Below are 54,674 nucleotides of genomic sequence, written 5' to 3'. Positions count from 1 at the left end.
GACGCGGCCGCGGTCGAGCACCCCGCCATCGGCGAAGGGCCGCACCCGGCCGTTCTCCAGCACGCCGCCGCTGGCGAAGCCGAGCGCACCGCCGATGCCGCCGGCGACCGAGCCGACCAGCGTGGCGAGCCCCGAGGAGAGCGCGTCCTGCACCGGGCGGAAGGCGAAATCGAGGCTCTTCGAGAGCAGGTCCGAGGCCAGCCCCTTGAACACGTCGCCCAGCTTCGCGCCGCCGAAGATCGCCTTGTCGAGCGCCGAGCGCAGCGAGGTGCCGAGCGAGCGCGCGAGCCGGGCCGACTGCGCATCCATGCCGCGCATCGCCTCGGCGGCGCCGGCCAGCTCCTCGCGGAAGCCGGCGGCGAGGCCGCGCATGTCGTCGAGCGCCGCGGAGAGCCCGGCGCGGTCGAGGTCGAGGTCGAGATCCATCTGTCAGCGCTCCGTCTCGGTCGGGAGGGGGGGAAGGTCGGGATGCGCCGCCATCAGCCGGGCGAGGCCGGCCGGCCCCAGCGCGGGCGCGGCGGGGCGGGCCAGGCCGGCGCCCTCCAGCGCCCGGGCCAGCTCCACCGGGGTCATCGCCCAGAACGCCGCCGGCGCCAGCCGGAGGGCGCCGAGCCCGAGCCGCATCAGCGCATCCCAGTCGGTCGTTTCGGTCGTTTCGGTCGTTTCGGTCGTTTCGGTCGTTTCGGCCGTCCCGGTCGTTTCGGCCGGCACCGCTGAGCCCCCCGAGACGACCGGTCCGCAAGCCGGCCCCGCGGCCGGCCCCGCAGTCGGCCCTGTGGTCCGCCCCGCGGCTGGCCCAGCAGCCGGCTCAGCGGTCGGCTCGGCGGCAGGCCATCCGGTCGGCCCTGCGGCTGGTCCTGCGGTCGGCCCTGTGGTCGGACCGGCGGTCAGCTCCGCGGCCGTTCCCGCGGTCGGCCCCGCGGTCGGCCCCGCGCTTGGCCCTGCGGTCGGCCCAGTGGTCGGCCCTGTGGTCCGCCCCGCGGTCGGCCCCGCGGTTGGCCCCGCGGTTGGCCCTGTGGTCGGCCCAGTGGTCGGCTCAGTGGTCTGCCCTGCGGCTGGTCCTGCGGCCGGTCCTGCGGCCGGTCCTTCGGTCAGCCCCGCGGTCGACCCTGCGGTCAGCCCCGCGGTCGACCCTGCGGTCGGCCCTGCGATCAGTCCTGCGGGCGACCCTGCTGCCGGTCCTGTGGTCAGCCCAGGAGTCGGCCCTGCGATCGGTCCTGTGGTCGGTCCTGCGGTCGGCCCGGTGGGAAGCCCAGCAGTCGGCCTTACGATCGGCCCTGCGGCTGATCCTGTGGCCGGTCCTGTGGCCGGGCCCGCGGCCGGTTCGGGGTGCGCCTCCGGGGGTGCCTCCGGGGTTGCCGCGGCGGCCGGTTCGGGGTGCGCCTCGGGGGTCGTCTCCGGGCGCGGCTCGGGGGTCGCTCCGGGGGGCGGGGCGGGCGGCGGGCTCACGGTGCGGCGGCGGCATCGGCGCTGCCGAAGGCCGCGGCCATCAGCGCCAGCCCGGCGCGGGCGGCGGCCAGCGGCCCGCCCTCGATCTCGGCGGCGGCGAGATGCGCGGGCTCGACCGGCTCGCCGGCGCCGCGCAGCCCCGCCGCCAGCAGCGCGAGGATGTCGCGCGCCGAGACCCGGCCGCTCTCGAAGCGCTCGGCCAGCGCCACCAGCGAGGGCACCGACAGCTCGGCCTCGAGCTCGGCCAGGGTGCCGAGGGTGAGGCGCAGGCGCCGCGGGCAGCCGTCGATCACCAGCGCGATCTCGCCGCGCGCCGGGTTGATCGGCGCATGGGCCGGCGCACTGGCCGGAGCATGGGCCGGCGCACTGGCCGTGGCATGGACCGGAGCACTTGCCGGGGCCGAGGCCTGAGCATGGGCCGGCGCCGCGGCCGGCGCCCGTTCCGCGCCGGCCATCATGCCGCCTCCGCGAAGCTGAGCAGCCCGGCCGAGACCAGGCTCAGCTCGTAGGTCGCGGCGCCGTCATGCTCGCCGGCATAGTCGAGCCCGGTGAGCTGGAACGGCCCCGAGATCGTGCCGAAATCCGGGATCACCACCTGGAACTCGGGCAGGCCGGCATCGAAGAACACCCGGCGCAGCGCGGCATCGGCGGCGGCATCCTTGAAGACGCCGGAGCCGGTGAGGCTGGCCGAGCGCACCCCGGCGCCGGCGAGCAGCTCGCGCCACTGCCCGGCGCTGTCGGCGGTGGTGATGTCGACCGTCTCGGCGTTGAGCGCGATGCGGCTGGCGCGCAGCCCGGCCACGGTGACGAAGCTCCCCGAGCCGGTCTCGTCGAGCTTGATGAGCAGGTCCTTGCCTTTCTGGGCGGTCATGGGTCTCTCCCGGAGGTTGGAGGGCAACAGGATGGCGGGCGGTCAGGTGTCCTCGAGCAGCGCGCGGAAGCGCAGGCGGATGCGCCGCAGCGCGTCCTTCTCCAGCCGCTCGGCGAGGGCGCCCTGGAAGCCGAGGCAGATCAGCCGCCCGCGGGCGAGGGCCAGCTCGGCCCCGAGCAGCGCGTCGCAGATCGCCGCCGCCGCCTGCTTGGCCTCGGCGAAGCCGGCCTGCGGGGTCACCACGGAGATCGTCAGCACATGCTCGGCGCCGCGGTCGGTGGCGGTGGAGAAGTCGCGCGCCTCCTCGTCGCCGAGCACGACATAGAGCGCGTCGGCGGCGCCGGTCTCCGGCGGGGCGGCGTCCCAGATCCGCCCGCCGGCCAGCGCGGCGAGCGCCGGATCGGCGGCGAGGCGGGCATAGAGCGCCTGCTGCAGCGCCCAGGCCAGGGCATAGGTCATGAGAACGGGCCCTCCTCGACATGCAGCGTGAGGCTGGCGCCGTCGGGGCTCTCGGCGACGCCGTGGATCGCGAAGACGCGGGCGCCGAGGGTCAGCCGCTGGTCGGTGCGCGGGCGGCGGCCGGGGCCGGGCTCGCGGGCGAGATGGATGCGGTGGGTGAGCCGGGCGGTGGGCCGGTCGGCGAGCGCCGGCTCGGCGGCGCCGCGCGGCTCGATGCGGCCCCAGAGCTGGCCCTCCTGGGTCCAGGCGAGCACGTGGCCGCCGCCGCCATCGGGGCTGCGGACCGGGCTCTCCAGCGTCAGCCGGGCGCGGCGGGGGAGGGGGCGTGCCATGGCGCCGCCCTCAGAGCCGCAGCGCGCGGTGGCGCGCGATCAGCCGGTCGATCTCCGGGGCCATCGCGGCGCCGCCGGGGCGGTCGTCGTAGAGATGGGCGGCGACCAGCAGCACCGCCTGGGCGAGATCGGCCGGCACGTCGGCGGCGCCGGGGCCGAAGCCGGCGGTGAAGGCGATCTCGGCGGTGCTGCCCGGCGGGATCGGCGGCAGCGCGGCGCCGGCCCGGCTCACCACCTGGCGCAGGCGGCCGGGCGCCAGGCTGAGCCCGGACAGCGGCTGGCCGGCCAGCGTCGCGGCCCCCAGCGCCGAGACCGGGCCGACCGGCAGCACCAGGCAGCCGCCGGGGCCCCAGCGGGTCACGGTGAGGCGGAACTCGCGGGCGACCAGCGCCAGCCCGGTGCGGGCCTCGATCTCGGCGGTGGCGGCGGCGAGGTAGCGGTCGAGCAGCACCGCCTCGCCGGAGGGCTCGGCAAAGCCCGTGCCGAGGCGCAGATGCGCCTCCAGCGCCGAGTGCTCGACCGGCAGGGCGGCGGGCTCGGTGATCTCGGTCAGCTCGTACAAGGGAACCTCCTTTGCGGAACCACGGGGGTGCCGGGGGTGCCGGGGGATGCCCGCGGCCGGAGCGGCGCCGGCCGCGGGCGGCGGATCAGGAGGCGCCGAACTTCAGCAGCTTGATCGCGGCGAAATCGGTGACGTCGCCGCCGACCCGCTTGGTCGCGAAGAAGGTGACGTTGGGCCGGTTGGTGAACGGATCGCGCAGGATCCGGATGTCCGGCCGCTCGGCGATGGTGTAGCCGTGCGAGAAGTCGCCGAAGGCGATCGAGAAGCTGTCCGGGCCGATCTCCGGCATCGCCTCGACCACCTGCACCGGGTAGCCCAGCAGCCGCGCCGGCTGCTCGCCGGCCAGCCCCTCGACCCAGAGGAAGCGGCCGTGGCTGTCCTTGATCTTGCGCAGCTCGCCGGCGGTCTTGGAGTTCATCACGAAGACCGCGCGGGCGCGGTATTCGGCGCCGAGGGCATAGACCAGGTCGACCAGCGCGTCGCCCGGGGTCTGGGCGTCGAAATCGCCCGAGGTGCCGGTGGTGACATAGCCGAGGCTGTCCCAGGCCCAGGCGGCGTCGGCGACCTTGGTCTTGGTCAGGAAGCCGACCGGCTTGTTGACCCCGTCGCCGGTGACGAAGGCGCTCGACTCGGCGCGCAGGAACTTGTCGGCGATGCGCTCGGCGAGCCAGGCCTCCATGTCGAAGGCGGTGTCGTCGAGGATGCGCTGGCTGGCCATCGGCGCGGCCGAGAGCTCGTGCAGCGGGATCGAGATGCGGTCCACCGTCGGCGTCGGGCCGGTCACCGAGCCGTCCGCCTCGGTGGTCCAGTCGGCGCCGATATCGCCGTAGTCGACCAGCACGTCATAGGCGGTGGCCTCGACCTGCACGACATTGGCGACGGCGCGGATCGAGGCGCCGCTCTCGAGCACGGTGCCGACCAGCGCCGAGGTCTGCGGGTCGATCAGGAATCCGCCCTCGGCGTTCATCGCGGTGTTGTAGCCCTTGCCCTCGAGGCCGAGCGCCTTCAGCGCCTGGTCGTCGCCCTGCCGGACATAGGCGGCGAAGGCCTTGCGGTGCGGCGGCTGCTCGGCCTGGGCGCCGGCCAGCGCCGGGCGGCGCACCCCGGCCTGCTTGCGGTCGAGCCGCTCGAGCCGGGTGCCCATCTCGGAGATCCGGCGCGAGACGTCGTCCTTGAACTCGCCGAAGGTCCGGATGAAGGCGGTCGCCGCCGATTTCGCCTCGGCGCTCACGGGGGTGGTCTGATCGGTCATGGAGCTTTGTCCTTCTGGGGTCGGTTGCAGCTGCGGGCGCGGGGCCCGGGTCAGACGGCGGCGAGCGCCGCGGCCAGCGCCTGCTCGAAGCTGGCGGGGCCGCTATCCTCGGCCCCGAGCGACGCGCGGGCGGTGGGCAGGAGCGGGAAGGTCACGAGCGACACCTCCCAGAGGTCGATCTCGATCAGCCGCCGGCCGCCGGTCTCCGGCGAGGGCGCGGCGCGGATGGTGCGGTAGCCGATCGAGAGGCCGTCGATCGCGCCGGCCTTCAGCAGCGCGATGGCGTCCGCGCCGCGGGTCACGTTGGCGAGGATCTCGCCCTCGACATGCAGCCCGCGGGCATCCTCGGCGAGCCGGGTCCAGACGCCGATCGGCATCGCCGGGTCGTGCTGCCAGAGGAACTTGACGCGCCGGCCGGCGGCCTCGGTGCGCGCCAGCGAGGCGCCGAAGGCGCCGGGGGCGACGATGTCGCCGCCCTGGTCGGCCTCCTCGAACAGGCTGGCATAGCCGGCGATGCGGCCCGCGGCGAGGCTCTCGGCGAGCTCCCCGGCGATCGCGGGAAGGGCGACGAACTTGGTCTCGAGCCCGCCGGCGGGGCGGGTCGCGGTGAGTGCGGTCATCGGTGTCTCCGGAGCTTGGGGCGGGGCTCAGCCGGCCGGGCGGGGGCCGAGGCCGAGGGCGGCGCGCTTCTCCTCCTCGGTGAGGAAATCGGCCTCGGTGACGCGCTTCCAGCGGGCGTCGCGCTCGGCGCCGAGGGCCGGCACCCGGTCGAGATCGGGCTCCAGCGCCAGCGCCCGGCCGCAGCCCTCGCCGAGCCAGCAGGCCAGCGCCGCGCCGACCTTGGCGACCAGCGGCAGCACGGTCTGGCGGAAGAAGGCGCGGTTCGCCTCCTGGAAGTTGGAATAGGTGTTGTCGCCCGGGATCCCGAGCAGCATCGGCGGCACGCCGAAGGCCAGCGCGATCTCCCGCGCCGCGGCGTCCTTGGTCTTGAGGAACTCCATGTCGGCCGGCGAGAAGCCCATCGGGCGCCAGTCGAGCCCGCCCTCGAGCAGCATCGGCCGGCCGGCATTGCGCGCGCCCTGGTGGTTGTCCTCGATCTCCTCGCGCAGCCGCCGGTACTGCTCCTCCGACATCGTGCTGCCGTCGCTGGCGCCGAACACGATGGCGCCCGAGGGCCGGGCGGCGTTGTCGAGCAGCGCCTTCGACCAGCGCGCCGCGGCGTTGTGCACGTCGAGCGCCCCGGCGGCGGCGGCCAGCGGGCTCATGCCGTAATGGTCGTCGAGCGGGTGGAACGCCTTCAGGTGCAGCACCGGGCGGTGCTCCGGCGTCACCTTCCAGCGCTGCACCGCCTGGCCGACGCGGTATTCGAAGCCCTGCGGCCAGCCGTCCGGGCCGGGGATCACCCGCATCCGGTCGGGGCGCAGGGCATGCAGCTCCGCCGGCAGGCCGAGGCTGTCCGGGCAGGCGGCCTCGAGATAGGCGTTGCCGGCGAGCTGCAGATGGCCGTAGAGCGCCTCCATCAGCGAGCGCCCGTCCTGCCCGGGATTGGGCTGGGCGAGCAGCCGCAGCGCCGGGTGCTCCTGCATCCGCTGGCCGTCCTCGGTGAGCAGCAGCGGGATCGCCGCGGCGGCCTCGGCCACCATGCGCACGGCCCGGAAGCCGATCACGTTGCCCTCATAGCCGGTGCGGATCAGCGAGACCTCGTCCCGCGGGCTCCAGACCGGCTTGCCCGGCCCGTGGAAGGCCAGCACCGGGCCGGCGGCCGAGCCCTTCCTCTCGCGGGGGGCATCGGTGCGCGCCCCGCGCAACAATCTGAGTGGCATGTCTGTCTCCGGATTGCGTGATGGCGAGCCGCGGCGCGGCTCAGAGCGTGCGGACCCGCAGCCGGGCGCGCTGCCCGAGGGCGAGATCGGTCACCGCCCAGACCAGCGCATCCAGCCGGTCCGGGCTCTTGATGCCGTCGCCGCCGGCGGCGGTGAAGCGGCACATCTGGTCCTCGAGCGCGGCGAAGGCGCCGACATGGTGCACCCGGCCCTGCTCGTAGAGCGCGGCCACCGGCTCGGCGCGCAGCCGCTTCGAGCGCGTCGCCCGCACGGCGCGGAAGGGGATGTCGGGGTCGATCTGGCGCAGCAGGCTCTCCACCAGGTCGCCGCCCTGGTTCACCTCCGCGACGATGCGGTCCGCTTCGCTTTCTTCGAGAGCGTCCACAGCCCGGCGCGCCCAATCATGAGGGCTTTTGCCTTGAACTGATCGATCATCCAGGACGTAAACTGTCGGAACATCGTCTTCTCCTTCTTGTCTGATCCCCGCCACCACGATGCCGCATTCGTCGGAGCGGCCATGGGCGGTGACGGGCGGGTCCACCGCCACCACCACGCGGTCGAGCGGCGGCGCCGCGGCAACCCGCAGCCCGTCGAGCATCGGGCGCGACCAGAGCGCGCCCTCATGCGCCTCGAGGAGTTCCCCCGAGATCTCCTGCCGGCCGAGCGCCGTGCCGCCATAGCGGGCCTCGAGGCGCTCGGCGAAACCGGGCGCGAGCCAGGCCGCATTGGCCGCGGTCGCGCCGTGGGTCGCGGCGGTGTCGGGGCTGGCGAGGATCTCGCGCAGCACCGGGTTGTCGCGCGGCGTCGTCGTCACGATCTGGCGCGGCGGGCGGCCGCCGGCATCGGGCAGCCGCAGGCAGAACTGCAGCATGTCCCAGGCCTCGCGGCAGCGGCGCCACTTCGCCAGCTCGTCCGACCAGGCGGCGTCGAACTGCGGGCCGCGCAGCGCCTCGGGGCTGGAGGCCGAGGCCAGCGCCGCCTCCGCCCCGTTGGGCCAGACCAGCCGGTTGCGGCTGGCCTGGAACGCCGGGCGCCGGTCCGGCGGGGCGCAGGCCAGCAGGCCGCTCTCGCCCTCCACCATCACCGCGCGGACCTGGTCGAGGGTCTCGCCGACCAGCGCCACGCGGCGGCAGCGGCCCGGGTCCAGCGGCCCGGCGCCCTCGACCTGGGCGCGCACCCATTCGGCGCCGGCGCGCGTCTTGCCGGCGCCGCGCCCGCCGAGGATCGCCCAGACCCGCCAGTCGCCCTCCGGCGCGCACTGGTGCTGCGGATTGGCCCAGAGCTCCCAGAGCCAGGGCATCGCTGCCAGCGCGTTGGGCGAGAGCCCGTAGAGGAAGGCCCGGCGGGTCTCCTCAGGCTGCGAGGCGAGCCAGGCGACGGTCGATTTCCGCACGGGCGTCCTCCAGATCCAGCATCTGCCTGGCATGGCCGTCGGCGGTGAGGCCGATCTTGCCGGAGATGTCGATCACCTTCATCAGCGCCTGCTGGTTGAGGGTGATCAGCTTGCGCACCGCCTCGATGCGGGTCTCGTCGGTCTCGTCGACCTCGGCGGCGAACAGCCGGTCGATCTCGAGTTCCAGGAATGCGGCGACATCGGCGAAGAGCTGCTGTGCGGCGCCGAGGGTTTCCTCGAGCGTCCGGCCACAGGCATCACCCCGCCGACCGACCAGCGTGTCGATCGTCGTTCTCACGAGCTTGCCCTTTTCGGTTGCGCACCAGAAACGGCGCGCCCCCCGGCGCGCCCTCCGCCCGATGCGGATGGTGGTGCTGTGCGAAGAGATCCGGCGGCCCATCTGCGGAGCCACTTCTCGGATCATGGAGCAAGGGATACCCCGCAGCGTCCCGGAAGTCAAGCTGTTTTCGGTAAATTATCTATTAATTTCAATGGTTTGTGTTAATGGATGGTTAACCGCGGTGGTGGCGCTCGGCTGCACGACGCCCTTCGGGCGTCGCTCCGCTGCCGCGCGATGGCCCGCCACCACCCCCGCCGCCGCCGGGGCGCTGCGCGCCCGCGGCGCCGGGGGCGGACGGGGCGCAGCGGAATGCCGGGGGTGCGAAGGACGCACGAGCGCGGGCCGCGGCCGCTTCGCGGGATCGGGTGTGCAGGGTGTCGCTGGTCGGGAGGGGCGGCCGCGGCGCGGCGGGTCGGGGAGGGCGGGGCGGGCGTCGGTGCGCCCCCTCCGGATCACTCGGCCTGCTGCTGCTCGCGCGCGCGCTCCGCCTCGATGCGCCGCCACTTGCGGACATTGGCGTTGTGCTCCGACAGCGTCTCGGAGAAGGCATGCCCGCCGGTGCCGTCGGCGACGAAGTAGAAATAGGGCGTGTCGGCCGGGTTCAGCGTCGCCTCGATCGCGGCGCGGCCGGGATTGGCGATCGGCGTCGGCGGCAGGCCGGGGATGCGGTAGGTGTTGTAGGGCGTCTCGGCGATCAGCTCGGAGCGGCGCAGGCCCCGGCCGAGCGGCCCCTGGCCGCCGGTGATGCCGTAGATCACGGTCGGGTCGGTCTCGAGCCGCATGCCCTTGCGCAGCCGGTTGACAAAGACGCTGGCGACCTGCGCGCGCTCGGCGCCGACGCCGGTCTCCTTCTCGACGATGGAGGCGAGGATCAGCGCCTCCTCCGGGCTGTCGAGCGGCAGGCCCTCGGCGCGCGCCGCCCAGGCCGCGGCGAGGATCTCCGCCTGCGCCGCCGACATGCGCCGGATCAGCTCGGCCCGGGCCATGCCGCGGGAGACGAAATAGGTGTCCGGCGCGAGGCTGCCCTCGGGCGGCACCGCGGCGAGCTCGCCGGTCAGGACATCGACGCCCTTCAGCAGCTCCACCACCTCCCAGGAGGTCAGCCCCTCGGGCACCGTGACGGCGTGCTGGATCGCCCGGCCGGAGGTGATCAGCGCCAGCATCTCGGCCATCGAGGCGCCCGGCGGCAGCTCGTATTCCCCGGCCTTCAGCGCCCGGGTCTGGCGCCGCGCGCGGGTGCCGACCTTGAAGAGCTGCTGCCCCGCCAGCAGGCCCCAGACGGTGCGCTCGGGCAGGGCGCCGGCGGCATCGAGCGCCGCCGCCGCCTCGTCGAGCGTCGCGCCGCGCTCGATCGCCACCACCACCGGCGCGGCGAGCGGCCCGGGGGCCTCGAAATCCGACTGTCCGCGGTCCACCGCGAGCGCGACCCCGATCAGCGCGACGATCAGCAGCGTGAGGAAATTTGCCGCGATGTGGCGCATGGGGGCGCTCCCGTGCCGCTCAGACCGCGCCGAAGATCACGCTGGCATTGGTCCCGCCGAAGCCGAAGCTGTTGGAGAGCGCCACCTTGATCTCGCGCTCGACCTTGGTGTGCGGGGCGAGGTCGATCTCGGTCTGCACGGAGGGGTCGTCGAGATTGAGCGTCGGCGGCGCCACCTGGTCGCGAATCGCGAGGATCGAGAAGATCGCCTCGATCGCCCCGGCCGCGCCGAGCAGGTGCCCGGTGGCGGATTTCGTCGAGCTCATGGTGACCTTGCCGACCTGGTTGCCGAGCAGCCTGGTCACCGCCGAGAGCTCGATCTCGTCGCCGAGCGGGGTCGAGGTGCCGTGCGCGTTCACGTAGTCGAGCGCGCTGGCCTCGAGCCCGGCATTGCGCAGCGCCGCCTGCATCGAGCGGAAGCCGCCATCGCCGTCCGGCGAGGGCGAGGTGATGTGATAGGCATCGCCCGAGAGCCCGTAGCCCAGCACCTCGGCATAGATCTTGGCGCCGCGGGCCATGGCATGCTCGTATTCCTCGAGCACCAGCACCCCGGCGCCCTCGCCCATCACGAAACCGTCGCGGGATTTGTCATAGGGCCGGCTGGCGCGCTCGGGCTCGTCGTTGAAGCCGGTGGAGAGCGCCTTGCAGGCGCAGAAGCCGGCCACCGAGATCTCGCAGACCGGGCTTTCGGCGCCGCCGGCCAGCATCACGTCGGCATCGCCGAGGGCGATCAGCCGCGCCGCGTCGCCGACCGCATGGGCGCCGGTGGAGCAGGCCGTGACCACCGCGTGATTCGGCCCCTTGAAACCATAGCGGATCGAGACCTGGCCCGAGCAGAGATTGATCAGCGCGCCGGGAATGAAGAACGGCGAGACGCGCCGCGGCCCGCGCTCCTTCAGGGTGATCGCGGTCTCGGCGATCAGCTCGATGCCGCCGATGCCGGAGCCGATCAGCACGCCGGTGCGCGCCTGCGCCTCCGGGTCCTCGGGGCGCCAGCCGGCATCCGCCACCGCCTGTTCGGCGGCGCAGAGGGCATAGGTGATGAAGCGGTCGATCTTGCGCCGGTCCTTCGCCGAGACCCAGTCGTCGGCGTTGAAGGTGCCGTCGCTGCCGTCGCCGAGCGGGATCTCGCAGGCGATCTGCGCCGGCAGGTGGCTGGCGTCGAAATGGCGGATGCGCCCGGCCCCGGAGCGGCCTTCGAGCAGCCGCGACCAGGTTTCCTCGACCCCGCAGGCCAGCGGCGAGAGCAGGCCCAGTCCGGTCACCACCACACGTCGCATCGCATCCTCCTCAAGCCGGCGGGCCGCACCTGCGATCCGCCCAGTCGGGGCGCCGGGCCGGCGGGATGCCGGCTCGATGCCGCCTCGTCAGTGGCGTCTGAAACGCCGACGCGGCCCCCGGCGCCCCGGCGGCCGCGCCAGAGCGGTCGGGCCGCGCGGGATCAGGCCTCGGATTTTTCCGAGATGAACTTCACCGCATCGCCGAAGGTCTGGATGCTCTCGGCGGCGTCGTCCGGGATCTCGATGCCGAACTCCTCCTCGAAGGCCATAACCAGCTCGACTGTGTCGAGGCTGTCGGCCCCGAGATCGTCGATGAAGCTCGCGTTCTCGGTGATCTTGTCCGCTTCGACGTCGAGATGCTCGACCACGATCTTCTTGATGCGCTCGGCGATGTCGCTCATGTGCTCTCCTCGGTTCTTGCCGGCCCGCTGGGGCTGCTCTTGGGTCTCGTCCGGGCCTGGGGATGGCCCCGCCCGCCTCCGCGACGGGAATGGCGTGGCGGGCCGGAGGGCCGGCGCCAAGTCGCGGTTCCCTTAGCAACAGAAATCGGGGGGTGCAATCCGTCTTTCCGCCCTTTGCGGCAGGCAATCCTGCCGTTGCGGCGCAGCATCCCGGCCCCGGAGGGTTTCGGCGGCACTGCGCGGGGCGGGCAAATTCCCGCTCCCGGCAGGCGGCGGGGCGTTGCGCGGTGTGACGGAAACGTGACGTCGGGTGCCGCCGCCGCGGCCCGGCGGTTCGCGGATGCTACCGATCCTGCCGCCCGGGATCTCCGCCCCTGCCGCGCATCGCGGCCGGTCTGGCCGCGCCCCGGGGCGCCCGCCGAGGCTGGCGGAGCCCGGTTCCCGGCGCCGCGTGCTGCAGTTCGGCGCGGTGGTGACGGGCGCGGTGCCGCCCGCCGGCCTGCCGCTGCCGCCCGGCGGGCGCGGCGCCGGGGCAGGCGGGGGCAGGAGGCTCGTTTCAGGATCTGCTGCACGGCATCGAATGGCGTCAGTTTCCAGAATGGATCAGATTTCGCGAAGGATGGTGAGCTGCCTTGCCTCGGTGCGCCGCTGCCGGCGCTCGGCCCCGCCCGGCCGCTCGCCTCGGCCGCCGTGGCGGTTCACACCGGCGAGGCGGGTATCGACGCTGCCGCCGCGGGGATCGCCTTCACGACCTGAGACACCGAGACTGGCGCGGCCGGCAGCATCGCCCTCGGCAGCGGCGTGGTTCGGACGGTCGCCAGCGGTAACCGACTGTTTTTGCATTATAAATCAGCGTTCTGGGGTGCGAGCACACCCTTGACGGCAGCATTGCGGCGACCCCAATCACCCGGACCTTCCGGGTGCAGGCCCGCGCCGCCGGCTCGCTGCGGGACAACGCCGGTCCCGCCGGGCGCGCCGCCACCGCTTCGGCACGCTGCGGGTGCTGCGCCAAGGTGCGAACGGCGCGCTGCCGAAGGGCGTCCCCGGCTTCGGCACGACGACCCCGGCGCGCGGCTCCGCCCTCGCCACCTGCCGCGCGACCGGCGATGACGGCCCTGCCATCGACGATCTCGCCCTCGGCGCGGACTCGGCCGGCCTGCCGCCGCCGCGCGCCGGGCTCGGGGCGCCGGGGCTGGCGGCACGCAGCGCCCAATCCTTGATTTGTCAGGCAGCGTGCGGTGAAATGGTTTCCGGAACGCATTAGTTTTCTGGAGGGATCATGTCGCGATTCATTCCTGCCGCCGCCGCCCTGGCGGTTGGCCTCGGCGCCGGCCCGGCCGGCGCCACGGTCACCTATTTCAACGACGAGGCGGCCTTCGACGCCGCCACCGCCGGGATCGGCTTCATTCGCGATCCCTTCGACACCGACATCGCCGAGGCCGACAGCATCACGCTGGACAGCGGCGTGGTGTCGGAGAACACGGGCACCTTCCGGCTCTCGGGCTACAATCAGGTCGCCTCCGGCAGATACCGGAACTACGTTCATGGCGGCGCCGCCGGCGGTGGCACGATCGCGATCACCTGGACCTTTCCGGCACCGGTCACCGCGCTGGGCCTGCAATATGTCGACGTGAACGAGGACGAGCTGGCGGTTACCGTCGACGGCACGATGCGGGCGCTGCGCGAGAGCGCCGATGGCGACCCGCGGGACGGTTTCTTCGGCTTCACCACGACGGTTCCGGTGAGCAGCATCGTCTTCACGCATGAGATCGTGTACTTTACGGATTACTTTGAGTTCGACGACCTGGCCTTCGGCGCGGCCTCGGCGGAGGTGCCTCTGCCGGCCGGCCTGCCGCTGCTGCTCGCCGGGCTCGGCGCGCTGGGGCTGGCGGCGCGGCGCGCCTGATCCGGGGTTTGTCGAGCGGCATGAGGTGAGATAGGTTTCCGGAACGCATTTGTTTTCCGGAGGGATCATGTCGCGATTCATTCCCGCTGCCGCCGCCCTGGCGGTTGGCCTCGCCGCCGGCCCGGCCGGCGCCACGGTCACCTATTTCAACGACGAGGCGGCCTTCGACGCCGCCACCGCCGGGATCGGCTTCGTGCTCGATCCCTTCGACAACGGCATCGCCGCGGCGGACAGCATCACGCTGGACAGCGGCGTGGTGTCGGAGAACATGGGCGGCTCCCGCGGGTCGTTCGACAATACGGTCACGGGCGGCATCTACCTGAACGCCGTCGACGGGAACGGCACCAACGCATCGCTCTCGGTGGTCTGGACCTTCCCGATCCCGGTGACCGCGGTCGGCCTGCAATATCTCGGCCTGTTCGCGGACGAGGTGTCGGTCACCGTCGACGGCTCGCTGCGGGCGCTGCGCGAGAGCGCGGACGGCGATCCGGAGGACGGGTTCTTCGGCTTCACCACGACGACCCCGGTGACCAGCATCACCTTCACGACCCAGCATCCGGCCCTGTACGATACATATGGCTTCGACGACCTGGCCTTCGGCGCGGCCTCGGCGGAGGTGCCGCTGCCGGCCGGCCTGCCGCTGCTGCTCGCCGGGCTCGGCGCGCTGGGGCTGGCGGCGCGGCGGCGCGTCACATCCTGACCGAGAGGCCCCCGTCCACCACCAGCACCGCGCCGGTCACGTAGCTCGCGGCGGGCGAGGCGAGGAACACCGCGGCGCCGGCGATCTCCTCCGGCGCGCCCCAGCGGCCGAGCGGCGAGCGCGCCTTCAGCATCCCGGTCACGCCGTCATCGGCCACCCAGGCCGCGTTGGCCTCGGTCGCCATGAAGCCCGGCGCGATGGCGTTGACGCGGATGCCGTGGCGGCCGAGCTCCACCGCATGCGAGCGGGTCAGCGCGTCGAGCGCCCCCTTGGCCAGCGTGTAGCCGGGATCGCCGTCGCCGGCGCGCGGCCCGGCGATCGAGGTGACGTTGATCACCGCGCCGCCGCCGGCCGCCTGCATCCCCGGCAGCGCGAGGCGGGTCAGCGCATAGGCCGCCAGCGCGTTGACCTCGACGAGGTGGCGCACCGCGGCGGGCTCCAGCGCCGCGGTCGGCCGGCGGTCGCGCAGCGTGGCGTTGTTCACCAGGATGTCCGGCCCGGGATCCTCCGATCCGGGCGCATGGGCGGCGAACCAGGCCGCCGCCGCGGTCTCGTCGGTGACATCGAAGGCGGCCGCTGCGGCCCGCCGCCCCTCGGCCCGGAGCGCCGCCGCCGCGGCCTCGAGCGGCGCCGCGGCGCGCCCGTTCAGCCAGACCGCCGCGCCGGCCTCGGCCAGCGCCCGCGCGATCGCGAGGCCGAGCCCGCGCCCGGCCCCGGTGACCAGCGCGCGCCGCCCGGCCAGCGAGAACCGCGCGGCATGGGGGTCACGCATCGCCATGGCCCCCTCCCGGCCTCAGATCATCGCCATGCCGCCGTTGACATGGATCGTCTGCCCGGTGACGTAGCCGGCCTCCGGGCTCGCCAGATAGACCGCGGCGCCGGCGATCTCCCCGGCGCTGCCCATGCGCCCGAGCGGGATCACCCCGAGGATGCGCTCCTTCTGCCCGTCCGAGAGCTTGTCGGTCATCGCCGTCTCGATGAAGCCCGGCGCGATGCAGTTGACCGTGACGCCGCGGCTCGCGACCTCGCCGGCCAGGGATTTCGACATCGCGGTCAGCCCGCCCTTGGCGGCGCAGTAGTTCGCCTGGCCGGGGTTGCCGGTATGGCCGACCACCGAGGTGATCTGGATGATCCGCCCCCAGCGCGCCTTCATCATCGGGCGCAGCACCGCCTTCGAGAGCCGGAAGGCGGCGGTGAGGTTGACCGCGATCACGCTGTCCCAGTCGGCCTCGCCCATGCGCATGGTCAGCCCGTCGCGGGTCAGCCCGGCATTGTTGACGAGGATGTCGAGCCCGCCCATGGCCTCCGCCGCCTGGCCGGGCAGGGCGTCCAGCGCCGCGCCGTCCGAGAGGTTGCAGGGGGTGACATGGGCGCGCTCGCCGAGCTCGGCGGCCAGCGCCTCGAGCGGCTCGGTGCGGGTGCCGGAGAGCGCCACCGCCGCGCCCCGGGCATGCAGCGCGCGGGCGATCGCCCCGCCGATGCCGCCGGATGCGCCGGTGACCAGCGCGCATTTGCCTGTGAGATCGAACATCTGAGCCTCCCTTCGGCCATCCGGGCCGTATCGGCAAGGCTCATGCCATGCGGCCCCCCGGGGCGCAAGGATCGGCCCCCGATCCCCGGCCCGGCCGCGCCGCCGGGCCGGCGCCATCGCCGAGCCGGTCCCGCCGGGCGGCAGCCGGCCGGCGGCGGGCAGCGGCAAGGGTCCCAGCCCCGGTCCGCGCGAAGCGGGCAGCGACGTCGCCCCCGTCGCCGCCATCGGCCAGCGCGCCGTCCAGGCTACCGCGGCCGGTGGCGCCCGCACCCGGATCGCCACTGTCGAACGCGAAGGCACCCGGGATGCCGGGGCCGATCCCGCCGGGGCAGTCATGGGGGATATGGGCGCGGCAGTTTCCCGGCGCGAAACCGTCCGGCGCCAGAGGGGGAAGGCTGCCGAAGGTGCCCCGGGGGCCATCGGGCAAGACCGGGTCGAGCCGCGCCCGTGCCGCCGGACCGGCCTCGCCGGGACCGAAGCCGAAGGGCCGCAGCCTTCCAAGACATCGCGGCGGAAGCCGCGCTCGAAGCGGACGGTGCCGAGACCCCCGCCGACGACCACGCCCCGGGCGCCGCCGGGCTTGAGGCCCTCGGCCAGCAGCGTGGCGGCCGGGGCCGGCTGCGCCGCCGCCAGCCCGGCGCGGCAGAGGGATCCCGGCACGGGGTTCGCCCACCGACGGTTTCCGTCAGGGAGCGAACCCGGACCTGTCCGCACGTCATCCATGCCGCCTGCGCGCCCGGCGCTCCGAGGGCGCGCCCGCCCGCCCACCCCGCGCCCTCGAACCACCGGGCGCGCAGGCGGCGCGGGGCTCAGCCCTGCCGCTGCGCCGCGGGGGTGATGATGCCGAGGATCGCGCCGGTGGGGTCGGCCACGGTGGCCATGCGCCCGACCTCCGGGACCTCGAAGACCGGCTGCAGCACCTGCCCGCCGCCGGCGGCCACCGCCTCGGCCGCGGCATCGACGTCGTCCACCGCGAAATAGGGCAGCCAGCGGTCGCCCATATCCCCGGCGCCCTCGATGCCGGCGGTGGACATCAGGCCGCCGATCATCTCGTCGCCGCGTTTCAGCAGGCGATAGGGCTCGGCCATCCCCATGTCGACCTCCTCGTAGTCCCAGCCGAGGACCTGGGTGTAGAACGCCGTTGCCGATGCGGTGTCCCGCGTCATCAGCTCGAGCCAGTGGATGTCGCCGTGCGCGCGTCCGAACTGCATGGGGTGTCCTCCCGGTGATTGCCCTCCCGAGCCTAGCCGATGCGGCGGCGCCCGGCCACCGCGAGCCCGCCGAGCCCGCCCAGCAGCAGCCAGAGCGCGGCCGGCAGCGGCACATCGGCATCGCCGACGCGCTCGAAGCTGGCGAGCACGGAATCGTCCCGCAGCGCCATGCTCTCCACCCGGGTGGTCCAGCTCGACGCGACGCCGGAACCGGGAAGACCTAGACTGATGTGGTAGAGATTGAGGAAGGGCGCGGCCGCCCACATGCCGTCGTAGGCCCCGTCCACCTCGGCGGGAATCACGACATAGCAGCGGAGAGGATCGGAGCAGCCGAAGATCGCGGTCGGGTCGCTGCGGAAATTGCCCGCCGGCCCGTCGATCAGCACCTGCTCGAGCACCGCCTGGCCGACCGACCGCGCGAGGTCGAGATCCGGGAAATCCACGTCCTCCGGGCCGTCGCAGCCGTTGTAGAGCGCCACGCAGGAGGTCTCGTGGAGGGTGATGTCGTAGATGCCGAGCGGGGTGACGACCCCCTCCGCGCCGATCAGCCGGCCGTCGCCATCGACGAGCAGATGGGCCGCCGCGGCCGGGCCGCAGCCGAGGCCGGCGATGGCCAGCACCGCCGCGATCAGGGAAGATGGGCGCATGGGTTCACCCCGCTATAAAGTTCCGATTCGGTACTTCATAGCGGGGGTTCGTGACGATCCCGTGGCGGCCCGGCAGTTTTCCCGGAATACCGAAACAGGGCCGCCGGTGTGCCCCGGCTAGCGCCTCGGCCGGCCAGTGCCTCGGCCGGCCAGCGTCCCGGCCGGCCAGTGCCTCGGCCGGCCAGCGTCCCGGCCGGCCAGCGCTTCGGCCGGCCAGCGCTTCGGTCGGCCAGCGCCCCGGCCGGTCTGCACTCCGGCCGGCCAGTGCCTCGGCCGGCCAGTGGCTCAGCCGGCCAGTGCCTCGGTCGGCCAGTGCCTCGGTCGGCGCGCCTTGGCCGGCCTGCGCCTCAGCCGGCCAGCGCCTCGGCGAGCTTCCGCACCTCGTCCGGCGTGCCGACATTGCTCGCCGCGATCTTCTTGTCGATGCGCCGGACCATGCCGGAGAGCGCCTTGCCGGCGCCGATCTCCACGGTCTCGTCGACGCCGGCCGCGGCCATCGCCAGCACGCTCTCGCGCCAGCGCACGCGGTGGGTGACCTGCTCGACCAGCAGCGCGCGGATGCGGTCCGGGTCGGTCTCCGCGCCGGCCGAGACATTGGCGACCAGCGGCACCGCCGGGGCCCGGATCTCGGTGGCGGCGAGCGCCTCGGCCATCGCCTCGGCCGCCGGCTGCATCAGGGCGCAGTGGAACGGCGCGGAGACCGGCAGCAGCACCGCCCGCCTGGCGCCGTGCTCCTTGGCGATCATCACCGCCCGCTCCACCGCCGCGCGATGGCCCGAGACCACCACCTGCGCCGGGTCGTTGTCGTTGGCGGCCTGGCAGCACTCGCCCTCGGCGGCCTCCGCGGCGACCACCGCGGCCTTCTCGTAGTCGAGCCCGAGCAGCGCCGCCATGGCGCCGGTGCCGACCGGGGTGGCGGCCTGCATCGCCTGGCCGCGCAGCTTCAGCAGCCGCGCCGCATCGGCCAGCGTCAGGCTGCCGGCGGCGGTCAGCGCGCTGTATTCGCCGAGGCTGTGCCCGGCGACGAAGCCGGCGCTGCCGGCCAGCGTCACGCCCTCGGCCTCGAGCGCGCGCAGGGCGGCGATCGAGGTCGCCATCAGCGCCGGCTGGGCGTTCTCGGTGAGGGTGAGGGCATCCTCCGGCCCCTCCCAGACGATCTTCGAGAGCGCCGTGCCGAGGGCCGCATCGACCTCGTCGAACACGGCCTTCGCCGCCGGATAGGCCTCGGCAAGGGCCTGCCCCATGCCGACGGTCTGGGCTCCCTGGCCCGGAAAGATGAAGGCGCGCATCGGTTCCTCCCGCGTTTTCCCGCGTGCATGGAAGAGTGTCGCCAGTCTGTCAAGAAATCCGCCCCGCCGCCTTGTCACGGATCAACATCGCCGGCTGCCCCGCGGTTGCCGCCGGCGCGGGCCGGGCCTATCCTGCGGCCGCTGTCCCAGAGGCGCATGAGCGAGGAGTGGCCGCCCGATGGAGATGCCCGCGCCGGTGCGCCGCTTCGAGCGGCTGTTCCTCGGCTCGCTGCTGCTCGGCCTGGTGCTGGCGGTGCTGGACTGGGACCGCCTCACCGCCGGGCTGGCGCCGCGCGAGACCACGGTGAGCGTCGCCACGCTGCTGGCCATCGTCGCGGTGGTGGTGGGGCTGGTGCTGCTGGCCTCGCGCCGCCGCTCCAGCATCGCGCGCTGGGTGGTCACGGTGATGGTGATCCTCGGGATGCTCGGCACGGTGCCGACGGTGCTCGACGATTTCCGCCACGCCGCGGCGATCGGCCTGCTCTCGCTGGCGCAGGCGGCGATGCAGCTCTGGGCGGTCTGGCTGTTGCATGTCCCCGCCGCGAAACCCTGGTACGCCCGCGGCGCCTGAGCGCGCCCGCGGCGCCGGCGCGCGGCCCGGCGGGGAGAGCTCCCGCCGCCGCCAGATATTGGCATGTTTGCCGGATTGTGATGAAGTCCGGCCGGGGTCCCGCCTCGCATTTCAGACGGGCCATTCGGGCATTTCAGGGAGGTTGCTTTGGAAATCGTCGTCCCATGGATCATTTTCTCTGTCCTGGTAGGGCTGCTGACCCGGTCGAAGGGTCGCGGCTTTGCGCTCGGCTTCTTCGTCTCCCTGTTGCTGAGCCCGCTGGTCGGCCTGATCTGGGCGCTGGTCGCCGGGAAATCGCATGCGGCGCGCGCGGCCGAGCTGGAGGCCGAAGAGCGGATGCGCCGCGCGGTGCGGGCGAAGCTCGATGCCGAGGAAGCGGCGCCGGCCTCCGGTCGGGGCTGGGAGCCTCGGCCGCGGAACGAGCGCCCGGACGCCGGGAACCTCAGGCGGCAGGGGGAGCGGGACAGCGGCGCCTGAGCGCGCCCGCACCGCCGGCGCACCCCCCGGGGGGCGGGCTTTGCGGGCCATGCCGGCCGGCCGGGGTTGCGCCGCCCGGCGGATTCGCGTAGAGGCCCGACTCTCCCGAAACGGCAGATGTCGCGCCGCTCCGGCCCGGGATCGGGAGGTTCAGCCCCCGGGCCACGGAAGCGCAGGCGAAGGAGGGTGGCGATGCCGCTCTACGAACACACGTTCATCGCGCGTCAGGACATTTCCAACGCGCAGGCCGAGGCGCTCATCGAGCAGTTCGGCCAGGTCCTCAAGGACAATGGCGGCGAGTTGGTGGGCCAGGAATACTGGGGCCTGCGCACGCTTGCCTACAAGATCAACAAGAACCGCAAGGGCCACTACGCCTACATGCGCTCCTCCGCGCCCGCCGCCGCGGTGCAGGAGATGGAGCGCCTGATGGGGCTGCATGACGACGTCATGCGCGTGCTCACCGTGCGCGTCGACGCGCATGAGGAGGGCCCCTCGGCGGTGATCCAGGCCAAGTCGAGCCGCGACGACCGCGGCCGCGGCCCGCGCGGCGACCGGGGTGACCGGGGCGACCGCGACCGTGGCCCCCGCGGCCCGCGCCGCGACGACGACCGCCCGCGCCGCGACGACGACCGCGGCGAACGCCGCCCCCGCGACTGACCGGAAGGAGTAGAGAGCCATGCGAAAGCCGTTTTTCCGCCGCCGCAAGACCTGCCCCTTCTCGGGCGACAATGCGCCGAAGATCGACTACAAGGACGTGAAGCTGCTGCAGCGCTACGTCTCGGAGCGCGGCAAGATCGTGCCGAGCCGGATCACCGCGGTCTCGTCGAAGAAGCAGCGTGAGCTGGCCCGGGCGATCAAGCGGGCGCGGTTCCTCGCGCTCCTGCCCTACGCCGTGAAATAAGGAGACGAGCCATGGATGTCGTGCTCCTGGAGCGGGTCGAGAAGCTCGGCCACATGGGCGATGTCGTCAAGGTCAAGGACGGCTATGCCCGCAACTACCTGCTGCCGCAGGGCAAGGCGCTGCGCGCGACCAAGGCCAACATGGCCCGGTTCGAGGCGCAGAAGGCCGAGCTCGAGGCACGCAACGCCGATGCCCGCGCCGCCGCCGAGACGCTCGCCGCCTCGATCGACGGCAAGCAGTTCGTCGTGATCCGCGCCGCCTCCGAGGCCGGTGCGCTCTACGGTTCGGTGGCGCCCCGCGACATCGCCGACCTGGCGCGTGCCGAGGGCTTCGAGATCGACCGCCGCCAGGTGGTGCTGGATCGCCCGATCAAGGATCTGGGCCTGCATGCGGTGCGCCTGCAGCTCCACCCCGAGGTCGCGGTCAGCGTCAGCGCCAACGTCGCGCGCTCGGAGGAGGAGGCCGCGATGCAGGCCTCCGGCAAGTCGATCCAGGAGCTGCGCGCCGAGGAAGAGGCCGAGGCCGAGTTCGAGATCTCCGAGCTGTTCGACGATCTCGGCGGCGCGGCCGATGACGAGGACGACGACCGCCGCGGCGAGAGCGGCCCGGTCGATGTGCCCGAGGGCGACGGCGGCGACGACCAGCCGCAGGTCTGACCCGGCCCCCGGCTCCCGGCCCGCTCCGGGCCGACCGCAGGACTGCATGACGGCCCCGCCAGCCCGGCGGGGCCGTTGTCGCACGAGCTGCGGTTCCCGCGCGGGCGCCCGCCCCTGCACGAGCGCCCGCCCCTGCACCAGCGCCCGCCCTTGCGCCAGCGCCCGCCCTTGCGCCAGCGACCGCCTTTGTACCAGCGGCTGCCCTCGCATCATCGGCCGCCCTCGCGTCAGCGGCCGCCCTTGCGCCAGCGGCCGCCCTTGCACCAGCGGCTGCCCTCGCATCAGCGGCCGCCCTTGCCCGAGCGACCGCTGTTGCACGAGCACCCGTCACCTTGCACGAGCAGCCAGTCTTGCCCGCGGCGGCCGTCCCTCCGCACGCGACCGTTCTTGCCTGCAGCGGCGGTACCTGCACCCGCGACCGTTCTCGCCTGCGGCGGCTGTACCTGCAAGCGCGGCCCTTCTTGCCTGCGCAACCGCATTTGCATGCATGGCCGCTTCAGCCCGCGCGGCCAATCCGGCACCCGGCGCCGTTTCCGCCCGCACGCCCGGTCCGGCCTGCGGATCAGGGCGCCGTGCGGGAGTTTCAAGGCTCCAGGCAAGGCTTCGGGCACCGGGTGTGCCGCACGTCCGGCCGATGCCACCGGATCTCCCGCAGCGGTCGCGCGACGCCGCGGTCCGGGCCGTTTCGCCTTTCGGGGCAGGGCGCCGCGCGCGAGCTTCAAGGCCCCGAGCATGGCTCCGGGCGCGGGGTGCGCCGGCCGGCCGTCGCCGCCGGATCTCGCGCAGGTGGCGCTTAGCACCGCGGCCTAGATCGTTTCGGCTTGCCGGTCGGGGCGCAGGGCGAGAGTTTCAAGGCTCAGGGCAAGGTTTCGGGTACCGGGTGCGAAGCATGGCCGGCCGATACCGCCGGATCTCTCGCAGGTGGCGCTCGGCGCTGCGGTCTCGGCCGTTCCGCCATGCGGGGCAGGGCGCCGGGCGGGAGCTTCTAGGCTTCGGGCAATGGTTCGGGTACCGAGGGCGGGGCACGGTCGGCCGACGGTCCCGGGTCTCGCGCAGGTGGCGCTTGGCGGCGCGGCCTGGGCGGTTTCGGCTTGCGGGGCGGGGTGCCGGGTGGGCGTTTCAGGCTTCGGGCGCCGGATGCGGTGCACGGCCGGCCGTTGCCGCCGGGTCTTGCGCGGTGGCGCTCTGTGCGGGGCCGGTTGCGGCGGAGGCTGGGCGCAGAGCGGCGAGATCGGGTGCGGTGCGGTCGATCCCTAGCGCCATATGCATCGTCGGGACGGAGATTGCGGGCGGCGGGCGGGCGGCGGGCGCCGGAGGCCCGCCACCCTCCCCCGCCCACCCACCCGGAGGCTGGCGGGCCTCCGGCGCATCGGCCGGGCCGCGATTCGGTCCGGTCGGGGTTGGGACTGGGGACGGATCGGGGGCGCAATCCCGGCATCGGTCTCCTCGGGCAAGGCATGGGCCCTCGCCGTCGCCGGCCGGGCCTCGCCCCGGCGCGCCGCGCAGCCGCTGGTGGCCGGGTTTCTATCTCTCGCGCCGCGCCGCCGCCGCAGGGAAGGCTTCGGCCGCGCGTGCCATGCTGCTGCCACCGGGCGGGTATCGCCTTCGCGCGCTGCACTGACGCCGCCGGGCGGGGTTCGGCCTCGCGGCCCACGCTGCCGCCGCCGGTCGGGTTTCCTCCGCGCGCGCCGTGCCGCTGCTACCGGGCGGGCTGCGCCTTCGCACGATGCACCGCCGCCGCCGGGCGGGTTATGGCCACGCGGGCCGCGCCGCCGCCAGCGGCCGGGCCTCGACCCCGTATGTCGCGCCACCGCCGCCGGTCGGGGTTCGGCCGCGCGCGCCGTGCCGCTGCAACGGGGCGGGCCTCGACTTCGCGCGATGCATCACCGACGCCGGCCGGATTTAGCCGCGCGGGCTGTGCCGCCGACGCCGGGCGGGATTTGGCCGCGCGGGGTGCGCCGCCGCCAGCGGCCGGGCCTTGACCTCGCACGTCGCGCGACGATCGCCGGTCGGGCCTTGACCTCGCGCGCCCCACCACCGCCGCCGGGTAAGCTTCGGACTCGCGGGCCACGTCGCCGCCAGCGGCCGGGCCTCGATCCCGCGCGCGGCACCACCACCGCTGATCGGGTTTTGGCCTCGCTGGCCTCGCCGCTGCTGCCGGTCGGGCCTCGATCCCGCGCGCCCCACCACCGCCGCCGGTCGGGCTTTGGCCTCGTGGGCCACGCTGTCGCCGCCGGACGTGCCTCGGCCTGGCGCGGCGCACTGCCGCTGCCAGGTGGGCCTTGACCTCGCGCGCCGCGCTGCTGCCGTGCGGGCTTCGGCCACGCGGGGCACGCTGCCGCCGCCGGTTGGGCCTTGGCCTCGCGCGTCGCGCCGTGGCCGGTGGGCGGGCCTTGATCTCGCGCGGTGTGCCGTCGGCGGCGGTTGGGTCTCGGCTTCGCGTAGCGGGCTGCGGGTGGGCGGGAGGGGTGGGTTTCCTTTGCTTCCGTGCGGCCTTTCGGCGCTGCGCCGGGGGGCGGGGTGCGCCGTGGGTGCGGACAGCGGGAGGCTTGGTGCGAGGCGGGGGGGGCGGCGGCGTTGGGCGGCTCGGGCGGCGGCGCGGGCAATGCTGGACGGGGCGCTGCCTGGCGGGGCGTCGGTGTTGGGCCGGCATTCCGGTCGGGCCCCGCCCGCCTTCCCGTCAGGCCCTCGCCATGCCCCCGCCAGGCGGGCCCGCGGCGGGAAAGCGGGCAATCTCTCCCCGGGCAACCCCTTTCGCTGCAAACGAAAACCAGGCTCTCCACAGATCTTTCCACAGCGCCGAAAAGAATCGGGGATAACCGGCTGTCAACCGCCGCGCCCGGCCTGATCTCGGCCGGCAGATGGGCTATGGTCGGGGCAGGCACATGACGGATCGGCCGGCCGCGCGCCGGGCCGGCAGGGACACGGGCACGGAAACCACGGGCACGCAGACCCGGCCACGAGCGGGAGAGGGACATGGCGGATGGCAGCCCGGCGCCGGAGCGCGCAGCGGCACCGCACAGCATCGAGGCCGAGCAGGCGGTGCTGGGCGCGCTGCTGATCAACAACGAGGTCTTCGACCGGATCAGCGGCATCATCGAGGCGCATCACTTCTACGACCCGGTGCATGGCCGCATCTTCGCGCTCGCCGCCAGCCGGATCGGCAAGCGGATGCTGGCCTCGCCGGTGACGCTGAAGCCCTTCCTGGCCGATGACGAGGGGCTGAAGGAGCTCGGCGGCGTCGCCTATCTGGCGCGGCTGGCCGAGGCGGTGGTCTCGATCATCTCGGTGCGCGACTATGCCATCGAGGTGCGCGATCTCGCGCTGCGCCGCGACCTGATGCGGATCGGCGACGAGATCCAGGGCCGGGCCGCCACCTTCGATGCCGAGATGGGCCCCTCGGAGCAGATCTCCGAGGCCGAGCAGGCGCTCTACACCCTCGCCGAGCGCGGCAAGTACGAGGGCGGCTTCGTCACCTTCGCCCATGCGGTGGAGGAGGCCGCGGCGATGGCCGAGGCGGCGCACAAGCGCGTCGGCGGGCTGGCGGGCATCTCGACCGGGCTGCAGGAGCTCGACGACAAGCTCTGGGGGCTGCGCAACTCCGACCTGCTGATCCTCGCGGCGCGGCCCTCGATGGGCAAGACCTCGCTGGCGATGAACCTCGCCTTCAACGTGGCGCGCAAGCACCGGCGGATCGCCGGGCCGGACGGCAACGAGGTGCTGGATGCCGGCGGCAAGGTCGGGTTCTTCTCGCTGGAGATGTCCTCCGAGCAGCTCGCCAACCGGATCCTGATCTCGGAGGCGCAGCTCTCGGCCAAGGCGCTGGCCCAGGGCAACCTCTCGCAGGAGGAGTTCCTGCGCTATCTCTCGGTGGCGCGCGAGCTCGAGGAGATCCCGCTCTTCATCGACGACACCCCGGCGCTGCCGATCTCGACGCTGGCCGCGCGCGCCCGGCGGCTGAAGCGCACCCACGGGCTCGACGTGATGATCGTGGACTATCTCCAGCTGGTGCGCGGCTCCAGCTCGCGGGCCAGCGAGAACCGGGTGCAGGAGGTCTCCGAGATCACCCAGGGGCTGAAGGCGATCGCCAAGGAGCTCGACATCCCGGTGATCGCGCTGTCGCAGCTCTCGCGCCAGGTCGAGAGCCGCGAGGACAAGCGCCCGCAGCTCTCGGACCTGCGCGAATCCGGCTCGATCGAGCAGGACGCCGACGTGGTGATGTTCATCTTCCGCGAGGAATACTACAAGGAGCGCGAGAAGCCGACCGAGCCCAACGAGGCGATGCCCGAGGAGATGCGCCGCGCCGCGCAGGAGAAGCTCGAGCGCTGGATGGACGAGATGAACGCGCTCAAGGGCAAGGCCGAGGTGATCATCGGCAAGCAGCGGCACGGCCCGATCTGCACCGTGGAGCTGCATTTCGAGGGGCGCTTCACCAAGTTCACCGACCCGGTGCGCACCGGCTCGGGCTATGTGCCGGACCCCGCCGCCTTCACCTGAGGGCGATGCTGCGCCGCAGCGGCGGGGGCGGATTGGGGCTATCCCGGGGGGGCCGCGCTGGCCTAGTTTGGCGCAAGTTTTTCCCCGAGCCCGCTGGACGCCCCATGACCCTGACGCCAGAGCTGACCATCGACCTCGCCGCCATCGCCGCCAACTGGCGGGCGCTCGACCGCCTGTCGGGCACTGCCGAGACCGCGGCGGTGGTGAAGGCCGACGCCTATGGCTGCGGCATCGCACCGGTCGGCCGGGCGCTGGCCGGGGCCGGGGCGCGGCGCTTCTTCGTCGCGGTGCCGGCGGAGGGCGCGCGGCTGCGCGCGGCGCTCGGCCCGGGGCCGGAGATCTATGTGCTGTCGGGGTTCCCGGTGGCGCCGGCGGAGGCCCCCCCGCCTCCCCCGCCCGCCCACCCGGAGGCGGGGGGGGCTCCGCCGCGTGCCGATGCCGATGCCGATGCCCGCGTCTTCGCCGAGGCGGCGCTGCGCCCGGTGCTGAACGCGCCGGAGCAGGTCGCGGCCTGGGCGGCGCGCGGGCCGGCGGCGCTGCAGCTCGACAGCGGCATGAACCGGCTCGGGCTGGAGCCGTCGGAGCTGGCCGCGCTGCGCGCCGCCGGCGGCCCGGGGCCGGAGATCGCCCTGGTGAGCAGCCATCTCGCCTGTGCCGACACGCCGGCGCATCCGCTGAACGCGGTGCAGCTCGCGAGCTTCCGCGGGATGGCGGCGGCGCTCGGGCGGCCGCTCTCGCTGGCGGCGACGGGGGGCATCCTGCTCGGGGCCGATTATCACTTCGACCTGGTGCGCCCCGGCATCGGGCTCTATGGCGGGCTGCCCTTCGCGGCGGCGCAGCCGGTGGTACGCCTGGCGCTGCCGATCCTGCAGGTGCGCGACGTCGCCCCCGGCGAGGCGGTGGGCTATGGCGCGAGCTGGCGGGCCGAGCTGCCGAGCCGCATCGCGACGCTTTCCGGCGGCTATGCCGACGGGCTGCACCGGGCGCTCTCGGGCCGTGCGCGGGGCTTTCTCGGCGGCCGCGCCTGCCGGTTCGCCGGGCGCGTCTCGATGGACCTGATCGGCCTCGACGTCACCGGCGTGCCGGCGGCCCGGCCGGGGGCGATGGTGGAGATCCTCGGCCCGGCCCAGGGGGTCGATGCCTTGGCCGATGCGGCGGGCACCATCGGCTACGAGATCCTGACCAGCCTCGGCGCGCGCTACCGCCGCCGCTATCTGTGACCCCGCGGGCGGTGTAGACTGGGGCGCGAGCCGTTCAGGGGAGGTCCCATGCCCGCACACGGAAACCGCCTAGCCGGGGCGCTGGCGCTGCTCGCGGCGCTGCTGCTCTCGGCCTGTGTCTACCCGGTGCCCTACCAGCCCGCCGGGCCGGACCGCCCGGGCTATGCCGAGCAGCAGATCGAGGCCAACCGGTTCCGCATCACCGTGCAGGGCAACAGCGCCACCGCGCCTGAGACGCTGGAGCGCTACCTGCTCTTCCGCGCCGCCGAGATCACGCTGGAGACCGGCAATGCCTGGTTCCGCCTCGTCGAGCACGAGGCCGGCGCGGCGATCCAGTTCAGCGCGCTGACCGGGGTGCCGGCGCTGGCCCCGGAGGCCGGCGTGGCGCGGGCGGCGCGGCGCGGCTCGCGGGGAGGGCGGGCCCATGGGCGCGGCCATCGCGGCGGATATGGCGGCGGCTACAGGGGCGGCTACCGGGGCGGCTATCGCCACGGCTACCGGGGCGGCTACCGGCGGGGATACGTGGCGCCCGGGGTCTATCCGCGCTACCGCGCCGGCTATCGCTGGGGCTGGGCCTATCCGTGGTATCCTTGGGGCTACGGCTTCTATTACGGCCCGGGCTATTATGCCTGGCGCGCGCCGGTCTATCCGGCCTATCCGCTGCCGGACTATGCCGCGAGCGCGGAGATCCAGGTCTTCCCCGGAACCAAGCCGGCGGCGGACCCGCTCGCCTATGATGCCGCCGAGGTGATCGGCAACCTGGCGCCGCTGGTCGCCCCGACGACGGCGCTGCCGCAATAGCCCGGCGCAACCGGCGGCCTTGGCAAATCACCGGCCGCGCCGCTATAGCTCTCTGGCCCGCGATGTCCCGCGCGAGGCGCGGACACCGCCCGGACCGCCGCCAGAGGAGAGACCCGCCCGCATGCCTGCCGCCATTCGTCTCGTCCAGGGCTTCCTCGCCTCGATCGGCGCGGCGGTGCTCGGGCTCTGCCAGACCACCGGCAGCCTGACGCTGTTCGCGCTCGACGGGGTGAGCCATGTCCTGCGCCCGCCCTGGTATCCGATGGAGTTCGCCCGCCAGCTCCTGCGCATCGGCTATTTCTCGCTGCCCGTGGTGGGCCTGACGGCGCTGTTCACCGGCGGCGCGCTGGCGCTGCAGATCTATGCCGGCGGCGCCCGCTTCAATGCCGAGAGCGTGGTGCCCTCGATCGTCGCCATCGGCATGGTGCGCGAGCTCGGGCCGGTGCTCGGCGGGCTGATGGTGGCCGGGCGCGTCTCCGCCTCGATCGCCGCCGAGCTCGGCACCATGCGGGTGACCGAGCAGATCGACGCGCTCTGGACGCTCTCGACCAACCCGATGAAATATCTCGTGGCGCCGCGGCTGCTGGCGGCCACCCTGGCGATGCCGGCGCTGGCCTTCGTCGGCGACGTGATCGGCATCATGGGCGGTTTCGCGGTGGGCGTCGCGCGGCTCGACTTCAACCCGGCGGTCTATATCGACACCACCTGGCGCTTCCTCGAGACCGGTGACATCACCTCCGGCCTGATCAAGGCGGCGGTGTTCGGCTTCATCATCGCGCTGATGGGCTGCTACCAGGGCTATCGCTCGGGCCGCGGCGCGCAGGGCGTGGGCCGGGCGACGACGAATGCCGTGGTCTCGGCCTCGATCCTGATCCTGGCCTCGAACTATATCCTCACGGAGGCGCTGTTTCCGGCATGACGGACCAGGGGAGCGGGAGCGGCGCGCCGATGATCGCGCTGAGCGGGGTGGCCAAGGCCTTCGGATCGAAGCGCGTGCTGGCCGGGGTGGATCTCTCGGTGGCGCGCGGCGAGAGCCTGGTGATCATCGGCGGCTCGGGCACCGGCAAGTCGGTGACGCTGAAATGCGTGCTCGGGCTGATCGTGCCGGATGCCGGGCGGATCCTGGTCGACGGGCAGGACGCCGTGGCGGCCCGCGGCCGGGCGCGCGAGGCGATGCTCGACAAGTTCGGCATGCTGTTCCAGGGCGGCGCGCTGTTCGATTCGATGCTGGTCTGGGAGAATGTCGCGTTCCGCCTGCTGCGCGGACAGAACCGGCTGGGCCGCGCCGAGGCGCGCGAGACCGCGATCGAGAAGCTCAAGCGCGTCGGGCTGACCGCCGAGACCGCCGATCTCTTCCCCGCCGAGCTCTCGGGCGGCATGCAGAAGCGCGTCGGGCTGGCCCGCGCCATCGCCACCACGCCCGAGATCATCTTCTTCGACGAGCCGACCACCGGGCTCGACCCGATCATGGCCGACGTGATCAACGACCTGATCCGCGAGATCGTCGTCGAGATGGGCGCCACCGCGATGACCATCACCCATGACATGACCAGCGTGCGCAAGATCGCCGACCGGGTGGCGATGCTGCACGAGGGGGTGATCCAGTGGGCCGGCCCGGTGGGCGAGATCGACACCACCGAGAACCCCTACGTGCACCAGTTCGTCAACGGCCTGCCGGACGGGCCGATCGCCGCGGTGCGGTGAGCGGGCACCCGGAGGACCGGGGGCCGGCGCCTGGAGGAGCGGGTGCGCCCGCCCCCTCCCTCCACCCGCCCACCCGCGGGAGGGGGCGGGCAGGGGCCTGGCGCGGGCTCTCCGATCCGCGCGCGCGGCTCTGGACCAACGCGGCGCTGCTGCTGCTCTGGCCGCTGGCCTGGTGGGCGCCCTTGGCCCATGCCGGGCTGCTGCCCTGGATCGGCGGGCGCGAGCTCTCGGTTCTCGGCGCGGTCGGGCGGCTCTGGCAGGCCGACATCGCGCTGGCGCTGCTGGTCGGCGGGCTCGGCATCGTGCTGCCCTATGCCAAGACGCTGGCGGCGCTCGGCGTGCAGTTCGGCTGGCTCGGCGGCTGGGCCAAGCCCTGGCTGGCGGGGCTGGCGCGGCTCGCCATGGCGGACGTGTTTCTCATCGCGCTCTACGTGGTGCTCGCCAAGGGGGTCGGCGTCGGCTATGTCGAGACCGCCTGGGGGCTCTGGCTGTTCACGGGCTGCGTCGGGCTCTCGATCTGGGCGAGCCGGCCCGCGCGGGAGCCGACCGGCGGCGCGAAGGGAGACGGCGCTTGACCTCGATCCTGATGATCATCGGCGTCTTCGCCGGCGTCGCCATCTGCATGGCCACGCTCTATTCGGTGGCGCAGGCGATGATGCGCGAGGGGGCGCTGCGCCGGGCCCATGCGGTCGCGGTGATCGCGGTGCTGGCGGTGATGGGGGCGCTGCTCGAGCGCGAGGTGGCGCTGGCGCGGATGCTGGCGGTGCCGCTGCTCGGCGTCGCGGTCTGGGTCTTCGTGGTGGAGCGCGGCTGGTACCGGATCTTCCCCGTGATGATGCAGCTCTTCGCGGGGCTGCTGATCGCGGGCTACGTTGCGCTGACGCCGCTGCCGGCCTGAGGCGCGGGCCTCGGCCGGGCCGTTCGGGCCCGATCGGGCCTGCGCGGGCTTGCCCGGAGCGGCGGCATCTGATTCTCTGAAGGACCTGAGGCGAGCGAGGAAGCATGGCCAGGGCGGCGGTTGCCTATGTCTGCGAGGCCTGTGGCGCGGTCCACAAGAAATGGGCCGGGCAATGCTCGGCCTGCAACGCCTGGAATTCGATCCGCGAGGAGACCGCGGCGCTCTCCGCCGCCGCCCCGGCCGGCAAGGCGCTGGGGGCCAAGCGCGGGCGGCGGGTGCCGCTCGGCTCGCTGGCCGGCTCCGAGGCGCCGCCGCCGCGGGCCTTCTCCGGCATGGGCGAGCTCGACCGGGTGCTCGGCGGCGGGCTGGTGCCGGGCTCGGCGGTGCTGGTCGGCGGCGATCCCGGCATCGGCAAGTCGACGCTGCTGCTGCAGGCGGTGGCGCGCTTCGCCGCGAGCGGGCTGCCGGCGATCTATGTCTCGGGCGAGGAGGCCCCGGCGCAGGTGCGGATGCGCGCCGCCCGGCTCGGGCTCGTCGACAGCCCGGTGCGGCTCGCCGCCGAGACCAACCTGCGCGACATCCTGACCACGCTCGAGGCCGAGAAGCCGGGGCTGGTGGTGATCGATTCGATCCAGACCATGTGGGCCGACCATGTCGATGCCGCGCCCGGCTCGGTGGCGCAGCTGCGCGCCGCGGCGCACGAGCTCACCGCCTTCGCCAAGCGCCGCGGGCCGGCGGTGATCCTGGTCGGCCACGTCACCAAGGAGGGCCAGATCGCCGGCCCCCGGGTGATCGAGCACATGGTCGACACGGTGCTCTATTTCGAGGGCGAGCGCGGGCACCAGTTCCGCATCCTGCGCGCGGTGAAGAACCGCTTCGGCCCGGCCGGCGAGATCGGCGTCTTCGAGATGACCGGCGAGGGGCTCTCGGAGGTCGGCAACCCCTCGGCGCTGTTCCTCGGCGAGCAGGGCGAGGGCGCGGTGCCGGGGGCGGCGGTGTTCGCCGGGATCGAGGGCACCCGGCCGCTGCTGGCCGAGGTGCAGGCGCTGGTGGCGCGCTCGGCGCTCGGCACCCCGCGGCGCGCGGTGCTCGGGCTCGACGGCGCGCGGGTGGCGATGGTGCTGGCGGTGCTCGAGGCGCGCTCCGGGCTCTCCTTCACCGGCCACGACATCTATCTGAACCTGGCGGGCGGGCTGCGGGTCTCCGAGCCGGCGGCCGACATGGCGGCGGCGGCGGCGCTCTGCTCGGCGCTGACCGGAAAACCGCTGCCGCCGCGTGCGGCATTTTTCGGCGAGATCAGCCTCTCGGGGGCGATTCGACCGGTGCCGCAGGAAGAGATACGCTTGCGCGAGGCGGAAAAACTGGGTTTTCAGGTGGCCTATGCGCCTTCGCGCGTGAAGCAGACTGCCGAATCGGGCATATCGGTGCGGCGCATCGCCGATCTGCCCGACTTGATCGACACGCTTTTTGAGGGCATTCCCGCGTGAGACGTCCGGCTCGGTGAAGACCCGCCTGAGAGAGAGGGGAAACTATGCAGTTTACGATGGTTGACGGAGGCGTGGCCTTCATCGCGGTGATCTCGGCGATCCTCGCCTATTCCCGCGGCCTGACCCGCGAGATCCTGGCGATCGGCGGCTGGCTCGTCGCCGCGGTCGCGGCGGCCTTCCTGACCCCGGTGGTCGAACCCCTGATCCGCGAGATCCCGGGCGTGGGGCCGTTCCTCGCCTCGTCCTGCGTGCTCTCGGTGATTGCCGCCTTCACGCTGGTGATGGCGCTGGGGCTGCTGGTGATGGCGGTGTTCACCCCGGTGATCTCGGGGCTGGTGCTCGACAGCGCGATCGGCCCGCTCGACCGCATCCTCGGCTTCGTCTTCGGCGTGGCGCGCGCCGCCTTCCTGGTGGCGGTGGCCTATATCCTCTACGAGGAGCTCGCCGGCGGGCAGGAGAGCTGGGAGCCGCTCGCCACCGCCCAGGTCAAGCCCTATCTCGACGAGATCTCCCGGATCCTGCGCGAGGCGATGCCGACCGAGCTGCCGCCCTATGTCACCGAGCGCATCGACGCGATGATGGCGCCCTGCCAGGGCGAGGGGCTCGACACCGGCACCGTGGCCCCGCTCGATGGCGGCGCCGATGCGCCGGCCGACTCCGCCGCCGACGGCTACGGCATCGCGGCCCCGGCCGACAGCACCGCCAACTGACCGGCCGCCCGGACCGCCGCGATGTATCCTCCGAGAGCCCCCGCCCCGCCGGGGGCTCTTGGCTTTCCGCCGGCGCTGCCTATCTGCGCAGGTGTGACCCATTCCACTCCAGGCCCCCGGCAACCGCGCCCGCGGGCTCGACAGGCGATGCGGGCGACGCTAGAACCGCGCCGCCCCGGCGCGGGTGACAGCTTGGTGACACTGCGGCCCGCAGGCGCTATAACCCACGGGTGCAGTCAGAGAGGGGCTGAGGCATGAGCGGCATCGGATCGGGCGGGCCCGACACTCCCTGCTATGGCCACGACAGACACGAGATCCACGGCCACGGCGACCCCGGCCATGACCATTCCGGCCACGCCGAACCGGAGCACGGCGAGACCCCCTTCGACGACAGCCTGCACGAGGAATGCGGCGTGTTCGGCGTGTTGGGGCTCGACGATGCCTCGACCTATGCGGCGCTCGGGCTGCACGCGCTGCAGCATCGCGGGCAGGAGGCCGCCGGCATAGCCACCTGGCACCCCGGCACCGGCTTCAACGTGGAGCGCCGCCTAGGCTATGTGCGCGACGAGTTCACCAAGACCGAGGTGATCGACAAGCTGCCCGGCCGCATCAGCCTCGGCCACACGCGCTACTCCACCGCCGGCCACAAGGGGCAGACCGCGCTGCGCGACATCCAGCCCCTGCTCGCCGATTTCGCCATGGGCAGCTTCGCCATCGCGCATAACGGCAACCTGACCAATGCCGACAAGCTCCGCGCCAAGCTGATCGAGCGCGGCGCCATCTTCCAGTCGGGCTCCGACACCGAATGCATCCTGCACCTGATGGCGCGGTCGATGCAGCAGACCATCCCGGACAAGATGAAGGACGCGCTCCGCCTCGTCGAAGGCGCCTTCTCGCTGATCGGCATGACCCGCACCAAGATGATCGGCGTGCGCGACCCGATGGGCATCCGCCCGCTGGTGCTCGGCCGCAAGGACGGCGCCTGGATCCTCGCCTCCGAGACCTGCGCGCTCGACATCATCGGCGCCGATTTCGAGCGCGAGATCGAGCCCGGCGAGATGATCATCGTCTCCGAGACCGGGATCACCTCGCACCGGCCCTTCGAGCCGGCGCCGTCGCGCTTCTGCGTCTTCGAATACGTCTATTTCTCCCGGCCGGACAGCCAGATCGGCGGGCTCTCGGTCTACGAGGCGCGGCGGCTGATCGGCGTCGAGCTGGCGCGCGAGGCGCCGGCGGAGGCCGATCTGGTCTGCCCGATCCCCGATTCGGGCACGCCGGCGGCGATCGGCTTCAGCCAGGAGAGCGGCATCCCCTTCGCCATGGGGATCATCCGCAACCCCTATGTCGGCCGCACCTTCATCGAGCCGACGCAGCAGATCCGCGACATGGGCGTGCGCCTCAAGCTCAACGTCAACCGGGCGCTGGTGGCCGGCAAGCGCGTGGTGCTGGTCGATGACAGCGTGGTGCGCGGCACCACCTCGCGCAAGATCAAGGAGATGGTGCTGGCGGCCGGCGCCAGGGAGGTGCATTTCCGCATCGCCAGCCCGCCGACCCGCTGGTCCTGCTTCTACGGCGTCGACACGCCGGACCGCGAGAAGCTGCTGGCGGCGCGGATGGACGAGGCGGAGATGGCCCGCCATCTCGGGGTCGACAGCCTGCGCTTCGTCTCGCTCGACGGGCTCTACCGCGCCTGCGGCATGGCCGAGGGGCGCGACCGCTCGGCGCCGCGCTTCTGCGACGCCTGCTTCTCCGGCGACTATCCGGTCGACCCGCGCGATGCCCGCGCCAAGGGCAAGATCGACGGGCCGGTGCTCGACCCCGCGCCGGTCTGAGCCCCCGGCGCGGCGGCGGGCGGGGCCGCGGCGCCGCCGGCTGCCGCCCCCTTGCCGCTGCCGGCTGCGGGGCGTATCCGCAGGGTCCCCAACACGAAGGAGACGGGCATGGCCGATCTGTCGGGACAGGTGGCGCTGGTGACGGGCGCCTCGCGCGGCTTCGGGCGCGCCGCGGCGCTGGCGCTCGCCGGGGCCGGGGCGCATGTGGTGGCGCTGGCGCGCACCGTGGGGGCGCTCGAGGAGCTCGACGACGCGGTGCAGGCCGCCGGCGGGCAGGCGACGCTGGTGCCGCTCGACATCGGCGACGATGCCGGGCTGGCGCGCATGGGCGCGGCGCTCTTCGAGCGCTGGGGCCGGGTCGATGCCTGGCTGCACACCGCGGTCTATGCGCCGCCGCTGGCGCCGGCCGAGCATGTCGGCGAGAAGGAGCTTGACACCGCGCTCGCGGTGAATGTCAGATCTTTCCAGCGGCTGATCCGGGTGGTCGATCCGCTGCTGCGGCCGGCCCCGGCGGGGCGGGCGCTGATCGCGGCGGACCCGGCGCCGGTGGCGCCGTTCCACGGGCTCTATTGCATGACAAAAGCGGCGCAGGCGGCCCTGACCGCGGCCTGGGTGGCGGAGGTCGGCAGCCGCATCGCCGTGGCGGAACTGGCGCTGCCGCCGATGCCCACGGCGCTGCGCGGGCGGTTCCATCCCGGAGAGTCCCGCGAAGGTCTGACAGATCCGGGCGAGGTGGCGGCGAGACTGCTGGCCAAATGGTCAGACATTCAGCCCGGAGAAATGCTCGATCTGAGGTGAATGAATGTCTGACTTTTGAGGATTCCCAAAGGTCAGACCTTTCCATCCGCCGAGAGCAGCACCGCCACCGCGCGCATGCTGTCGAGGCGCGAGAACACGATCACCGCCACCGCCAGCGCCGGCACCGCCACCAGCGCGCCGGTGATGCCCCAGAGCGCGCCGCCGGCAAAGATCGCGATCAGGATCACCAGCGGGCTGAGATTGAGCGAGGAGCCCATCATCTTCGGCTCCAGCCAGTTCGAGCCGGCCAGCTGCACCACCGCCAGCAGCCCGGTCACCAGCAGGAACACCGGCAGGCTGCCGAACTGCGCCAGCGTCACCAGCGCCGGGAACACGATGCCGATCAGCGAGCCCACGGTGGGCACGAAGCTCGACACGAAGATGATCACCGACCAGAACGCCGCGCCGTCCACCCCCATCGCCGCGAGGATCGCGAAGGTCGGCACCGCCTGCGCCAGCCCGACCACGCATTTCACCCCGAGATAGGTCTCGATGTCGCGGCGGATGCGCGAGATCGTGTCGCTGACCGCGGCGAACCTCTCGCCGTCCGGCGCCAGCGCCTTCAGCTTCTCGCCGGCGCCCGCGCCCTCGGCATAGATGAAGATCACATAGACCAGCACCACCACCAGGCTGCTGACGAAGCCCACCGCCGAGCCGGCCACCGAGAGCGCGATGTTGCCCATGTTGACGTCGCCGACCAGGCTGGAGAGATCCAGCGTGCCGCCGATGCCGAGGGCATTCGCCACCTCCTGCGCCATGGCGCGCAGGTTGGCCTCGTAGGTCGGCAGGTTCTCGCGGAAGCCGGCGAGGCTGACCGAGACCATGACGCTGAGCCCGACGATCGCGCCGATCGCGATCAGCGCGCTGAGCAGATGCGCGAGGAGCCCGGGCTCGGCGCCGCGGCCATGCATGCCCCAGGCGATCACCCGGGCCAGCGCCGTCAGCAGGAACCAGAGCAGCACCGAGATCACCAGCGGCTCGAGCACCGGCCGTGCCTCGACCAGCAGCCAGATCGTCGCCGCGACGCCGACCGCGGCGAGGGCGTAGGAGGGGCGCGGCGCGGGCAGGGGCATGGCTCAGAGCCGCCCGGTGATCGCGTAGGTCAGCAGGCGGACCACCTGCTCCGGCGTCTCGGCCACCGCCTCGGCGGCTTCGTCGACCTCCTTCAGCGCATGGGCATGGTCCGGCCCGTGCTGGATGATCAGCCGCTTGCCGAGCGCGCTGGCATAGCCGGCCTCGAAGGCGGCGTTCCACTGCTTGTATTTCTCGCCGAAGCGCACGACGACGATGTCGGCCTTGCCGATCAGCGTGCGGGTGCGCAGCGCGTTGACCCCGGCGCCCTTGCGATCGTGCCAGAACTTGTTCTCCTCGGCGCCGAGGATCTCGACGCCGCAGTCGTCGGAAGCGCCGTGGTCGGTCACCGGCGCGGTGAACACCACCGGCAGGCCGCGCGCGGCGCAGCCATCGGCGATCTCCCGGCGCCAGTCGGTATGGATCTCGCCCGAGAGATACACGGTCCAGCTCTGGTCGGTCATCGGTCGTCCTCCGGAATTGCGGGGTCGTTCGGCGCGGTGGCCTCGGCCTGCAGGTCGACCCGGGTCTCGAGCGCCTCGAGACGCTGCTCTATCCGGGCGAGGGTGGCAAGCACCTCGTGGCGGTAGTCGTCGGTGGCGGCGCCGGCATCCTCGCCGGCGGCCTCCTGCATCGAGTTGACGACGAGGCCGACGAGCAGGTTCACCACCGCGAAGGAGGTGGCCAGGATGAAGGGCACGAAGAAGGCCCAGGCCTGCGGGTAGAGCTCCATCACCGGGCGCACGATGCCCATCGACCAGCTCTCCAGCGTCATGATCTGGAACAGCGAATAGGCGCTCTCGCCCACCGTGCCGAACCATTGCGGGAAGGCCTCGCCGAACAGCTTGGTCGACATCACCGCGCCGACATAGAAGATCATGCCCATCAGCAGGATCACCGAGCCCATGCCCGGCAGCGCGTTGAGGAAGCCCTGCACCACGCGGCGCATCGAGGGCGCCACCGAGACCACCCGCAGCACGCGCAGGATGCGCAGCGCCCGCAGCACCGCGAGCCCGCCGCCGGTGGGCATCAGGGCGATGCCGATGATCACCGCGTCGAAGATGTTCCAGGCGCGCCGGAAGAATTCCAGCCGCTGGGCATAGAGCTTGAGCATCAGCTCGACGATGAAGATGCCGAGGCAGAGCTTGTCGAGCGCGCGCAGCGGCGGGCCGATGGCCTCCATCACTGTCTTCGAGGTCTCGAGCCCGAGCACCAGGGCGTTGAACACGATGACGCCGAGGATGAAGTTGCGGAAGCGGGCGCTGTCGGTCAGCCGGCCGACGCGCTGGCGCAGGGTCTCGGGGGCGGCCTCGGCGGTCATCGCGCACCATCTCCTCTGGCGGCTTGGGGCGTCCGATACCTACTCGCCGCGGATGCGCCGTGCAACCGTCCGGCGCGGCGCGCTGGCGCGGCGGCGCCGCCGGCGCTATGCTCAAGGCGTGAGGGAGCAGTCGGAGATTGGCGATGGCCAGGTTCGATCCGAAGAAGCACGATCTCTCCCGGGCCGAGGCGAAGTTCCTCTCCGCGCTCGCCCGGCTCTCGACCAGGGAGGCCGCGAAGGAGGTCGAGCAGGCCGAGAAGGCGCTCGCCGAATGCCGCCGCAAGGTCGAGAAGGCGCGGGCCGATGTCGATCGCCGGATGAAGGCGGCGGCCGACGATTTCGGCAAGGCGGTCAAGAAGCATGGCGAGCTGATGAAGCAGATCGGCCAGGCCGAGGCGCTGATCGCGCGCATCGAGGCGGCGCCGCCCCGGCTCGCCAACCCGCTGGCGGTGAAGCTCGGCACGCTCAGCACCGGCATCGGCAGCACCCAGGCGCGGATGGCGGCGCTGTTCGACTGCGTCGCGGTCCAGGTCGGCGGCGCGCTGACCTCGGTGCGCGTGGTGAACACGCGGACCCTGCCGGGCGCCCGGATCGTGCCGTCGCAGATCAAGACGCTGGTGCTGGCGCACTGAGGCGGCGCGGCCGGCCGGAGGAGGAGCGGAATGTTCGGCAAATCGGTCATGGGCGGCAGCGGCGGCGGCCTGCCGGATGTCTGCGTCCGGCCCTCGGCGCCGACGCCGGTGCCGATCCCCTATCCGGATGCCGCGGTGGCGATCGCCAGCGGCGCGGTGATGGCGCCGAGCCGCCAGTTCACCGGCTGGGTGAAGGGCTTCCGCAGCACCGCGGCGGATCATGCGAAGGCGGCGAAACTGCTCACCGGCGCGCTCGCACGGCTCACCGCCTTCGGCTTCCGGATGGGCACGGCGATCGACGAGGTGAACGCGGTGCTGCAGCGCATCGCCGAGCAGCACGCGGCGCAGAAGAAGATCCTGAAGGATGCCGAGAAGATGTGCGCCGAGGTCGACAAGGGCTTCCAGAAGCTCGAGAAGCTGATGAAATCGGGGGACGCGAAGGCCCATGAGACCGCCAAGATCGTGCTGATCGCGAAGGGCGTGGCGCTGAACGCGCAGCTCGGCGCGCTCGAGGCGATCGACCGGAGGCTGACCCGCGAGCAGGCGGCGCTCGACAAGGCGCTGAAGGCGGTCTCGGCGCTGGCATGAGGCCGGCAGGGCGCCCCCCGCCGCGGGCGGCGGGGCCGGAATTGGGCCGGGGCGCGTGCGGCGTCAGGAACCGTCGCCGCGCAGCAGGTCCGGCCCGCGGGTCGGGCAGCAGCGGGCATTGGTGACATCGTCGCCGATCAGCGCGCGGCGGAACAGCGTGACCGCCGGGCGCCGGGTGCCGCTTCGGGCCATCACGCCGAGATGGTCGAGCACCAGGGGGCCGAACTCGGCGCGGTCGAGATAGCCCTGGAGCACGCGCAGCAGCCGCTCGGCGCGCAGGCCCGAGACCCGATCGGTCAGCGGCAGATGGAAGCAGCTCTCCGGCAGCGCCCGGCGGCCCCGGTCGGCGGCGGCGCCCAGCCCGGCGATGACGGGGCCTGCGACGACGGGCCCTGCGACGATGGAGTCTGCGACGATGGAGTCTGCGATGGCGGGGCCGGGCATCCCGGCGGGGCCGTCATTCGCCGCGGGCCGGCCGGCAGCCTCGAGCCGCAGCGGCGACAGCGCCGCCCGCACCCGCATCGCCAGCCGGGCGAGCTCCGCCGCCCCGCGCTCGGCGACCAGCGCCACCCGGCCCGCCACATGCGCGGCGCGCAGGCGGCCTAGCTCGATCGGCCCGGTCTCGGTCACGACATGTTCGAGCGCCTGCCCGAGCACCGACTCGTCGCGCGGCGACCAGACGCGGAACTCCGGCGCGAACTGCGCCCTGAGGCCGTGCAGCCCGGTCTCGCCGAGCAGGCCGGCGAGCATCGAGCCGAACTCGAACGGCGGCTGGCTCCGGGTGAACATCGCCTCGTCCGGCGACCAGCCGGTCCAGTCCCTTCCGAAGGCGCCGAGCGGGCTGGTTTCGTCCGGGATCCAGCAGAGCGCGTAGCTGTGATACGAATACATGGTTGATGTCCCCCATAACCAATCCCGAATCTGCCGGATAAATCGGCGCCGCTCTGTGACGAAATGCACAGACGCGGCAGGTGTTCTGCACTGCGAAATCCCGGGCGATTCGCCCGAAGGTCGCGGACGGGCTTGGCTGGCCCAGCCGGTTGCGGCAAACTGGCGCCGCATCGGCGGGGCGACAGGCGCCAGACTGGGCCGATCGACGACAAGCCGGCGCGACAACCGGCGGCAAGAGGGGCGGGAAAGATGGCGGACGGAGCCGAAGGCGCGGCCAGGGCGAATCCCGGCACGGGCGGCGGAACGGAGCCGCGGCTCGAGCTGAGCCCGCGGGTGGGCGACCGGGTGGCCAAGACCACCTGCTACATGTGCGCCTGCCGCTGCGGCATCGACGTGCATATCCGCGACGACGGCCCCGGCGGGGTGCCGCGGATCCGGCATATCGAGGGCAACCGCGACCATCCGGTGAACCGCGGCGTGCTCTGCGCCAAGGGCTCCTCGGGCGTCATGCAGCATCTCTCGCCGGCGCGGCTGATGCGGCCGCTGCGGCGCACCGGCCCGCGCGGCTCCGGCGAGTTCGAGGAGATCTCCTGGGAGGAGGCGCTGGCGGAGGCCGCCGGCACCCTCGGCGAGATCCGCGCGCGCGACCCCAAGAAGCTCGCCTTCTTCACCGGGCGCGACCAGTCGCAGAGCTTCACCGGCTGGTGGGCGCAGCAATACGGCACGCCGAACTATGCCGCGCATGGCGGCTTCTGCTCGGTCAACATGGCGGCGGGGGGGATCTACACCCTCGGCGGCGCGTTCTGGGAGTTTGGCCAGCCGGACTGGGAGCGCACCAGGCTGTTCCTGCTCTTCGGCGTCGCCGAGGACCATGACAGCAACCCGATCAAGCGCGGGCTCGGCCAGATCAAGACCCGCGGCGCCAAGGTGATCGCGGTCAACCCGGTGCGCACCGGCTACAACGCCATCGCCGACGAATGGGTCGGGATCACCCCCGGCACCGACGGGCTCTTCGTGCTCTCGCTGGTGCACGAGCTGCTGCGCACCGGCCAGGTCGATCTCGACTACCTGCTGCGCTGGAGCAATGCCGGCTGGCTGGTCGACCGCAACCCCGGCGCCGGCTTCGGCCTGTTCCTGCGCGACAATCGCGGCCGCGCGCTGGTCTGGGACCGCGAGACCGGCCAGGTGCTGCCGTTCGACCGGCCCGGGCTGAAGCCGGCGCTGAAGGGCGAGGTGCCGAGCCCCAATGGCGGGCGCGCGGCGCCGGTCTTCGAGCTGCTGGCGCGGAAATATCTCGATGCCGAATACGCCCCCGAGGCGGTGGCCGAGCGCTGCGGCGTGAGCGCGGCGACGATCCGGCGCATCGCCGCGGAGCTGGCGAAGGCGGCCTTCGAGGACGCGCCCTTCATCGACTGCCCCTGGGAGGATTTCCGCGGCGAGCGCCATGCCGGCTTCCGCGCCCGCCCGGTGGCGATGCATGCGATGCGCGGCATCTCGGCCCATTCCAACGGCTTCCAGACCGCGCGCGCGATCCATCTGCTGCAGACCCTGCTCGGCTCGGTCGAGGCGCCCGGCGGCTTCCGCTTCAAGCCGCCCTATCCCAAGCCCGTGGAGGCGCATCCGACCCCGCACTGCCTGACCCAGCCGAACTGCCCGCTGCCGGGGCCGCATCTCGGCTTCCCGCGCAGCCCGGACGACCTCGCGCTCGACGAGGACGGCAACCCGATGCGCATCGACAAGGCGTTCTCCTGGGAGGCGCCGCTCTCGACCCATGGCATGATGCACATGGTGATCTCCAACGCCGTGGCCGGAGACCCCTACGAGATCGACTGCCTGTTCCTCTACATGGCCAACATGGCGTGGAACTCCTCGATGAACACCGCCGGCGTCATGGAGATGCTGACGGCGAAGCGCGAGGACGGGGAATACAGGATCCCCAAGATCATCTATTCCGACGCCTATTCCTCCGAGATGGTCGCCTATGCCGACCTGATCCTGCCGGACACCACCTATCTCGAGCGGCACGACTGCATCTCGCTGCTCGACCGGCCGGTCTGCGAGCCGGATGCCGCGGCCGACGCGATCCGCTGGCCGGTGGTGCCGCCGGAGACCCAGGCCGAGGGGCGCGACGTGCGCGGCTTCCAGTCGGTGCTGCTCGATCTCGGCGCGCGGATCGGGCTGCCCGGCTTCGTCGACGAGGCCGGCGCGCCGAAATATGCCGATTACGCCGACTACATGGTGCGCCACGAGCGCCGCCCCGGGGTCGGCCCGCTGGCCGGCTGGCGCGGCGGGGACGGCGCGTCGGAGGGCCGCGGCGCCCCCAACCCCGAGCAGCTCGCGCGCTATATCGAGGCCGGCGGGGTCTGGCATTCCGAGGTGCCGGAGGCGGCGCGCTTCATGAAGCCGTTCAACCGCGTCTACCAGGACTGGGCGGTGAAGATGGGCTTCTACGACGCGCCGCAGCCCTATGTGTTCCAGCTCTATTCCGAGCCGCTGCGCCAGTTCCAGCGCGCCGCCGAGGGCCATGGCAAGCGCCAGCCGCCGGCGCATCTGCGCGCCCGCATCGGCGAGAGCTTCGACCCGCTGCCGGTCTGGTGGCCGCCCTTCGAGCAGGCCGCGGTGTCGGAGACGGTGTTCCCGCTGCACGCGATCACCCAGCGCCCGGCGGCGATGTACCATGCCTGGGGCAGCCAGAACGCCTGGCTGCGGCAGATCCACGGCGAGAACCCGCTCTACGTGCCGCAGTCGGTGATGGAGAGCACCGGGCTGAAGGATGGCGACTGGGCCTGGGTGATCTCGGCGCATGGCCGCATCCGGGTGCCGGTGCAGGGCATGCGCGCGGTCAATGGCAGCACGGTCTGGACCTGGAACGCCATCGGCAAGCGCGCCGGCGCCTGGGCGCTGGGCGAGGGCGCGCCGGAGACCACCCGCGGCTTCCTGCTCAACCACCTGATCCACGAGCTGCTGCCGGCCAGGGGCGACGGGCTGCGCTGGTCCAATTCCGACCCTGTCACCGGCCAGGCGGCGTGGTACGACCTGCGCGTGCGGCTGGAGCGCGCCGAGCCCCCGGCCGAGGGCCGCTCGGAGCCCGCCTTCGGGCGGCTGGCCAGCCCGGTCGGGCAGGGGCCGGAGGCGATCGCCTTCGGCAAGGAGGACTGATGGAGCGGATCTGGGTCGAGGGCGGCGACGGCTGCCGGCTGGCGCTGCATCTCGCCGGGCCCGAGGGGGCGCCGGCGATCCTGCTGGTGCATGGCTGGTCGCAGCATTCGCTGGCCTGGCGCAAGCAGCTGGCCGGGCCGCTGGCGGGGCGCTTCCGCCTCGGCGCGGTGGACCTGCGCGGGCACGGCGCCTCCGATGCGCCGCCGGCACCGGCGGGATACACCGACCCGGCGCTCTGGGCGGCGGATATCGCGGCCTGCCTCGCGGCGCTCGGCCCGGGGCCGGCGGTGGCGGTCGGCTGGTCGATGGGCGGCTGGGTGCTGGGCGACTACATCGCCGCGCATGGCTGCGCCGGGCTGGCCGGGCTGGTGCTGGTCGGCAGCTCGGCGCGGGTCGGGGCCGCGGCCGATCCCGCGGTGCTGGCCAGGCGGCGGCCGGATGTCCGCGCCGAGGGGATGTATTCGAAGGATCACGGCGTGCAGATCACCGCCGCGATCAACTTCGCCAGGGCGATGACCCTCGGCACGCTCTCCAAGAACGATCTGGCCACGATGGTCGGCTGGCAGATGCTGGTGCGCCCGGAGGTCCGCCGCGCCTGCCGGATGCGCGATGCCGACTGGCGCGCCGCGCTGGCCGGGGTCACGGTGCCGGCGCTGGTGATCCAGGGCGCCGGCGAGCGGGTCTGCCTGCCGGAGGTCTATCAGGAGGTGCTGGGCTGCATCCCCGGCGCCGAGGGCCAGATCTTCGCCGGCTCCGGCCACCTGCCGTTCTGGGAGGAGCCGGAGCGCTTCGACACGGCGCTCGGCGGGTTCGCGGCGCGGGCGCTCGGCATGGAGGCGGCGGCGTGAGCCTCTCCTATCCGTTTCTCTGGCTCGGGCTGGCCGGGCTCGCGGTGCTGGTGCTCGGGCTCTGGCTGAAACGCGCGCAGGCGCGCTTCGTCGCCGGGCTGCGGGCCGCGGGCGATCCGCTGGCCGAGCATCCGGGCACCAAGCCGTTCCGCCAGCGCTTCCAGGCCTGGCTGTTCGGGCTCGGCTCGGAGGCCGGCGGCCCGGCCCCGGCGCGCGGCGCGCTGACCCTGGCGATGGCGGCGATCCTGATGGCCGCGGCGGCGTATTCGCTGCTGCCGGAGCTGTTCCGGTGAGGGGCGCGGCGGCGATCGGGGCGCTGGCGCTCGGCCTGTCCGGCGCGCCGGCGGCGCCGGCCGGGCCGGCCGAGGCGGCGGGAACCCCCGGGGCCGGCGTCGAGGGCGTCTGGTCCACCGAGCCGCGCTCCAGCGGCGCCTATCTGGAGATCGAGATCGCCCCCTGCAACGGCGCGCCGGAGCGGCGCTGCGGCACCATCGTCGGCGCCCATGCCGGCGCCGATCCGGGCTTCGTCGGCAACCCGATCATCACCGGCATGGCGCCCGACGGGCCCGGCCGCTGGCGCGACGGCGAGATCATCCGCCCCGGCTCCGGCACGCGCTACAGCTCGAGCCTCGAGGTCGAGGGCGACCGGCTCAAGGTGAAGGGCTGCGCGGTGGCCGGCCTGTTCTGCGGCGAGAGCGTCTGGGTGCGGGTGCGATGAGGGCAGCCGGGCGACGCTACGTCATCGCCTGCGCCGGCTGGTTCCGGCCGGTGATTCGGGCTAGGATTCCGTCCATTGGAGGGACCCTTCGGGCCGCGCGGCCCCGGGTCCGGATTGGTTCGGGGATTGCGGCTCATGCGGTTGCTTGCAGCGTTGCTTCCGGTGGTCTTCCTGCTCCTCGCGCCGCCGCCCGCGGAAGCGGCGCGCACCCTCTTCGGCGCGGCGCCAGCCGAGGCGGCGCGCACCCACTCCGGCGCGGAGCCTGCCGCGGCGGCGCCATCGCCGCCCCTGCGGCTGGCGCAGGCCAGCCGCGGCGCGCGCACCACCGGGCACAGCATCAGCTACGGCTCGCGCCGGCTCGGCCCCGATGCCCGGAACCGCAAGCGCCGCAGCAGCCGAAGCACCGGCGCGCAGACCCGGCGCAGCCTGCCGCCGCAGCCGGCGCTGCTGCCGGGCGCCGGCATCACCCGGGGTGCGAGACGGGTGCAGCCGCCGCGACCGGCGCCGCAGCCGGTCGCCCGGGCCGCACCGGTGCCGGTGCCCGTGCCGCAGCCGGTCGCCCGGCCGGCGCCGCCGCCCCGCCCCGCGCCCTCGAGATCGACGGCGCTGCTGCTCGGCGGCTTCGCCATCAGCGCGGCGCTGCTGCGCTACCTCCTGATCTAGCCTTCACGCCCCCGCCGGTCGGTGTCGGGCGGCGCCAACCAAGGGGACTGCCATGACCACGCTGCCGCGGCCCGCGCCCGGAGCGAAGAAGCTCGGGCTGGTGATCGATCTCGACATCTGCGTCGGCTGCCACGCCTGCGCGGTGGCCTGCAAGGAGTGGAACAGCCAGGGCTATGGCGCGCCGCTCTCCGACCAGGACCCCTATGGCGCCGCGCCCTCCGGCACCTGGCTCAACCGGGTGCATTCCTACGAGGCCGAGCCCGAGGGCGCGCCGGCGCGGCTGGTGCATTTCCCGAGGAGCTGCCTGCATTGCGAGGATGCGCCCTGCGTCACGGTCTGCCCGACCGGGGCCTCCTACAAGCGCGCGGCCGACGGCATCGTGCTGGTCAACGAGGACCACTGCATGGGCTGCGGGCTCTGCGCCTGGGCCTGCCCCTATGGCGCGCGCGAGCTCGACCGCGCCGAGGGGGTGATGAAGAAATGCACGCTCTGCGTCGACCGGATCTACAACGAGACGCTGCCCGAGGCCGACCGGGTGCCCGCCTGCGTCAAGGCCTGCCCGGCGGGGGCGCGGCATTTCGGCGATCTCGGCGACCCGGACAGCGCCGTCTCCGAGCTGGTCTCGGCGCGCGGCGGCTATGACCTGATGCCCGAGCAGGAGACCCGGCCGGTGAACAAGTATCTCCCCCCGCGGCCGCGCGATGCGGCGGCCTGCGGCGGCGCGGCCGCGGCGGCGCTGCCGGAGCCCGAGGCCAAGGGCTTTCTCGGCTGGCTCGACCGGGCGCTGGCCCGGCTCGATGCGGGCGGCGGCGAGACCGGCGGCAGCGAGACCGGCAGCGTGGAGGCCGTCGGCGGCAAGGGCAGCGGGGAGGGCAAGGCGTGAACCCGGCTCCCTCGCTCATCCTCTTCACCGTGCTCTCGGGCCTCGGGCTCGGCATGATCGCCTGGATCGGCCTCGGCGCGGGCAGCGACGCGCCGGGCTTCGCGCTGGCCGGGCCGCTGGTGGCGCTGCTGCTGGCCGGCATCGGCGGGGTCTGCTCGGCCGGGCATCTGGCGCGGCCCGACCGGGCCTGGCGCGCCTTCAGCCAGTGGCGCTCCTCCTGGCTCTCGCGCGAGGCCTGCCTGATGGTGCTGGCGCTCGGCGCCTTCGCGCTGTTCGCCGGGCTCTGGGTGCTGTCCGGGATCCGGCTGCGCCCGCTCGGCTGGCTCGCGGCGGCGCTGGCGCTGGCGACGATCCACTGCACCGCGATGATCTATGCGCAGCTGCGCACCGTGCCGCGCTGGTCGGTGACGCCGACGCCGATGCTGTTCCTGGCGCTGGGCCTCGCCGGGGGCTGGCTCGGGGTGCAGGCGGTGGTGGCGCTGGCCGGCGGCGCGGCCGAGGTCGGGCTGAGCCTCCTCGCGGTGCTGCTCGGCGCCGGCGTCGCGGTGCACTGGCAGACCGCGGCGGCGGGCGCGCGCCGGCTGGCCGCGGGCTCCTCGCTGGCGACGGCCACCGGGCTCGGCGGCATGGGGCGGCTGCGGCTCTTCGAGCCGCCGCACCGGGGGCAGAACTACCTGCTCGAGGAGATGGCCTTCAGGGTCGGCCGCAGGCGGGCCTGGCAGATCCGGCTGATCGGCGCGGTGCTCGGCTTCCTGCTGCCGGCGGCGCTGGTGCTGCTCGCCTGGCTGGTGGGAGACTGGGCGCTGCTGCCGGCCTTCCTGGCGCATGTGGCGGGCGCGATGGCGCTGCGCTGGCTGTTCTTCGCCGAGGCCGAGCACGTGCAGGCGCTCTACTACGGCGCGCCGGAGCGCTGAGCGGCAGCCCCTCGCGGGGGCTTCGGGGATATCCCGGGGATCCCCCGGCGCAGGCCGGCGATCCGCATCGCACGGGTAGCCTGCGGCGCCCCCATTGCCCCCGGCGCGGCGCCCCGGACCGCGCGGGACCGCCGGAGCCCGGCGCCGGCGGCAGCCCCGGCCCGGTGCCGGCGGTCCGCGGCCTGCCCGGCGCACACTCCCGCCGGGCGCGAAAGCGGGAACGGCCGGGGGCGACACTCTCCGTCGCGACCACGGCGCGCGGACGGTCGTCCGACCCCGCACCGGCCACCGGCAACGCGGCGCAACCGCCGACCGCAGCGCAGAGCCCAGCGGCGCGGCTGCGCCGGTCTCTAGTGGGGCCTCCGACATTGCCGGTGCCCGCAACGCGCCAAGCGCGGCCGGCCGTTCGGGAAGGCGGGATCATCAGAACCATGCCGGCTGGAGCGGCGCCCCCGACCAGAGCGCCGGGATCGCTTCGGACCGGCGGCAGATCGGCGCGTTTGGCGACCGCGGCGCAGAGCGCAGGGGCGCTGGCGCGCCGGCATCGAGAAAGGTCCCCGACCTTGCCGGTGACCGCGACGTGCTTCGCGCGGCCGGCGGCTCGGGCAGGCGGGATCGCCAGAACCGTGCCGGTTTGGAGCGGCATCCCCGGACAGGCGCCGGGATCGCTGTGGCCCGGTGGCAAGTCGGCGCGACCGGCGACCGCGGCGCAGAGTCCAGCGGCGCGGCCGCTCCGGTCTCTGGAAGGGCCTCCGACCTTGCCGGGATAGGCGAACTGCTCGGCGCGGCCGGCGGCTCGTTCAGCCGGGAACAGCAGAACCGGGTCGGTCGGAGCGGCGCCCCCGGAGAGAGCGCCGGGATCGCGGTGGAGAGTGCGGGAACGCGGCCGCGCCGGTCACGGTAACGGTCCCCGACATTGCCAGGATCCGCGACCTGCTCGGCGCGGCCGGCCGCTTGGGCAGGCGGGATCGGCAGGACCGTGCCGGCTGGAGCGGCGCCCCAGCCAAAGCGCCGGGATCGCGGCGGAGCGGCGGAAATCGGCGCGACCGGCGACCGCGGCGCAGAGCGCAGGGGCGCGGCCGGCACGCCGCGGCCCTGGGAGGGGTGCCGCGGGCGGGCGGGCCGGGCTTGCTGCCCGGCGGGGGCGGCGCGCCGGGGGCTTGCTGCCGCGGGGGCGGGCGGGCAGGGTGCCGGGCGGGCAGGGGCAGGGGGCGGCGCACCGCCCCCCGGGGGCGTTACTCCGCCGCCTCGCCGTAGCTCTCCACCGGCGGGCAGGCGCAGATGAAGTGGCGGTCGCCATGGGCGTTGTCGACCCGGTTGACCGGCACCCAGTACTTGTCGACCCGGAAGGCGCCTGGCGGGAAGCAGGCGGCCTCGCGGCTGTAGGGCCGGTCCCACTCGCCGACGAGATCCTCGACCGTGTGCGGCGCGCGCTTCAGCGGGTTGTTCTCGCGGTCGGCGCGGCCCTCCTCGATCGCGCGGATCTCCTCGCGGATCGCCAGCATGGCGGAGCAGAAGCGGTCGATCTCGGCCTTGGTCTCGCTCTCGGTCGGCTCGATCATCAGCGTGCCGGGGATCGGCCAGCTCATGGTCGGCGCGTGGAAGCCGCAATCCATCAGCCGCTTGGCGATGTCGTCCACGGTGATCCCGGCGGAGTGCTGGAACGGCCGCGTGTCGATGATGCATTCATGCGCGACATGGCCCTCGGCCGAGTGGAACAGCACGTCATAGGCGCCCTCCAGCCGCTTGGCGATGTAGTTGGCGTTGAGGATCGCCACCCGCGTCGCCTGGGTCAGCCCCGCGCCGCCCATCATCAGGCAATAGGCCCAGGAGATCGGCAGGATCGAGCCCGAGCCATAGGCCGTGGCCGAGACCGCGCCGGCCTCGCCGGTGGCCGGGTCGGACGGCAGATGCGGCGCCAGATGCGCCTTGACCCCGATCGGCCCCATGCCCGGGCCGCCGCCGCCATGCGGGATGCAGAAGGTCTTGTGCAGGTTGAGATGGCTGACATCGGAGCCGAAATCGCCGGGCCGCGCCAGCCCGACCAGGGCGTTGAGGTTGGCGCCGTCGAGATAGACCTGCCCGCCATGCTCATGCGTGATGTCGCAGACCTCGCGCACGGTCTCCTCGAAGACGCCGTGGGTCGAGGGATAGGTGATCATGCAGGCCGCCAGCCGGTCGCCCGCCTCCGCCGCCCGGGCGCGGAAATCCGCGAGGTCGATATCGCCGTTCTCCGCCGATTTCACCACCACCACGCGCATCCCCGCCATCACCGCGCTGGCCGGGTTGGTGCCATGCGCCGAGGTCGGGATCAGGCAGACATCGCGCTCGGCCTCGCCGCGCGAGCGGTGCCAGGCGCGGATCGTCATCAGCCCGGCGAACTCGCCCTGTGCGCCGGAGTTCGGCTGCATCGAGATCGCGTCGTAGCCGGTGATCCTGCAGAGCTTGTCGGAGAGCTCGGTGATCAGCTCGCGATAGCCCTCGGCCTGGTCCGCCGGGGCATAGGGGTGCATCTGGGCGAACTCGCGCCAGGTGATCGGCATCATCTCGGCCGAGGCGTTGAGCTTCATCGTGCAGGAGCCGAGCGGGATCATCGCCCGGTCGAGCGCGAGGTCGCGGTCGGCGAGCCGGCGCATGTAGCGCGTCATCTCCGATTCCGCCCGGTTCATGTGGAAGATCGGGTGGGTGAGATAGTCGCTGTCGCGCAGGGCCTCCTTGGGCAGGCGGTAGTCGGGGGCGAAGTCGGTATCCGCGAGATCCCCGCCGAAGGCATGCCAGACCGCCTCGACGATCGCCGAGCGGGTGCGCTCGTCGAGCGAGATGCCGATGCGGCTGTCGCCCACCTTGCGCAGGTTGACCCCGTTCTGCCGCGCGGCGGCGAGGATCACCCCCTGCAGCGGGCCGACCTCGACGGTGATGGTGTCGAAGAACGCCGCCGGCTCGACGGTGAAGCCGATCTTCTCCAGCCCCTTGGCGAGGCGCACGGTCTTGCGGTGGATGCGCTGGGCGATCGCCTTCAGCCCCTCCGGCCCGTGGAACACCGCATACATCGAGGCGATCACCGCCGGCAGCGCCTGCGCGGTGCAGACATTGGAGGTCGCCTTCTCGCGGCGGATATGCTGCTCGCGGGTCTGCAGCGCGAGGCGGTAGGCGCGGTTGCCGCGGGCATCCACCGAGACGCCGACGATGCGCCCCGGCATCGCCCGCTTGTGCGCGTCGCGGGTCGCCATGTAGGCGGCATGCGGCCCGCCATAGCCCACCGGCATGCCGAAGCGCTGGGTCGAGCCGATGGCGATGTCGGCCCCCATCTCGCCCGGCGGCTTCAGCAGCGCCAGCGCCAGCGGGTCGGCGGCGATGCAGGCGATCGCCCTGGCCTCGTGCAGCCGCGCGAACACCTCGGTGAAGTCATGCACGTCGCCATAGGTGCCGGGATACTGCACCAGCGCGCCGAACACCGCCTCGGGGTCGAGATCGGCGAAGGGATCGCCCACCACCAGCCCGATGCCGAGCGGCTCGGCCCGGGTGCGGATCACCGCGATGGTCTGCGGGTGGCAGTGATGGTCGACGAAGAAGGCCGGCGCCTTCGACTTCGCCACCCGCTTCGCCATGGTCATCGCCTCGGCCGCGGCGGTGGCCTCGTCGAGCAGCGAGGCATTGGCGGTGTCGAGCCCGGTGAGGTCGATCACCATGGTCTGGAAGTTGAGCAGCGCCTCGAGCCGGCCCTGGCTGATCTCCGGCTGGTAGGGGGTATAGGCGGTGTACCATGCCGGGTTCTCGAGGATGTTGCGCTGGATCGCCGGCGGCAGCACGGTGCCGTAATAGCCCTGGCCGATCAGCGAGGTGTGGACGCGGTTCTTGTCCGCCACGCCCTGCATCCGGTAGAGCATCTCGCGCTCGGAGAGCGCCTTGCCCCAGTCGAGCGCCGCCGCCTGGCGGATGCCCTTCGGCACGATCTCGTCGATCAGGCTATCGAGGCTCTCGGCCCCGAGCAGCGCCAGCATTTCCGCCATCTCCGCCGGCGAGGGGCCGATATGGCGGCGGTTGGCGAAGTCGTAGGGCAGGTAGTCCGTCAACTCGAAGCTCATGGCCTCACCCGATCATCGCGTTGTAGGCCGCTTCGTCCATGTAGCCGTCGAGGGCGGAGGCATCGGCGATCTTCATGCGGAAGAACCAGCCCTCGCCGGCCGGGTCCTCGTTGACCTTGCCCGGCTCGTCGACGATCGCCTGGTTGGCCTCGACGATCTCGCCGTCCAGCGGCGCGGTGATCTCGGAGGCGGCCTTGACCGATTCGATGGTCACCAGGTCGTCGCCCTTGGAGACGGTGTCGCCCGGGTCCGGCAGCTCGACGAAGACGATGTCGCCGAGCTGCTCGGCGGCATGGGCGGTGATGCCGACGGTGACGATGTCGCCGTCGAGGCGGAGCCATTCATGCTCTTCGGTGTAGCGGATCATTGCACTCTCCCAGGTGGTCGGTTTGCTGATGTCGGGGGGCAGGGGGCCGGGTATGCCGGCTCAGCGCTTGTAGGTGTTGGGGACGAAGGGGGTCGCGGCGGTGGTGATCGGCAGCCGCTTGCCGCGGACCTCGGCCCAGAGCGTGGTGCCGGGCTCGGCCAGCTCCGCCGGCACGTAGCCCATGGCGACGGGCCGGCCGAGGCTCGGGCCGAAGCCGCCGGAGGTGACCTCGCCGATCTTCGCGCCGCCGGTCTCGGCGGCATAGAGCGGGGTGTGCCCGCGCACCGGCGCCCGGCCCTCGGGCAGCAGCCCGACGCGCAGCCGCCTGGTTCCCTCGGCCAGCTCGGCCAGGATCCGCCGCGCGCCGGGGAAGCCGCCCTCGCGCGCCCCGCCGCTGCGCCGCACCTTCTGGATCGCCCAGGTCAGCCCGGCCTCGACCGGCGTCGTGTCCGGCCCGATATCGTTGCCATGCAGGCAGAGCCCGGCCTCGAGCCGCAGCGTGTCGCGCGCGCCGAGGCCGACCGGCTCCACCGCCTCGTCGGCCAGCAGCCGCTCGGCCAGCGCCTCCGCGGCATCGGCCGGCACCGAGATCTCGTAGCCGTCCTCGCCGGTATAGCCCGAGCGCGAGACGATCGCCTCGGTGCCGCCGAGATCGAGCACGCGCACATCCATGAAGCGCATCGCCGCCGCCTCCGGCGCGAGGCCGGCCAGCACCCGCTCCGCCTCCGGCCCCTGCAGCGCGATCAGCGCCCGGTCCTCGAGCATCTTCACCCGCAGCTTCGGCAGCGCGGTGGCGACATGGGCGAAATCGCGGGACTTGTTGGCGGCATTGACCACCAGCAGCACCCGGTCCGGCAGATGCGCCGCCATCAGGTCGTCGCGGATGCCGCCGGCCGGGTCGGTCAGCAGGCCATAGCGCTGGCGCCCCTCGGCGAGGCCGGCGAGATCCACCGGCATCACCCGCTCCAGCGCCGCCAGCGCCGCCTTCGGCCCGTCCGGCGAGACCACCGAGATCTGGCCCATGTGCGAGACGTCGAAGAGCCCCGCCCGGGCGCGGCAGTGCAGGTGCTCCTTGAGGATGCCGGGCGGGTAGTTGAGCGGCATGGCATAGCCGGCGAAGGGCACGATCTTGGCGCCGAGGCGCTCGTGCAAGGCCGTCAGGGGGGTGGTGCGGCAGTCGGACAGGTCGATCATCAATGCGCTCCCGGTTGGCGTGTCGGAGCCGCCGGCCCGCAAGAAATCCCCGCGGCCCGCCGGCCCGTCGCGCCCCCTCTGTCCGGTCGCCTGAGATCGCTATCCCTTCGGCGGGCGCGGCCGCGCCTCTCTCCAGAGTCCGTCCGTCCGCCGGTCCTGTTGCCTGAGAGTTTCCGAGGCGCGGTTGCTCCTTCGGCACCGGTAAAGCCCGGTTCTCCCGGCGGACGAGGTCAGCCTAGGGGCGCCCGGCGCCGCCATCAAGCCCTTAGCGGGGCACGGTTTTGCGTCACGTCTGCGCCCGCAGTGCAGCATTTCCATGCTGCACTGCGTCTGGCGGCCGGCAGGCCACGCGCGGCGCCGCGGCCCGGCCCGGCGGCGGAGCCGCCGCAGACCCCCGGGTGACGGTGCGCGCAGGCGGCACCCCGGCTGGCGGCCGCCGCCCCCCGGCGCCCCGGCCGGGATGCCATCGGCATTCCCGACCTGCACCGCGTCTGGCGGCCGGGACGCCGCCCGGCAGGCTGGCCTGCGCCATCGGTGCGGCGACCCCAGCGCCGCGGCACGCCGGATCATGCCGTGCGAACGGCCCCGCCGGCTGGACCTGCCGGCCTCGCCCTTGGCGCGCAGCGCGGCGAGCCGTGGCCGGGCCCGGCGGCCAGAAGCGGATGGGCCGCCGGCAGGCCACGCGCGGCGGCGCGGCCCGGCCCGGTGGTGGAGCCGCGGCAGACCGCCTTGATGCCGGTGCGGGCGGGCAGCGTCGCCGGCTGGCGGCGGCGGCTCCCCGGCGCCAGGCCTGGGCAGGATTGGTTATGCCATGCGCGGCCGGCTGGCCGACCTGGCGGACGACCTGCGATTCGACCCGCGGCGGCGGTTTGGCGCGGGTCGGGGGGCAGGCGCCGAGGCCCCCGCGAGGGGCGCGATCGCCGGCACTGCAGAGTGGCCGCACCTTCTAGGCGATGGCGATGGCGGGTCTTGCGTCGTGACGGGGACCGTGGCCGCTGGCGGGGCGTTTGGTCGAGCCTCGATCCGCCAGCACGGGGCAGTATAGGTCCGGCCGCCATGACTGCCCGGTTCGGTTCGGAGCGGGAGGCCCGGTCCCTCGGCCCCGGCATCGGTGCGGGTCAGGCGGTCTGGCGACGCGGGGGGAGCGGGAAGGGCGGGGTGCCCAGCCCCGTCGCCCCGGCGATCCCGGCGCCTCGCCGCCCCGGCGATGGCATGCGGGGCCGGCGGGGCCGGTGCCGTTGCAGGGTGCCGGCGCCGAGGTCCGGCGTGGAGAGGCGTGCGGCGAGGCCGGGTGCAGGATGAGCGGGGCAGGCCGGGGTCACCGACGGGCGGGCCAGGGCACCGACGGGCGGGACGGGATTGCCGCAGGGAAGGCAAAGCTCGGGAGATTCGAGCGGCGCTTGCCGCGGTCTCCCGGCATCGTGCCGGCGCGATCTCCCCGCGCGCGCCGGGATCGGGACGCTCCATCAGGGCTTCGCGGTGGTCGATGCCGGGTCTCCCCGCGCGCCCCGGAGGTCGGGCGCGCGGGGGCGGGAGGTCAGAGCCGGGCGGCGTGCCAGGCGATGTGCTCCTCGATCACCGAGGCGACGAAGAAATAGCTGTGATCGTAGCCCGGCTGGATCCGCATCATGTGCGGCGTGCGGGTCTCGGCCAGCGCGGCGGCCAGCGCCTCGGGCTGCAGCAGGTCGATGAACTGGTCGTCGCTGCCCTGGTCGACGAGGATCTCGCCGTGCCAGCCGCGGCTCCTGAGCAGCAGCGCGGCGTCGTGCTCGGCCCAGACCGACGCATTGGCGCCGAGATAGGCGCCGAGCTGCTTCTGGCCCCAGTCCGAGCCGGCGGGATGGGCGATCGGCGCCAGCGCC

55 protein-coding genes and 1 riboswitch (2 of these 56 running past the window's edge) are annotated in these 54,674 nt (G+C 73.3%); of the genes, 27 read left to right on the top strand and 28 right to left on the bottom strand.

Going from position 1 to position 54,674, the window contains the following annotated elements:
* The 15 genes from QSJ97_RS02190 to QSJ97_RS02120 form a co-directional block, all read right to left on the bottom strand.
* Positions 1–426, bottom strand: the 5' portion of a protein-coding gene (locus QSJ97_RS02190) for a phage tail tape measure protein (protein ID WP_285669890.1). 270 nt of this gene lie to the left of the window's left edge; the window shows 426 of its 696 coding nt (coding positions 1–426); it begins with the start codon at positions 424–426; its stop codon lies off the left edge, out of view.
* Between the two features lie 3 nt (positions 427–429).
* Positions 430–711 carry a phage tail assembly chaperone gene (locus tag QSJ97_RS02185; protein ID WP_285669888.1) on the bottom strand — a complete coding sequence of 94 codons (282 nt, stop codon included), beginning with the start codon at positions 709–711 and terminating at the stop codon, positions 430–432.
* A gap of 734 nt (positions 712–1,445) precedes the next feature.
* A complete protein-coding gene (locus QSJ97_RS02180) occupies positions 1,446–1,907 on the bottom strand; it encodes a gene transfer agent family protein (protein WP_352231045.1) in 462 nt (153 codons plus the stop codon).
* Positions 1,904–2,320: a phage major tail protein, TP901-1 family gene (locus QSJ97_RS02175; RefSeq protein ID WP_285669886.1), complete on the bottom strand. Its 417-nt coding sequence runs from the start codon at positions 2,318–2,320 to the stop codon at positions 1,904–1,906. The genes QSJ97_RS02180 and QSJ97_RS02175 overlap by 4 nt, the downstream gene beginning before the upstream one ends.
* Before the next feature lie 42 nt (positions 2,321–2,362).
* A complete protein-coding gene (locus tag QSJ97_RS02170) occupies positions 2,363–2,779 on the bottom strand; it encodes a DUF3168 domain-containing protein (protein ID WP_285669884.1) in 417 nt (138 codons plus the stop codon).
* Positions 2,776–3,111, bottom strand: coding sequence for a head-tail adaptor protein (locus tag QSJ97_RS02165; RefSeq protein WP_285669883.1), 336 nt, complete (start codon positions 3,109–3,111; stop codon positions 2,776–2,778). The genes QSJ97_RS02170 and QSJ97_RS02165 overlap by 4 nt, the downstream gene beginning before the upstream one ends.
* A 10-nt stretch (positions 3,112–3,121) precedes the next feature.
* Entirely contained in the window at positions 3,122–3,673 is a 552-nt protein-coding gene (locus tag QSJ97_RS02160) for a head-tail connector protein (protein ID WP_285669880.1), read from the bottom strand.
* A gap of 85 nt (positions 3,674–3,758) precedes the next feature.
* The gene (locus QSJ97_RS02155) at positions 3,759–4,925 is read right to left on the bottom strand and encodes a phage major capsid protein (RefSeq protein WP_285669877.1); all 1,167 of its coding nucleotides are present in this window, start codon (positions 4,923–4,925) and stop codon (positions 3,759–3,761) included.
* Between the two features lie 50 nt (positions 4,926–4,975).
* The gene (locus tag QSJ97_RS02150) at positions 4,976–5,545 is read right to left on the bottom strand and encodes an HK97 family phage prohead protease (protein ID WP_285669875.1); all 570 of its coding nucleotides are present in this window, start codon (positions 5,543–5,545) and stop codon (positions 4,976–4,978) included.
* Positions 5,546–5,572: 27 nt separating this feature from the next.
* Positions 5,573–6,748 carry a phage portal protein gene (locus tag QSJ97_RS02145; RefSeq protein WP_285669873.1) on the bottom strand — a complete coding sequence of 392 codons (1,176 nt, stop codon included), beginning with the start codon at positions 6,746–6,748 and terminating at the stop codon, positions 5,573–5,575.
* Between the two features lie 40 nt (positions 6,749–6,788).
* A complete protein-coding gene (locus QSJ97_RS02140) occupies positions 6,789–8,174 on the bottom strand; it encodes a DNA-packaging protein (protein ID WP_434220875.1) in 1,386 nt (461 codons plus the stop codon).
* Complete coding sequence (locus QSJ97_RS02135) at positions 8,101–8,565, bottom strand: hypothetical protein (protein ID WP_285669869.1); 465 nt, start codon at positions 8,563–8,565, stop codon at positions 8,101–8,103. The genes QSJ97_RS02140 and QSJ97_RS02135 overlap by 74 nt, the downstream gene beginning before the upstream one ends.
* Positions 8,566–8,933: 368 nt before the next feature.
* A complete protein-coding gene (gene mltG, locus QSJ97_RS02130; RefSeq protein WP_285669868.1) occupies positions 8,934–9,962 on the bottom strand; it encodes an endolytic transglycosylase MltG in 1,029 nt (342 codons plus the stop codon).
* A 19-nt stretch (positions 9,963–9,981) separates the two neighbouring features.
* Positions 9,982–11,241, bottom strand: a complete 1,260-nt coding sequence (gene fabF, locus QSJ97_RS02125; protein WP_285669867.1) for a beta-ketoacyl-ACP synthase II — start codon at positions 11,239–11,241, stop codon at positions 9,982–9,984.
* A gap of 161 nt (positions 11,242–11,402) precedes the next feature.
* Positions 11,403–11,642: an acyl carrier protein gene (locus QSJ97_RS02120; RefSeq protein WP_285669866.1), complete on the bottom strand. Its 240-nt coding sequence runs from the start codon at positions 11,640–11,642 to the stop codon at positions 11,403–11,405.
* 1,279 nt (positions 11,643–12,921) lie between these two features.
* Here QSJ97_RS02120 and QSJ97_RS02115 point away from each other — a divergent pair.
* Both QSJ97_RS02115 and QSJ97_RS02110 read left to right on the top strand, forming a co-directional pair.
* Entirely contained in the window at positions 12,922–13,548 is a 627-nt protein-coding gene (locus tag QSJ97_RS02115) for a VPLPA-CTERM sorting domain-containing protein (RefSeq protein ID WP_285669864.1), read from the top strand.
* Positions 13,549–13,615: 67 nt separating this feature from the next.
* Entirely contained in the window at positions 13,616–14,248 is a 633-nt protein-coding gene (locus QSJ97_RS02110) for a VPLPA-CTERM sorting domain-containing protein (protein WP_285669861.1), read from the top strand.
* On the opposite strand, the gene QSJ97_RS02105 is transcribed toward QSJ97_RS02110, so the two are convergent.
* The 5 genes from QSJ97_RS02105 to fabD form a co-directional block, all read right to left on the bottom strand.
* The gene (locus QSJ97_RS02105; protein ID WP_285669860.1) at positions 14,238–15,026 is read right to left on the bottom strand and encodes an SDR family oxidoreductase; all 789 of its coding nucleotides are present in this window, start codon (positions 15,024–15,026) and stop codon (positions 14,238–14,240) included. The genes QSJ97_RS02110 and QSJ97_RS02105 overlap by 11 nt on opposite strands.
* Before the next feature lie 15 nt (positions 15,027–15,041).
* A complete protein-coding gene (gene fabG / locus QSJ97_RS02100; protein ID WP_285669859.1) occupies positions 15,042–15,779 on the bottom strand; it encodes a 3-oxoacyl-[acyl-carrier-protein] reductase in 738 nt (245 codons plus the stop codon).
* A gap of 809 nt (positions 15,780–16,588) precedes the next feature.
* Positions 16,589–16,990: a VOC family protein gene (locus QSJ97_RS02095; protein WP_285669858.1), complete on the bottom strand. Its 402-nt coding sequence runs from the start codon at positions 16,988–16,990 to the stop codon at positions 16,589–16,591.
* A gap of 32 nt (positions 16,991–17,022) precedes the next feature.
* Complete coding sequence (locus QSJ97_RS02090; RefSeq protein WP_285669857.1) at positions 17,023–17,637, bottom strand: VPLPA-CTERM sorting domain-containing protein; 615 nt, start codon at positions 17,635–17,637, stop codon at positions 17,023–17,025.
* A gap of 347 nt (positions 17,638–17,984) precedes the next feature.
* A complete protein-coding gene (gene fabD / locus QSJ97_RS02085) occupies positions 17,985–18,926 on the bottom strand; it encodes an ACP S-malonyltransferase (protein ID WP_285669856.1) in 942 nt (313 codons plus the stop codon).
* A 178-nt stretch (positions 18,927–19,104) separates the two neighbouring features.
* Between fabD and QSJ97_RS02080 the strand changes: the two genes are divergently transcribed.
* The 16 genes from QSJ97_RS02080 (at position 19,105) to QSJ97_RS02005 (ending at position 35,478) form a co-directional block, all read left to right on the top strand.
* Complete coding sequence (locus QSJ97_RS02080; protein ID WP_285669854.1) at positions 19,105–19,497, top strand: hypothetical protein; 393 nt, start codon at positions 19,105–19,107, stop codon at positions 19,495–19,497.
* Positions 19,498–19,644: 147 nt separating this feature from the next.
* Positions 19,645–19,974 carry a hypothetical protein gene (locus QSJ97_RS02075; protein ID WP_285669852.1) on the top strand — a complete coding sequence of 110 codons (330 nt, stop codon included), beginning with the start codon at positions 19,645–19,647 and terminating at the stop codon, positions 19,972–19,974.
* 192 nt (positions 19,975–20,166) lie between these two features.
* Positions 20,167–20,631, top strand: a complete 465-nt coding sequence (gene rpsF / locus QSJ97_RS02070; protein WP_285669850.1) for a 30S ribosomal protein S6 — start codon at positions 20,167–20,169, stop codon at positions 20,629–20,631.
* A 19-nt stretch (positions 20,632–20,650) separates the two neighbouring features.
* The gene (rpsR, locus tag QSJ97_RS02065) at positions 20,651–20,875 is read left to right on the top strand and encodes a 30S ribosomal protein S18 (RefSeq protein ID WP_285669848.1); all 225 of its coding nucleotides are present in this window, start codon (positions 20,651–20,653) and stop codon (positions 20,873–20,875) included.
* Positions 20,876–20,886: 11 nt separating this feature from the next.
* Positions 20,887–21,531, top strand: coding sequence for a 50S ribosomal protein L9 (gene rplI, locus QSJ97_RS02060; protein ID WP_285669847.1), 645 nt, complete (start codon positions 20,887–20,889; stop codon positions 21,529–21,531).
* Between the two features lie 2,976 nt (positions 21,532–24,507).
* Positions 24,508–26,028, top strand: a complete 1,521-nt coding sequence (locus QSJ97_RS02055) for a replicative DNA helicase (RefSeq protein ID WP_285669845.1) — start codon at positions 24,508–24,510, stop codon at positions 26,026–26,028.
* A gap of 104 nt (positions 26,029–26,132) precedes the next feature.
* The gene (locus QSJ97_RS02050; RefSeq protein ID WP_285669843.1) at positions 26,133–27,248 is read left to right on the top strand and encodes an alanine racemase; all 1,116 of its coding nucleotides are present in this window, start codon (positions 26,133–26,135) and stop codon (positions 27,246–27,248) included.
* A 48-nt stretch (positions 27,249–27,296) separates the two neighbouring features.
* Entirely contained in the window at positions 27,297–28,049 is a 753-nt protein-coding gene (locus QSJ97_RS02045) for a CC0125/CC1285 family lipoprotein (protein WP_285669842.1), read from the top strand.
* 121 nt (positions 28,050–28,170) lie between these two features.
* The gene (locus QSJ97_RS02040) at positions 28,171–28,968 is read left to right on the top strand and encodes an MlaE family ABC transporter permease (protein WP_285669841.1); all 798 of its coding nucleotides are present in this window, start codon (positions 28,171–28,173) and stop codon (positions 28,966–28,968) included.
* Between the two features lie 29 nt (positions 28,969–28,997).
* Positions 28,998–29,753 (top strand): ABC transporter ATP-binding protein, encoded by a 756-nt coding sequence (locus QSJ97_RS02035; protein ID WP_285669840.1) that lies wholly within the window; start codon positions 28,998–29,000, stop codon positions 29,751–29,753.
* Positions 29,750–30,328 (top strand): paraquat-inducible protein A, encoded by a 579-nt coding sequence (locus QSJ97_RS02030; protein WP_352231044.1) that lies wholly within the window; start codon positions 29,750–29,752, stop codon positions 30,326–30,328. Before QSJ97_RS02035 ends, QSJ97_RS02030 begins: the two co-directional genes overlap by 4 nt.
* The gene (locus QSJ97_RS02025) at positions 30,325–30,651 is read left to right on the top strand and encodes a hypothetical protein (protein ID WP_285669839.1); all 327 of its coding nucleotides are present in this window, start codon (positions 30,325–30,327) and stop codon (positions 30,649–30,651) included. Before QSJ97_RS02030 ends, QSJ97_RS02025 begins: the two co-directional genes overlap by 4 nt.
* A 104-nt stretch (positions 30,652–30,755) precedes the next feature.
* Positions 30,756–32,138, top strand: a complete 1,383-nt coding sequence (radA, locus tag QSJ97_RS02020) for a DNA repair protein RadA (protein ID WP_285669838.1) — start codon at positions 30,756–30,758, stop codon at positions 32,136–32,138.
* 44 nt (positions 32,139–32,182) lie between these two features.
* Entirely contained in the window at positions 32,183–32,848 is a 666-nt protein-coding gene (locus QSJ97_RS02015) for a CvpA family protein (RefSeq protein WP_285669836.1), read from the top strand.
* Between the two features lie 254 nt (positions 32,849–33,102).
* Entirely contained in the window at positions 33,103–34,680 is a 1,578-nt protein-coding gene (gene purF / locus QSJ97_RS02010; protein WP_285669833.1) for an amidophosphoribosyltransferase, read from the top strand.
* Positions 34,681–34,788: 108 nt separating this feature from the next.
* On the top strand, positions 34,789–35,478 hold the full coding sequence (locus tag QSJ97_RS02005) for an SDR family NAD(P)-dependent oxidoreductase (protein ID WP_285669831.1): 690 nt from the start codon (positions 34,789–34,791) through the stop codon (positions 35,476–35,478).
* Positions 35,479–35,510: 32 nt separating this feature from the next.
* On the opposite strand, the gene QSJ97_RS02000 is transcribed toward QSJ97_RS02005, so the two are convergent.
* From QSJ97_RS02000 to QSJ97_RS01990, 3 genes are read right to left on the bottom strand one after another with little or no spacing between them, the layout of a single operon-like run.
* Positions 35,511–36,551 carry an AI-2E family transporter gene (locus QSJ97_RS02000; RefSeq protein ID WP_285669830.1) on the bottom strand — a complete coding sequence of 347 codons (1,041 nt, stop codon included), beginning with the start codon at positions 36,549–36,551 and terminating at the stop codon, positions 35,511–35,513.
* A gap of 3 nt (positions 36,552–36,554) precedes the next feature.
* Positions 36,555–37,013 carry a YtoQ family protein gene (locus tag QSJ97_RS01995; protein ID WP_285669827.1) on the bottom strand — a complete coding sequence of 153 codons (459 nt, stop codon included), beginning with the start codon at positions 37,011–37,013 and terminating at the stop codon, positions 36,555–36,557.
* Complete coding sequence (locus QSJ97_RS01990) at positions 37,010–37,870, bottom strand: ion transporter (protein ID WP_285669826.1); 861 nt, start codon at positions 37,868–37,870, stop codon at positions 37,010–37,012. The genes QSJ97_RS01995 and QSJ97_RS01990 overlap by 4 nt, the downstream gene beginning before the upstream one ends.
* Positions 37,871–38,013: 143 nt before the next feature.
* Here QSJ97_RS01990 and QSJ97_RS01985 point away from each other — a divergent pair, with 143 nt between their 5' ends.
* Positions 38,014–38,502 (top strand): hypothetical protein, encoded by a 489-nt coding sequence (locus tag QSJ97_RS01985; RefSeq protein WP_285669825.1) that lies wholly within the window; start codon positions 38,014–38,016, stop codon positions 38,500–38,502.
* Between the two features lie 30 nt (positions 38,503–38,532).
* On the top strand, positions 38,533–39,090 hold the full coding sequence (locus QSJ97_RS01980; protein WP_285669824.1) for a PAAR domain-containing protein: 558 nt from the start codon (positions 38,533–38,535) through the stop codon (positions 39,088–39,090).
* Positions 39,091–39,153: 63 nt separating this feature from the next.
* Here the strand turns inward: QSJ97_RS01980 and QSJ97_RS01975 are convergent, their stop codons facing one another.
* A complete protein-coding gene (locus tag QSJ97_RS01975) occupies positions 39,154–39,981 on the bottom strand; it encodes a DUF1045 domain-containing protein (RefSeq protein WP_285669823.1) in 828 nt (275 codons plus the stop codon).
* A 249-nt stretch (positions 39,982–40,230) separates the two neighbouring features.
* On the opposite strand from QSJ97_RS01975, the gene QSJ97_RS01970 reads away from it, so the two are divergent.
* From QSJ97_RS01970 to QSJ97_RS01940, 7 genes are all read left to right on the top strand, one after another.
* A complete protein-coding gene (locus QSJ97_RS01970; RefSeq protein ID WP_285669820.1) occupies positions 40,231–43,140 on the top strand; it encodes a molybdopterin oxidoreductase family protein in 2,910 nt (969 codons plus the stop codon).
* Complete coding sequence (locus tag QSJ97_RS01965; protein WP_285669819.1) at positions 43,140–43,988, top strand: alpha/beta fold hydrolase; 849 nt, start codon at positions 43,140–43,142, stop codon at positions 43,986–43,988. The genes QSJ97_RS01970 and QSJ97_RS01965 overlap by 1 nt, the downstream gene beginning before the upstream one ends.
* Entirely contained in the window at positions 43,985–44,281 is a 297-nt protein-coding gene (locus tag QSJ97_RS01960) for a hypothetical protein (RefSeq protein ID WP_285669818.1), read from the top strand. Before QSJ97_RS01965 ends, QSJ97_RS01960 begins: the two co-directional genes overlap by 4 nt.
* Positions 44,278–44,706, top strand: a complete 429-nt coding sequence (locus QSJ97_RS01955; RefSeq protein ID WP_285669816.1) for a DUF2147 domain-containing protein — start codon at positions 44,278–44,280, stop codon at positions 44,704–44,706. Before QSJ97_RS01960 ends, QSJ97_RS01955 begins: the two co-directional genes overlap by 4 nt.
* 135 nt (positions 44,707–44,841) lie before the next feature.
* Positions 44,842–45,369 carry a hypothetical protein gene (locus QSJ97_RS01950; RefSeq protein WP_285669815.1) on the top strand — a complete coding sequence of 176 codons (528 nt, stop codon included), beginning with the start codon at positions 44,842–44,844 and terminating at the stop codon, positions 45,367–45,369.
* Between the two features lie 52 nt (positions 45,370–45,421).
* Positions 45,422–46,252, top strand: coding sequence for a 4Fe-4S dicluster domain-containing protein (locus QSJ97_RS01945; RefSeq protein ID WP_285669814.1), 831 nt, complete (start codon positions 45,422–45,424; stop codon positions 46,250–46,252).
* Positions 46,249–47,166, top strand: coding sequence for a dimethyl sulfoxide reductase anchor subunit family protein (locus QSJ97_RS01940; RefSeq protein ID WP_285669813.1), 918 nt, complete (start codon positions 46,249–46,251; stop codon positions 47,164–47,166). Before QSJ97_RS01945 ends, QSJ97_RS01940 begins: the two co-directional genes overlap by 4 nt.
* Before the next feature lie 1,235 nt (positions 47,167–48,401).
* On the opposite strand, the gene gcvP is transcribed toward QSJ97_RS01940, so the two are convergent.
* The 4 genes from gcvP to fghA all read right to left on the bottom strand — a co-directional run.
* Positions 48,402–51,251 (bottom strand): aminomethyl-transferring glycine dehydrogenase, encoded by a 2,850-nt coding sequence (gene gcvP / locus QSJ97_RS01935; protein WP_285669812.1) that lies wholly within the window; start codon positions 51,249–51,251, stop codon positions 48,402–48,404.
* A 4-nt stretch (positions 51,252–51,255) separates the two neighbouring features.
* Complete coding sequence (gene gcvH, locus QSJ97_RS01930; RefSeq protein WP_285669904.1) at positions 51,256–51,615, bottom strand: glycine cleavage system protein GcvH; 360 nt, start codon at positions 51,613–51,615, stop codon at positions 51,256–51,258.
* Between the two features lie 63 nt (positions 51,616–51,678).
* Positions 51,679–52,803, bottom strand: a complete 1,125-nt coding sequence (gene gcvT / locus QSJ97_RS01925; RefSeq protein ID WP_285669903.1) for a glycine cleavage system aminomethyltransferase GcvT — start codon at positions 52,801–52,803, stop codon at positions 51,679–51,681.
* A 150-nt stretch (positions 52,804–52,953) separates the two neighbouring features.
* A riboswitch (glycine riboswitch) is annotated at positions 52,954–53,042 on the bottom strand.
* A gap of 1,307 nt (positions 53,043–54,349) precedes the next feature.
* Positions 54,350–54,674, bottom strand: the final stretch of a protein-coding gene (gene fghA, locus QSJ97_RS01920; protein ID WP_285669811.1) for an S-formylglutathione hydrolase. 500 nt of this gene lie beyond the right edge of the window; 325 of the gene's 825 nt are visible here — the last part of the coding sequence; its start codon lies off the right edge, out of view — the gene reads right to left on this strand; it ends in the stop codon at positions 54,350–54,352.

The organism is Paralimibaculum aggregatum, assembly GCF_030270585.1.
In the GTDB taxonomy this organism is placed as follows: Bacteria; Pseudomonadota; Alphaproteobacteria; order Rhodobacterales; family Rhodobacteraceae; genus Thermohalobaculum; species Thermohalobaculum aggregatum.
Note: the sequence above shows the minus strand (reverse complement) of the source record. Positions and strands in the feature narration are given on the sequence as shown.

Bases quoted from the DNA above. Each gene is read 5' to 3' on its own strand.
- QSJ97_RS02180 (WP_352231045.1), bottom strand. From the start codon at position 1,907: ATGATGGCCGGCGCGGAACGGGCGCCGGCCGCGGCGCCGGCCCATGCT.
- QSJ97_RS02175 (WP_285669886.1), bottom strand. From the start codon at position 2,320: ATGACCGCCCAGAAAGGCAAGGACCTGCTCATCAAGCTCGACGAGACC.
- QSJ97_RS02170 (WP_285669884.1), bottom strand. From the start codon at position 2,779: ATGACCTATGCCCTGGCCTGGGCGCTGCAGCAGGCGCTCTATGCCCGC.
- QSJ97_RS02165 (WP_285669883.1), bottom strand. From the start codon at position 3,111: ATGGCACGCCCCCTCCCCCGCCGCGCCCGGCTGACGCTGGAGAGCCCG.
- QSJ97_RS02155 (WP_285669877.1), bottom strand. From the start codon at position 4,925: ATGACCGATCAGACCACCCCCGTGAGCGCCGAGGCGAAATCGGCGGCG.
- QSJ97_RS02150 (WP_285669875.1), bottom strand. From the start codon at position 5,545: ATGACCGCACTCACCGCGACCCGCCCCGCCGGCGGGCTCGAGACCAAG.
- QSJ97_RS02145 (WP_285669873.1), bottom strand. From the start codon at position 6,748: ATGCCACTCAGATTGTTGCGCGGGGCGCGCACCGATGCCCCCCGCGAG.
- QSJ97_RS02140 (WP_434220875.1), bottom strand. From the start codon at position 8,174: ATGCCAGGCAGATGCTGGATCTGGAGGACGCCCGTGCGGAAATCGACC.
- QSJ97_RS02135 (WP_285669869.1), bottom strand. From the start codon at position 8,565: ATGATCCGAGAAGTGGCTCCGCAGATGGGCCGCCGGATCTCTTCGCAC.
- mltG (WP_285669868.1), bottom strand. From the start codon at position 9,962: ATGCGCCACATCGCGGCAAATTTCCTCACGCTGCTGATCGTCGCGCTG.
- fabF (WP_285669867.1), bottom strand. From the start codon at position 11,241: ATGCGACGTGTGGTGGTGACCGGACTGGGCCTGCTCTCGCCGCTGGCC.
- QSJ97_RS02120 (WP_285669866.1), bottom strand. From the start codon at position 11,642: ATGAGCGACATCGCCGAGCGCATCAAGAAGATCGTGGTCGAGCATCTC.
- QSJ97_RS02115 (WP_285669864.1), top strand. From the start codon at position 12,922: ATGTCGCGATTCATTCCTGCCGCCGCCGCCCTGGCGGTTGGCCTCGGC.
- QSJ97_RS02110 (WP_285669861.1), top strand. From the start codon at position 13,616: ATGTCGCGATTCATTCCCGCTGCCGCCGCCCTGGCGGTTGGCCTCGCC.
- QSJ97_RS02105 (WP_285669860.1), bottom strand. From the start codon at position 15,026: ATGGCGATGCGTGACCCCCATGCCGCGCGGTTCTCGCTGGCCGGGCGG.
- fabG (WP_285669859.1), bottom strand. From the start codon at position 15,779: ATGTTCGATCTCACAGGCAAATGCGCGCTGGTCACCGGCGCATCCGGC.
- QSJ97_RS02095 (WP_285669858.1), bottom strand. From the start codon at position 16,990: ATGCAGTTCGGACGCGCGCACGGCGACATCCACTGGCTCGAGCTGATG.
- QSJ97_RS02090 (WP_285669857.1), bottom strand. From the start codon at position 17,637: ATGCGCCCATCTTCCCTGATCGCGGCGGTGCTGGCCATCGCCGGCCTC.
- fabD (WP_285669856.1), bottom strand. From the start codon at position 18,926: ATGCGCGCCTTCATCTTTCCGGGCCAGGGAGCCCAGACCGTCGGCATG.
- QSJ97_RS02080 (WP_285669854.1), top strand. From the start codon at position 19,105: ATGGAGATGCCCGCGCCGGTGCGCCGCTTCGAGCGGCTGTTCCTCGGC.
- rpsF (WP_285669850.1), top strand. From the start codon at position 20,167: ATGCCGCTCTACGAACACACGTTCATCGCGCGTCAGGACATTTCCAAC.
- rpsR (WP_285669848.1), top strand. From the start codon at position 20,651: ATGCGAAAGCCGTTTTTCCGCCGCCGCAAGACCTGCCCCTTCTCGGGC.
- rplI (WP_285669847.1), top strand. From the start codon at position 20,887: ATGGATGTCGTGCTCCTGGAGCGGGTCGAGAAGCTCGGCCACATGGGC.
- QSJ97_RS02055 (WP_285669845.1), top strand. From the start codon at position 24,508: ATGGCGGATGGCAGCCCGGCGCCGGAGCGCGCAGCGGCACCGCACAGC.
- QSJ97_RS02050 (WP_285669843.1), top strand. From the start codon at position 26,133: ATGACCCTGACGCCAGAGCTGACCATCGACCTCGCCGCCATCGCCGCC.
- QSJ97_RS02045 (WP_285669842.1), top strand. From the start codon at position 27,297: ATGCCCGCACACGGAAACCGCCTAGCCGGGGCGCTGGCGCTGCTCGCG.
- QSJ97_RS02040 (WP_285669841.1), top strand. From the start codon at position 28,171: ATGCCTGCCGCCATTCGTCTCGTCCAGGGCTTCCTCGCCTCGATCGGC.
- QSJ97_RS02035 (WP_285669840.1), top strand. From the start codon at position 28,998: ATGATCGCGCTGAGCGGGGTGGCCAAGGCCTTCGGATCGAAGCGCGTG.
- radA (WP_285669838.1), top strand. From the start codon at position 30,756: ATGGCCAGGGCGGCGGTTGCCTATGTCTGCGAGGCCTGTGGCGCGGTC.
- QSJ97_RS02015 (WP_285669836.1), top strand. From the start codon at position 32,183: ATGCAGTTTACGATGGTTGACGGAGGCGTGGCCTTCATCGCGGTGATC.
- purF (WP_285669833.1), top strand. From the start codon at position 33,103: ATGAGCGGCATCGGATCGGGCGGGCCCGACACTCCCTGCTATGGCCAC.
- QSJ97_RS02005 (WP_285669831.1), top strand. From the start codon at position 34,789: ATGGCCGATCTGTCGGGACAGGTGGCGCTGGTGACGGGCGCCTCGCGC.
- QSJ97_RS02000 (WP_285669830.1), bottom strand. From the start codon at position 36,551: ATGCCCCTGCCCGCGCCGCGCCCCTCCTACGCCCTCGCCGCGGTCGGC.
- QSJ97_RS01995 (WP_285669827.1), bottom strand. From the start codon at position 37,013: ATGACCGACCAGAGCTGGACCGTGTATCTCTCGGGCGAGATCCATACC.
- QSJ97_RS01990 (WP_285669826.1), bottom strand. From the start codon at position 37,870: ATGACCGCCGAGGCCGCCCCCGAGACCCTGCGCCAGCGCGTCGGCCGG.
- QSJ97_RS01985 (WP_285669825.1), top strand. From the start codon at position 38,014: ATGGCCAGGTTCGATCCGAAGAAGCACGATCTCTCCCGGGCCGAGGCG.
- QSJ97_RS01980 (WP_285669824.1), top strand. From the start codon at position 38,533: ATGTTCGGCAAATCGGTCATGGGCGGCAGCGGCGGCGGCCTGCCGGAT.
- QSJ97_RS01975 (WP_285669823.1), bottom strand. From the start codon at position 39,981: ATGTATTCGTATCACAGCTACGCGCTCTGCTGGATCCCGGACGAAACC.
- QSJ97_RS01970 (WP_285669820.1), top strand. From the start codon at position 40,231: ATGGCGGACGGAGCCGAAGGCGCGGCCAGGGCGAATCCCGGCACGGGC.
- QSJ97_RS01965 (WP_285669819.1), top strand. From the start codon at position 43,140: ATGGAGCGGATCTGGGTCGAGGGCGGCGACGGCTGCCGGCTGGCGCTG.
- QSJ97_RS01950 (WP_285669815.1), top strand. From the start codon at position 44,842: ATGCGGTTGCTTGCAGCGTTGCTTCCGGTGGTCTTCCTGCTCCTCGCG.
- QSJ97_RS01945 (WP_285669814.1), top strand. From the start codon at position 45,422: ATGACCACGCTGCCGCGGCCCGCGCCCGGAGCGAAGAAGCTCGGGCTG.
- gcvP (WP_285669812.1), bottom strand. From the start codon at position 51,251: ATGAGCTTCGAGTTGACGGACTACCTGCCCTACGACTTCGCCAACCGC.